41 protein-coding genes and 1 pseudogene (1 of these 42 running past the window's edge) are annotated in these 49690 nt (G+C 60.6%); 18 read left to right on the plus strand and 24 right to left on the minus strand.

Annotated features, from left to right (window positions below; genetic code table 11):
* Together M1L36_RS13265 and neuC are read left to right on the plus strand one after the other, a co-directional pair.
* A protein-coding gene (locus tag M1L36_RS13265; RefSeq protein ID WP_439954817.1) for a PIG-L deacetylase family protein crosses the window boundary here: on the plus strand, nt 1-69 show its end. Its footprint begins 612 nt before the window's first position; 69 of the gene's 681 nt are visible here — the last part of the coding sequence; its start codon lies off the left edge, out of view; it ends in the stop codon at nt 67-69.
* Nucleotides 66-1217: a UDP-N-acetylglucosamine 2-epimerase gene (gene neuC, locus M1L36_RS13270; RefSeq protein WP_250874236.1), complete on the plus strand. Its 1152-nt coding sequence runs from the start codon at nt 66-68 to the stop codon at nt 1215-1217. Before M1L36_RS13265 ends, neuC begins: the two co-directional genes overlap by 4 nt.
* A gap of 12 nt (nt 1218-1229) precedes the next feature.
* Here the strand turns inward: neuC and M1L36_RS13275 are convergent, their stop codons facing one another.
* Nucleotides 1230-3152 carry a sulfatase-like hydrolase/transferase gene (locus M1L36_RS13275; RefSeq protein ID WP_250874237.1) on the minus strand — a complete coding sequence of 641 codons (1923 nt, stop codon included), beginning with the start codon at nt 3150-3152 and terminating at the stop codon, nt 1230-1232.
* 136 nt (nt 3153-3288) lie between these two features.
* Between M1L36_RS13275 and M1L36_RS13280 the strand changes: the two genes are divergently transcribed.
* Entirely contained in the window at nt 3289-4239 is a 951-nt protein-coding gene (locus tag M1L36_RS13280; RefSeq protein WP_250874238.1) for a methionyl-tRNA formyltransferase, read from the plus strand.
* 75 nt (nt 4240-4314) lie between these two features.
* Here the strand turns inward: M1L36_RS13280 and M1L36_RS13285 are convergent, their stop codons facing one another.
* The 7 genes from M1L36_RS13285 to M1L36_RS13315 form a co-directional block, all read right to left on the minus strand.
* Entirely contained in the window at nt 4315-5076 is a 762-nt protein-coding gene (locus tag M1L36_RS13285; protein ID WP_250874239.1) for a methionyl-tRNA formyltransferase, read from the minus strand.
* On the minus strand, nt 5073-6047 hold the full coding sequence (locus tag M1L36_RS13290) for a Gfo/Idh/MocA family protein (protein WP_250874240.1): 975 nt from the start codon (nt 6045-6047) through the stop codon (nt 5073-5075). Before M1L36_RS13290 ends, M1L36_RS13285 begins: the two co-directional genes overlap by 4 nt.
* Nucleotides 6044-6862, minus strand: a complete 819-nt coding sequence (locus M1L36_RS13295) for an SDR family oxidoreductase (protein WP_250874241.1) — start codon at nt 6860-6862, stop codon at nt 6044-6046. The genes M1L36_RS13290 and M1L36_RS13295 overlap by 4 nt, the downstream gene beginning before the upstream one ends.
* Nucleotides 6855-7580, minus strand: a complete 726-nt coding sequence (locus tag M1L36_RS13300; RefSeq protein ID WP_250874242.1) for an acylneuraminate cytidylyltransferase family protein — start codon at nt 7578-7580, stop codon at nt 6855-6857. The genes M1L36_RS13295 and M1L36_RS13300 overlap by 8 nt, the downstream gene beginning before the upstream one ends.
* A 65-nt stretch (nt 7581-7645) precedes the next feature.
* On the minus strand, nt 7646-8413 hold the full coding sequence (locus M1L36_RS13305) for an oxidoreductase (protein WP_250874243.1): 768 nt from the start codon (nt 8411-8413) through the stop codon (nt 7646-7648).
* Nucleotides 8414-8461: 48 nt separating this feature from the next.
* Nucleotides 8462-9466: a class I SAM-dependent methyltransferase gene (locus M1L36_RS13310; RefSeq protein ID WP_250874244.1), complete on the minus strand. Its 1005-nt coding sequence runs from the start codon at nt 9464-9466 to the stop codon at nt 8462-8464.
* Between the two features lie 162 nt (nt 9467-9628).
* Entirely contained in the window at nt 9629-10567 is a 939-nt protein-coding gene (locus M1L36_RS13315) for a polysaccharide deacetylase family protein (protein ID WP_250874245.1), read from the minus strand.
* Nucleotides 10568-10755: 188 nt separating this feature from the next.
* Between M1L36_RS13315 and M1L36_RS13320 the strand changes: the two genes are divergently transcribed.
* From M1L36_RS13320 to M1L36_RS13330, 3 genes are all read left to right on the plus strand, one after another.
* Nucleotides 10756-11901 (plus strand): DegT/DnrJ/EryC1/StrS family aminotransferase, encoded by a 1146-nt coding sequence (locus tag M1L36_RS13320; RefSeq protein WP_250874246.1) that lies wholly within the window; start codon nt 10756-10758, stop codon nt 11899-11901.
* A 1-nt stretch (nt 11902) separates the two neighbouring features.
* Nucleotides 11903-13318: an NAD-dependent epimerase/dehydratase family protein gene (locus M1L36_RS13325; RefSeq protein ID WP_250874247.1), complete on the plus strand. Its 1416-nt coding sequence runs from the start codon at nt 11903-11905 to the stop codon at nt 13316-13318.
* Nucleotides 13319-14170: 852 nt separating this feature from the next.
* A complete protein-coding gene (locus M1L36_RS13330) occupies nt 14171-14851 on the plus strand; it encodes a DUF7344 domain-containing protein (protein ID WP_250874248.1) in 681 nt (226 codons plus the stop codon).
* Between the two features lie 38 nt (nt 14852-14889).
* On the opposite strand, the gene M1L36_RS13335 is transcribed toward M1L36_RS13330, so the two are convergent.
* From M1L36_RS13335 to M1L36_RS13350, 4 genes are read right to left on the minus strand one after another with little or no spacing between them, the layout of a single operon-like run.
* Nucleotides 14890-16245, minus strand: coding sequence for a nucleotide sugar dehydrogenase (locus M1L36_RS13335; protein ID WP_369694257.1), 1356 nt, complete (start codon nt 16243-16245; stop codon nt 14890-14892).
* On the minus strand, nt 16245-17219 hold the full coding sequence (locus M1L36_RS13340) for a Gfo/Idh/MocA family oxidoreductase (RefSeq protein ID WP_369694239.1): 975 nt from the start codon (nt 17217-17219) through the stop codon (nt 16245-16247). Before M1L36_RS13340 ends, M1L36_RS13335 begins: the two co-directional genes overlap by 1 nt.
* Before the next feature lie 5 nt (nt 17220-17224).
* Entirely contained in the window at nt 17225-18304 is a 1080-nt protein-coding gene (locus M1L36_RS13345) for a DegT/DnrJ/EryC1/StrS family aminotransferase (RefSeq protein ID WP_250874251.1), read from the minus strand.
* Complete coding sequence (locus tag M1L36_RS13350; protein ID WP_369694258.1) at nt 18301-18885, minus strand: acyltransferase; 585 nt, start codon at nt 18883-18885, stop codon at nt 18301-18303. Before M1L36_RS13350 ends, M1L36_RS13345 begins: the two co-directional genes overlap by 4 nt.
* A gap of 309 nt (nt 18886-19194) precedes the next feature.
* Here M1L36_RS13350 and M1L36_RS13355 point away from each other — a divergent pair, with 309 nt between their 5' ends.
* A complete protein-coding gene (locus M1L36_RS13355; RefSeq protein WP_250874253.1) occupies nt 19195-19746 on the plus strand; it encodes a DUF7344 domain-containing protein in 552 nt (183 codons plus the stop codon).
* A 173-nt stretch (nt 19747-19919) separates the two neighbouring features.
* On the opposite strand, the gene M1L36_RS13360 is transcribed toward M1L36_RS13355, so the two are convergent.
* Nucleotides 19920-22016 (minus strand): hypothetical protein, encoded by a 2097-nt coding sequence (locus tag M1L36_RS13360; RefSeq protein WP_250874254.1) that lies wholly within the window; start codon nt 22014-22016, stop codon nt 19920-19922.
* Nucleotides 22017-22480: 464 nt separating this feature from the next.
* Between M1L36_RS13360 and M1L36_RS13365 the strand changes: the two genes are divergently transcribed.
* Both M1L36_RS13365 and M1L36_RS13370 read left to right on the plus strand, forming a co-directional pair.
* On the plus strand, nt 22481-24262 hold the full coding sequence (locus M1L36_RS13365; RefSeq protein ID WP_250874255.1) for an asparagine synthase-related protein: 1782 nt from the start codon (nt 22481-22483) through the stop codon (nt 24260-24262).
* A gap of 86 nt (nt 24263-24348) precedes the next feature.
* Complete coding sequence (locus M1L36_RS13370; RefSeq protein ID WP_250874256.1) at nt 24349-25890, plus strand: flippase; 1542 nt, start codon at nt 24349-24351, stop codon at nt 25888-25890.
* Nucleotides 25891-25912: 22 nt separating this feature from the next.
* Here M1L36_RS13370 and M1L36_RS13375 read toward each other — a convergent pair whose 3' ends face one another.
* On the minus strand, nt 25913-26833 hold the full coding sequence (locus M1L36_RS13375; RefSeq protein ID WP_250874257.1) for a glycosyltransferase: 921 nt from the start codon (nt 26831-26833) through the stop codon (nt 25913-25915).
* A gap of 199 nt (nt 26834-27032) precedes the next feature.
* A complete protein-coding gene (locus tag M1L36_RS13380) occupies nt 27033-27332 on the minus strand; it encodes a winged helix-turn-helix domain-containing protein (protein WP_250874258.1) in 300 nt (99 codons plus the stop codon).
* A gap of 458 nt (nt 27333-27790) precedes the next feature.
* Here M1L36_RS13380 and M1L36_RS13385 point away from each other — a divergent pair, with 458 nt between their 5' ends.
* Nucleotides 27791-28834 carry a DUF1616 domain-containing protein gene (locus M1L36_RS13385; protein ID WP_250874259.1) on the plus strand — a complete coding sequence of 348 codons (1044 nt, stop codon included), beginning with the start codon at nt 27791-27793 and terminating at the stop codon, nt 28832-28834.
* Here the strand turns inward: M1L36_RS13385 and M1L36_RS13390 are convergent.
* The 3 genes from M1L36_RS13390 to M1L36_RS13400 are packed head-to-tail and all read right to left on the minus strand — an operon-like array spanning nt 28792 to nt 33708.
* Nucleotides 28792-30129 carry a right-handed parallel beta-helix repeat-containing protein gene (locus M1L36_RS13390; protein WP_250874260.1) on the minus strand — a complete coding sequence of 446 codons (1338 nt, stop codon included), beginning with the start codon at nt 30127-30129 and terminating at the stop codon, nt 28792-28794. The genes M1L36_RS13385 and M1L36_RS13390 overlap by 43 nt on opposite strands.
* A gap of 38 nt (nt 30130-30167) precedes the next feature.
* Nucleotides 30168-32090, minus strand: coding sequence for a hypothetical protein (locus M1L36_RS13395; RefSeq protein ID WP_250874261.1), 1923 nt, complete (start codon nt 32088-32090; stop codon nt 30168-30170).
* Nucleotides 32091-32109: 19 nt separating this feature from the next.
* Complete coding sequence (locus M1L36_RS13400) at nt 32110-33708, minus strand: alkaline phosphatase family protein (protein ID WP_250874262.1); 1599 nt, start codon at nt 33706-33708, stop codon at nt 32110-32112.
* Nucleotides 33709-34449: 741 nt separating this feature from the next.
* On the opposite strand from M1L36_RS13400, the gene M1L36_RS13405 reads away from it, so the two are divergent.
* The 7 genes from M1L36_RS13405 to M1L36_RS13435 all read left to right on the plus strand — a co-directional run bounded on the left by M1L36_RS13405 (nt 34450) and on the right by M1L36_RS13435 (nt 44047).
* Nucleotides 34450-35415 carry a glycosyltransferase family 2 protein gene (locus M1L36_RS13405; protein WP_250874263.1) on the plus strand — a complete coding sequence of 322 codons (966 nt, stop codon included), beginning with the start codon at nt 34450-34452 and terminating at the stop codon, nt 35413-35415.
* Nucleotides 35416-35470: 55 nt separating this feature from the next.
* On the plus strand, nt 35471-36550 hold the full coding sequence (locus M1L36_RS13410) for a DUF354 domain-containing protein (protein ID WP_250874264.1): 1080 nt from the start codon (nt 35471-35473) through the stop codon (nt 36548-36550).
* Nucleotides 36540-37469: a polysaccharide deacetylase family protein gene (locus M1L36_RS13415; protein WP_250874265.1), complete on the plus strand. Its 930-nt coding sequence runs from the start codon at nt 36540-36542 to the stop codon at nt 37467-37469. Before M1L36_RS13410 ends, M1L36_RS13415 begins: the two co-directional genes overlap by 11 nt.
* Nucleotides 37470-37769: 300 nt before the next feature.
* A complete protein-coding gene (locus M1L36_RS13420; RefSeq protein ID WP_250874266.1) occupies nt 37770-38828 on the plus strand; it encodes a GNAT family N-acetyltransferase in 1059 nt (352 codons plus the stop codon).
* Nucleotides 38828-39619 carry an FkbM family methyltransferase gene (locus M1L36_RS13425; protein WP_250874267.1) on the plus strand — a complete coding sequence of 264 codons (792 nt, stop codon included), beginning with the start codon at nt 38828-38830 and terminating at the stop codon, nt 39617-39619. The genes M1L36_RS13420 and M1L36_RS13425 overlap by 1 nt, the downstream gene beginning before the upstream one ends.
* Nucleotides 39620-39896: 277 nt before the next feature.
* The gene (locus tag M1L36_RS13430; RefSeq protein WP_250874268.1) at nt 39897-41114 is read left to right on the plus strand and encodes a carboxylate--amine ligase; all 1218 of its coding nucleotides are present in this window, start codon (nt 39897-39899) and stop codon (nt 41112-41114) included.
* Nucleotides 41115-41440: 326 nt separating this feature from the next.
* Nucleotides 41441-44047, plus strand: coding sequence for a heavy metal translocating P-type ATPase (locus M1L36_RS13435; protein WP_369694240.1), 2607 nt, complete (start codon nt 41441-41443; stop codon nt 44045-44047).
* Nucleotides 44048-44272: 225 nt separating this feature from the next.
* Here the strand turns inward: M1L36_RS13435 and M1L36_RS21630 are convergent, their stop codons facing one another.
* From M1L36_RS21630 to M1L36_RS13455, 4 genes are all read right to left on the minus strand, one after another.
* Complete coding sequence (locus M1L36_RS21630; RefSeq protein WP_250874269.1) at nt 44273-44713, minus strand: hypothetical protein; 441 nt, start codon at nt 44711-44713, stop codon at nt 44273-44275.
* Between the two features lie 377 nt (nt 44714-45090).
* Nucleotides 45091-45651, minus strand: coding sequence for a Rieske (2Fe-2S) protein (locus tag M1L36_RS13445; protein ID WP_250874270.1), 561 nt, complete (start codon nt 45649-45651; stop codon nt 45091-45093).
* A gap of 68 nt (nt 45652-45719) precedes the next feature.
* Nucleotides 45720-46706, minus strand: a complete 987-nt coding sequence (locus M1L36_RS13450) for a fumarylacetoacetate hydrolase family protein (RefSeq protein WP_250874271.1) — start codon at nt 46704-46706, stop codon at nt 45720-45722.
* Nucleotides 46707-47558, minus strand: a complete 852-nt coding sequence (locus M1L36_RS13455; RefSeq protein WP_305794535.1) for a cyclase family protein — start codon at nt 47556-47558, stop codon at nt 46707-46709. It abuts the gene before it with no gap.
* Between the two features lie 131 nt (nt 47559-47689).
* On the opposite strand from M1L36_RS13455, the gene M1L36_RS13460 reads away from it, so the two are divergent.
* The gene (locus M1L36_RS13460) at nt 47690-48055 is read left to right on the plus strand and encodes a VOC family protein (protein WP_250874273.1); all 366 of its coding nucleotides are present in this window, start codon (nt 47690-47692) and stop codon (nt 48053-48055) included.
* 24 nt (nt 48056-48079) lie between these two features.
* Here M1L36_RS13460 and M1L36_RS13465 read toward each other — a convergent pair whose 3' ends face one another.
* Nucleotides 48080-49243, minus strand: a complete 1164-nt coding sequence (locus tag M1L36_RS13465) for a dihydropteroate synthase (protein ID WP_369694241.1) — start codon at nt 49241-49243, stop codon at nt 48080-48082.
* 70 nt (nt 49244-49313) lie between these two features.
* Nucleotides 49314-49690: pseudogene (locus M1L36_RS13470) on the minus strand (M24 family metallopeptidase); the annotation flags it as partial.

A 49690-nucleotide genomic window follows, 5' to 3' on the forward strand; every position in this document is an offset into this window, starting at 1 on the left:
GGGGCGCCCGCCGGCGTCCCCGCCGCCGAGGCGTTCTGTCTCGTCAAGGAGGTTCGGAGCGCGCCGTGACCGACCCCAGACACGTCGTCGTGGTGACGGGGACGCGCGCTGAGTACGGCCTGCTCTCCTCGTCGATGCGTGCCATCGAGGCCCGCGACGACCTGCGACTCTCCATCGTGGCGACGGGAATGCACCTCTCGCCGCAGTACGGCCACACCGTCGACGACGTTCGGGCCGACGGGTTCGAGGTGGCGCGAGAGGTGCCGACGCTCGTCGACGGCGACTCCGGAGCGGCGATGGCGAAGTCACTCGGCCTCGGCGTCTCGGGGATGGCCGACGCGCTGGCGAGCCTCGACCCGGACGTGGTCCTCCTCCTCGGTGACCGCGGCGAGGCGTTTGCCGCGGGCGTCGCCGCCGCCCACATGAACGTCCCGCTCGCGCACGTCCACGGTGGGGACTCGATGGACGGGGCCATCATCGACGACAGCATCCGCCACGCGCTGACCAAGTTCGCCCACCTCCACTTTCCGGTGACCGACCGGTCGGCCGACCGCATCCGAAAGCTGGGCGAGGAGCCGTGGCGCATCGAGACTGTCGGTGCGCCGGGCCTCGACGCCGTGCTCGCCGGGGAGTACGACACCCCCGCGGCCGTCCGCGAGCGTCTCGACCTACCCGACGACGGCCCGATCGCGCTCGTCGTCCAGCACCCGCTCACGTCTGCGCCGGACCTCGCGGGTGAGCAGATGGCCGCGACACTCGACGCCGTCGCGGCGCTCGACGTCCACCCGCTCGTCGTCTACCCGAACTCGGACGCCGGCGGTCGTCGCGCCATCGCCGAGATAGAGCGCCGCGCCGACCTCACGACGGTCCGCAGTCTCCCCCGCGAGACGTACCTCGGGGTGATGGCTGCCGCGGACGTGATGGTCGGCAACTCCTCCAGCGGGGTCATCGAAGCGCCGTCGTTCGACCTCCCGGTCGTCGACGTCGGTCCGCGCCAGGAGGGTCGCGAGCGCGCCGACCACACGCTCCAGGTGCCCCACGACCGCGACGCCATCCGCGAGGCCGTCGAACGGTGCCTCACGGACGAGGCCTTCCGCCAGCGAGTGGCGTCCTGCGAGAACCCCTACGACCGCGGTGGCGCGGGCGAGCGCGTCGCCGCCCGACTGGCGACGGTCGATTTGGGCGAGGGCCTCCTGCGCAAACGCCTGACGTACTGAACGGGACGTTCGTCAGCGGTAGCCCAGGTGACGCAGGCGGGTCTCCGTCTCTTGGGTGGGCTGGACGCCTGCGCTCGTCTCGGTCCGTTCGACGACCGGTGTTCTCCGGGCGAACGCACGTGCGGTCTCCAGCAGCGTCGCACGGAGTTCGGACGACGGGTCTGCATCCGGGTCGCCGTCTCCTCGGACCGCTGAGAGCCGGTAGAACTCCTCGGCGAGCGGCCCATCGGCCAGTTGGTCGAGGCTCGGCCGCTTCGGAAACCGACCCTCGAACGTGAAGATCGCCTTGATACCGTCGTCCTCGACCGCGACGTTGTAACAGTCCGGAAAGATACGTTCGACGATTCGCGGGCCGGTCGGCGGGTCGTCGTGCCAGGGCCGTCCCTGACACTGTTCGGGCGGTTCGACACCGAGTTCGCGTGCGACGGTCGGGAGGAGGTCGACGAGGTCGACCCGGTCGCGTGGTTCGAGCGACGAGTCGGCCGGCGGCTTGACGGCGACGAACGGACGGACGTTCGCGTCGTTGAGGCTCGTGTGGAGGTAGAATCCGCGCTCGCCGAACTCCTCCCCGTGGTCGCCGGCGACGACGACGAACGCGTCATCGAACAGGTCGACGCGTTTCAGGTGGTCGACGAGGCGTGCCACCTGCCGCGCCACGTAGTCGACCGATGCGGCGTAGTACTCGCGGAGCGTCGAGACGGTCGCCTCGTCTATCGGGAGGTCAGAGCGGAGCTGTGTGCGATAGCCTCGCTCGGGATCGTCGGCGACGTCCGAGACGGTCTGCTGGTACTCACGGATGGCGCCCATGTCGACGTCGCTGACGTCGTAGCGGTCGAGTGGTGGCACGTACGGGAAGTGGGCGTCGAACAAGTGGGCGAAATAGAACACCCGGTCGGCTCCTGCCTGGCGGTCGGCGTCAATCCAGTCGACGATGCGGTCGACGTTCGTCCCGGCGTCGACGGGTCGTCCCACCCAGTCGGTCATGTCCTCGAATCGGAACCGGTGACAGCCGCGGCCGAATCCCGACTCGGGGAGGACCCGAGTGTGACTGACTAATGCCGAACACCGGTAGTAGTGTTCGCTCAGAAACTCCGGCAGCGTGATCAAGTCGGGGTGAATCACGGAGTCCCGGTGACCGTCGAGCCAGCCGACGTATCCGTGGTCGCCGGGATGGACGCCCGTGAACAGCGACCCGTGTGCCGGGGCCGTCCAGAACCCTTGGGTGCGTGGTTCGGACGGGACGAACGCGTCGTCACCGAGCGCGTCGAGTAGCGGGTCGATGGCTCCCTCGACGTCGTACCGGAGTGTGTCGACCGAGACGACCACGATGGGCGGCGCGTCGCCGGTACCACCCAGCGACGGCGTCGTCATCGAGACGGCTCGTCGTGGCTCGTACCGGCGGTCCGACAGGCGGTCGAACGCCCGAACGCCGTACTCCTGCAGTCGGTCTCGGCCGGCCGTCGCCTCGACACGGACCTCGCCGGCGGTCGCGGGCGCATCGAGAGCGAACGACACCGGAATGGTCGCCGCGTCGTCGAGGCGTGCCTCGTCGAGACCGGTGAACGACCGCCGCTGGGTGACGGTACCCTCAGTTGTGTCGAACCGGCCGACGACGGTCAGGTTCCGTGTCAGCTTCACGTCCGTCAGCGAACAGGCGACGTGGGTGAACGGCTCCGTCGACTCGAAGACGACTCGGGGCGTCTCCTCACAGTCGAGCGTCGCGTGATAGCGTGTCGCGTCCCGGACGAACCTGACGGTCTTCACCTCGGCGGGCGATGCCACCCACGACGGTGTCTCGTGACCGGAGACGACGAGTCGCCCGTCGATAGCGGACCGCCAAAGGGGCGCTGCGTAGGGGGCGACGCGGTCGAACAGCGTCCCGGCGTACCGTTCGAGCTGCTCGGAAACGTCGACTCTCACCGGGACTCTATCCATGACGACCTATCGTTGAGTGAATGTGTCGATATAAATACCGGTCGCTGAACACTCCAAAGGTCGGCAGGTCGGTGAGTCGGTCGCGCGGATTGCCGGAACACATACGTTAGTCATTTGAACGACAATTTCGGAGTGTATGCGCGTCGTCTTCGTCACGCACAACGACCTCGGGCTCGCGTGCCTGGAGGAACTCGTCGACCTCGGGGCAGATGTACGGGCGGTGTTCACCCGGCCGAGACGCGAGGCAATCAGCGACCAGACGGACCTCTCGCGGTTCGCGGCGGTCCACGACCTCCCGCTCCACGAGACCGACGACGTCAACGACGAGGCGGTCCGCGAGCGTATCGCCGAGTACGACCCAGAACTGTTGTTCGTCGTCGGCTGGTCGCGACTCGTCGACCCCGCCGTCTTCGACCTCGCGAGCGTCGCGGCACTCGGCATGCACCCCGCGCCGCTCCCGCGTGGCCGGGGCCGTGCCCCTATCGCGTGGAGTCTCATCAAGGGTCTCGACGAGACGGCGCTGTCGTTCTTCCACCTCGTCGCCGAGGCCGACGCCGGTGACCTCGTAGGGCAGGAACCCATCCCCATCGCCGAGACGGACGACGCGGGGTCGCTGTACGCGAAGGTCGTCGAGGCAGGGCGCACGTTGATCCGCGAGTCCTACCCCCGATTCGAGGCGGGGGAGGTCCCCCGCGAGCCACAGGACGACACCGAGGCGACGTGGTGGCCCAAACGCGTCCCCCGTCACGGTCTCGTCGACTGGACGCGCCCCGCCCACGAACTGTACGACTGGATTCGCGGGCAGACCCATCCGTACCCCGGCGCGTTCTCGACGCTGCACGGCCACGAGGTGCGGTTCTGGGCCGCCCACCCACCGACCGGCGAGCGGGTGTTCTGCGAACCGGGCGAACTGCTGGCGGCCGACGGTGAGACGCTCAGAGTCGGCACCTGGGAAGGGGCCATCGACCTGACACGGGTCGGGGTCGACGGCGTGGAGATACCAGCGAGCGACCTCCTCGACGAGGAGTGGGCGAGTCTCGGCGACTGCTTCGCGAACGCTCGGGACCTGCTCGGTGACGGCTCCTGAGCAGGCGGTCGGGACGATGGCGCTGGCCGACAGTAGCCCCGTGGTAGCCCGACGGGAGACGAGTCGACGGCCGACTCAGTACGAGGAGAGTCGCCCGTAGTCGTCGCCGTCGGCGTCGTCCTCGTGGGTGATGGTCACCTCGACGTAGTACGTCTCGCCGTCGACGTCGATGCGGGCGTTGTCGAACGGCGGGAAGGTGAGCGCACGGAGTCGGTCGAGCAGGTCGCGGACGGTCGTCTCCTCGTCGGGGTCCAGTTCACAGAGGTCGAGGAACTCGCGTTTGTAGTGGGTCGTGGCGCGCGTCTCGTCCTGTGCGGTCGCCCGAGCGGTGCCAGTCTCGACGGCGGGCCACGTCTCGACAAACAGGTCGTAGGCGGCCCGTTCGAGGCGGTCGTACAGTGATCTCCCGGTGTCGTCGAACCGCACGTCGACCTCTCGGGTCGCGACGACGGGGCCGGTGTCCACGCCGTCGTCCATGTAGTGGAGGGTCACGCCCGCCGGGAGGCCCTCGACGATGCTCCAAACGTTGGGGTTGTAGCCACGAGCGTATGGGAGCAAGCCGGGGTGGAGGTTGAGACAGCCCCGCTCGGGTACCGTCAGCACCTCGGGGGGGACGATGTGGGTGAACCCGCAGGCGACGACGAACTCGGGTGCCAACCGCTCGACGAGCGAGAGTTGCCCGGCTTCGGTCAGCATCGCCAGCACGTCGACGGAGTCGCGCGCACAGAGCCAGTCGTACACCTCCAGTCCGACGTTGTTCGCACCGAGGAAGACGACCGTCGTCCGGTCGTCGTCTGCACTCTCCGCCGACGAATCGGTCTCGCCGGCCCCGCTCATATCCCGAGGTCCGCGACGACGACGGTCTTGCCCGACGTGCGGGCCTGTCGTCCCGCGACGAGCGTCCGCATCACGTCAAGCGTTGCCTCTGGGTCGAGCACCGGTTCGCCGCGGTCGACGGTGTCGAGGAACGTCCACAGCGTCCGCCGGAACGCGGTGAAGTTGTCACGGAGTTCGTGGGCGGACTGTCGCTCGGAGCCGTAGAAGGCGACGTCGAACGTGAACGGGGCGTCCCCGAGGGCGTCTATCTCGACGAGCGTCCCGCCGTCCAGTTCGACGGCGAACGCGTCATGCGGGACGTCGAACGCCGAGACGCTCACCGGCCGCTGGTCGAGGACGCCGTAGATGGCGTCGAGCATGTGGACGCCGTAGTGTTCCCAGTCGTTGATCACCGCGCCGCGTGCAAGGCTCACGTCGCCGTAGTCGTCGACGGTCGCTCGCGGGTCGTCGAGTTCGCGCGCGAAGCGCATCCCCGAGGTCGACACCAGCCGTCCCGATTCGAGGTGCGGGCGGAACTGCGCGAGGTCGTCGACGTCGAGCGCGAGCGGTTTGTCGACGAAAACGGGCGTACCGTCCTCCAGAAACGGCAGCGCCATCTCGGCGTGACGTGCGAAGTCGTCGCGCAGGAGCAACACTGCGTCGACCTCGCCGTGGAGTTCCTCCAGGGAGTCGACGGTGTGGGGGATTCGTGCGGCGGCCGCGAGTCGGTCGGTCTCGGCTGGCTCTTGCGTCCAGGCGTGAGTGACGCGAACGCCGTCGAACCCGTACTCGGCGGGCGACTTCTGTCGCAGGTAGTCGTGGATGACGCCCCACTCCGAGTCGGCGAAACCCGCGTCGGAGTAGCCGTTGACGATGGACGCGAACGAGTAGGGGTGGCCGTTGCCGGCGGTGAGGCCGACGACGCCGAGTCGAAGGTCGGTCGGCTCCGCGTCGTGGTCGACGCGCAGGCCGTCGTCGCGGACGACGCTCACCACGCGGTCCACCCCCCGTCGAGCACCACGTTCTGACCGGTCATCCACTTGCTCGCGTCGCTCGCGAGGTAGACGACGAGCCCCTTCATGTCGGTGTCGTCGCCCATCCGCCCGAGCATCGTCCGGTACTCGTAGTTCGGGACGAACGTCTCGGTGTACCCCTCCACCTCCTCCATCGCCTCGCTGTAGAACCCGCCGGGGCTGATGGAGTTGACCCGGATGCGCTCCTCGTGGAGGTACGACGCTAGCCACTTCGTGAAGTGGATGACGCCCGCCTTCGCCGACCCGTACGTCGGCGGGTTGTTGATGCCCGTGTCGCCGTAGACACGCTGGTCGGGCGGCACGACACCGTAGTGGCTCCCGATGTTGACGATACTCGGCGCGTCGCTCTCGCGGATTGCGGGCAACGCGGCTTGTGTCGTGACGAACGTCTGGGTGAGGACGCCTTCGAGCGTCTCGGCCCACTCCTCGACCGTCAGCTCCTCGAACGGTTTGCCGTACCCGGTCGCCTGATATGCGTTGTTAACGAGCACGTCGATGCCGCCGAACACGTCCGTTGTCGTCTCGACGAGTTCCGTGACGGACTCCTCGTCGGTGACGTCCGCGGCCACCGGCAGCGCCTCGTTGTACGCCGAGGAGAGTTCGCGGGCTTTCGCCTCGCAGTCCTCGTAGGTCCGGGAGGTGACGACGACGTTCGCGCCCGCTTCGGCGAGGGCGTCGCACATCTGGGAGCCGAGTTTCCCGGGACCACCGGTGACGACGGCGGTCCGGCCGGTCAGGTCGAACAGGTCCCAGACGGTCGGCGTCTCACTCATGGACACCCTCCACGAGCAGGCGCTCGGCGACGGTGAAGTCCAGTTCCGTGTCGATGTCGACGCTCCGCTCGCGGGGCATCGCGACCGCCGCCGGCCGCTCGAACAGCAGTGAACTCCCCGCCTCTGGCAGCGCGTCGATGGCGAAGGCGTAGACGCCCCCCGTCAGTTCGTACGCTTCGGGGAGCGACTGACGAGGTTGCCACGGGTCTGCCTCGGGGAGGAACGGTTCGGGTTCGCCGTCCTCGATGCGCCAGATGCGGTGTGGGTTGAGACTGGCGTCGGTGAACGTCGCCACCGAGTCGCGGTCGCCGCTCGCGAGACGGTCGAGACAGCGACTCACGTCGCCGGAGGTCCGCAGCGGACACGTCGGTTCGAGCACGACGAGGTAGCGGGCGGTCTCGCCCTCCTCGTGGAAGACGCCGACGAGGTGCCGGAGCGCGTCGACGACGAGCGCGTCGTCGGACGCCAGTTCCGCGGGCCGCTCGACGACGTCGGCGTCGTACTCGCGTGCGACCGCGGCGATGCTCGGGTCGTCCGTCGAGACGACGACCCGGTCGACCTCGGGGGTCGCGTGGGCGACGTCGATAGGCCACGCCACGAGGGGCTTGTCACCCAGACGGCGGAGATTCTTGTCCGGTATCGTCACGCTCCCGCCCCGCGCTGGGACGACGGCGACGACACGGTGGTCGTTGAGCATGGAATCGGAGGAAATTGGCACGCCAGCGGGGATAACTAACGACAGCGAAAAACGTGTAATCGAGTCTTAACTTCTGTCGGTCGCCCTCAACAGATGGTCCAGCCACCGTCGACGCGGAGGTTGTGGCCCGTCACGTACCCCGCCCCATCGGAGAGCAGGAAGGCGACCGGACCGACGAAGTCCTCCGGGTCGGCCATCCGGTCGAGCGGGGTCCGGCGTTCGTACTCCGCGACGAACGTCGGGTGTTGCTCGTCGAACACCCCGCCGGGGCTGATGGCGTTGACGCGCACGCCGTCCCGTCCGAGGTACGACGCCATGTACCGCGTCAGGTTGAGGACGCCGCCCTTGATGGCGGCGTACTCGACGGGGCTGGTCATCTCGGTGCCCTCGTACACCGAGAAGTCCGGAGCCTGGACGCCGTAGGTCGACCCGAAGCTGACGATGCTGCCGTGACCCTGCTCGCGCATCAGGAGCGACGCGCGGTGAGCGAGCAGGAAGTAGCTGTTGAGGTGGAGGTCGACGTTCTCCCGCCAGTCGGCGTAGGTGACGTCCTCGTAGCGTGCCCCGTAGCTCTCGTTGCGCGGGTACGAGCAGTTGACGACGCCGTCGAGGCTCCCGAACTCCTCGACCACTGTCGCGAGGAGTGCCTCGACGGACGACTCGTCGGTGACGTCCGTCTCCACGAATCGTCCGTCCACGTCGGCGGCGACGGCCTCACCACGGTCGGGCGCGGCGTCGGCGACGACGACGGTCGCGCCCTGGTCCGCGAGGCCACGCGACAGCGCCGTTCCGATGAGTCCCGCGCCACCGGCGACGACGACGGTGTGTCCGTGCAGGTCGAAGGGGTCGGTCATGACTGTCGCTCGTCGTGTCGACACAAGAACATTCTGGCGGGTGGCGACTCAGGTACACCGGGCGACGACGACGACGTAGTCGCTGCGTTCGTCCTCGTCGACGACTCGCTGGAAGGCATCGAGGTTGTCCATGAAGTAGTCGTAGAGGTCGGTGTCGGCGAACCCGTCGAGTTCGAGGCTGAGGTGGTTGAGGAACTCGTAGACGTCCAGCCCGAAGTACCAGACTGCGACGCTCTCGAACCCGGCCGCTTCGAACAGTCGCTCGATGGACGCCTCGGTGAACTGGTGGACGCCGATTGGGGGAATCGAGTGTCTGAGCGCCCGGTCGGGGAACGCGCGGTGGACCCGCGAGGAGAGCGAGTCGTAGTGGCCGTCGCCGAACACGAGGTAGCCGTCGTCACCGAGCAGTCGCCGGACCTGTCGGAGTTCCGCGAGCGGGTCGGCGTTCATGATGAGGATGCCGAACAGCGAGACGACGTCGAACGACCCCGGCGTGGCGTCCTCGGCGTACTCCCCGAGCGACTGCTGGACGAGGTCGAGGTCGAACGCCTCGCGCGCGACGCGCACGCAGTCCTCACTCGGCTCCAGGCCGACGGCGTCCCAGCCACGTTCACGGAGGTAGTCGACGGACTCGCCCATGCCACAGCCGACGTCGAGCCATCGGCCGTCGGTCCGGTCGAGATGTTCGAACGCGAAGTCGAACTTCGGTTCGGTGACGTGCTCGCGGCGATACCGCCGCTGACGGTCGTCGGTGTAGATGCCCGAGAGCTCCTCGCTGGACTCGTAGTACTCCAGCAACGCGGCCTGCGTCGGCCGCTCGGTCAGGTAGACGTGCGTACACACCGCACACTGTGCGTACTCGTAGCCGAACATCTCTCGGACGACGGTCCGGTCGGCCTCCTCACAGACGGGACACGTCTCGACGGCCACGCTGTCTTTCTGTCGGAACGTCTCGGCGCGGCGTCGGTTGGCGTCGACGCCGCCCGCGAGATCGGCGAGGTCACGCTGTTTGAACTGGGTGGGGTCGACGGGCTTGCCGTGTCGACGATGCATGAGGCTGGCCAACGCCGCGGCGATATAATGTTAGCGACCCGATTGGTCGACGGCGTGCCCACACCCGCAGCGGCCCTCGCACGTTCGGCGGGGGTTAAACGGTTTCTCCCCTGTGAGTGTATCGTTCAATTGAAACTTACTTTGGTGTTCTCTCGGTCGCCCTCACATCCGGAACGACGCGCTGCCGTGTGGGAACTCGTTGCAGTCCATCCGTGGGAGTTCGAGCGGCCGCGTGACGACGTCGTGGACGTCGATCTCTCCAGAGACCGTCGTGAACGCGGCCGTGCAGTCGGCCTCCTCGAGTATCGAGCGCGTGGTCGCCGTGTACGTCTCCGGACCACCGTACGGGTAGGCGAACAGTCGCTCCTCGAGCGGCCCGACGACGCGTTCCAGACGGTCGAACGACTCCCGAACCTCCGTCCGTTGGGTCTGGGGTGAGAGCCGTGACAACACCCGGTGGGTGACGGTGTGAGCGCCGAGCACCATCCCCGCGTCTCGGAGGTCCCCAAGGTCGTCGTCCGTGAGGTAGAACGCCTCGGGGTCGAGCGGACCGACGGAGAGGCGTCGCTCGACCGCGTCGAGCACCGACGGCACGCTGTCGACGGGGAGTTCGAAGTTGACGAGTCGCTTGACGACGGCGGCGTGGTCGGTCGCCCCCGTCTCGGTGTCGCCGTAGGTGTCGGCACTCTCGCCGGTCTCCGGCGAGAGTCCGCGTTCGACCAGCGTCTCGAGGAGTGCGTCGTGGACCTCGTCGGCCGGGACAGCGCCGAGCAGTGCGTGGGCGCGGTGGACGGCGAGGACGTCGCCGTCGAGCGGTCCCGTCGAGACGAAGAACACGCCACTCAGGCCGCGCTCGCGGAGTTCGGGCAACACCCACTCGTGGTGGTCGACGAGGCCGTCGTCGAAGGTGAGGACGACCCCGTCGTCGGGTGGTCGGCGCTCGCCGCGGACGACCGCGAGCAGTCGGTCGCGGCCGAGGAGGTCGTACTCGCTCTCCAGGTGGTCGAGTTGGGCCCGGAAGTCCTCGCGGTCCATTCGATAGTACCCGCCCGGTGGTCGGTCGAGGTCGGGGCGGACGTAGTGGTACATGACGGCTCGCATCGGTCTCGTCCGGAGATACTCCGCGGCCACTGCATAAATATCAACCATTTAACCGCTCTGCAACCGACGGGAAGGTTCGAAACTGAAGGTATATTCGTTCCTTTCAACGTCACTGAAATATTACGAATAAATGTCATACGCCCATAACTAAGCCGCCGATAGCCAACTACCTGGTTACGTGATATCGGATGGACGAGAAAATACCACTGTTCAGGATTGACGCCGACGACCGTGACGTCGAGTACGCGACGGAGTCGATTCGACGGGGCAGTCACTGGGCGAACGGTCCGTTCGTCGAGGAGTTCGAGAAACGAATCGCCGACTATCTCGGTGTCGAGCACGCCGTCGTGGTGAACTCGGGAACGAGCGCGCTCGTCACGGCGTTGACCGCACACGACGTCGGGCCGGGCGACGAGGTGATCGTCCCGTCGTTCACGTTCATCGCGACGGCGAACGCGGTCCGCCTCGTCGGCGCTGAACCCGTGTTCGCCGACATCGAACCCGAGACGTTCGGCTTGGACCCCGATTCGGTCCGTGACTCCATCTCACCGGACACCGCCGCCATCCTTCCCGTCCACCCGTACGGTGGGGCGTGTCGAATCGAGGAACTCGTCGCCGTCGCCGCCGAACACGACCTCCTGCTCGTGGAAGACGCGGCGGAGGTGCTCGGTGCGGACTCCAACGGGAAACCACTGGGGACGTTCGGTCACTCGGGGGTCCTCAGCTTCTGCCAGAACAAGATCGCCACCACGGGCGAGGGTGGAGCGGTCGTGACGAACGACGACGAGGTCGCCGACCGGGCGCGACTGTACCGCTCGCACGGGCGAGCCTCGAAACGGTACTTCGACTCCGCACGGACGGGTCGGTACGTCCAGTTGGGCCACAACCTACGAATGGCCGACGTCGTCGCGGCCATCGGCTGTGCCCAGATGGAGCGCGTCGAGGACCTCGTCGAACGCCGGCGGGCGGCGGCCGCCCGTCTGAACGCGGGGTTCGCCGACGTCGAAGGTGTCCGTCCCCACGAGTCGCCGACGGGGCGACACGTCTATCAGCTGTACACTGTGGAACTGGAACGCGGGGTCGACCGCGAAGCCGTCATCTCCAGGCTGGCCGACCACGGAATCGCCTCGAAGGTGTACTGGGACCCCGCGGTCCACCGGACGGAGTTCTACCTGCGGGACCACGACGACCTGCGGACCCCGCTGCCCATGACGGAGGACGTCGCGGGGCGGGTGCTCACACTGCCGATGTTCCCGGGGTTGAGCGAGACCGAGACCGACCGCATCGTCACGACCGTCGCCGATGCCGTCTCGGAACACCTGAGGGTGGCCTAAGATGGGTGAGACATCACAGACCGACGCACTCGTCGACCGCTCGACGACGCTCGAAGAGGCGATGCTCGCCATCGACCAGTCCGGCCTCGGCCTCGTCGTGGTCGTCGACGACGACCGCCGACTCGTCGGGACGGCCACCGATGGCGACATCCGACGTGGTATCCTCGACGGAGTGAGTCTCGATGCACCCATTGAGGACGTGATGAACGAGGACCCGGTCGTCGTCCGCGAGTCGTGGGGACACAGCGACGTCACCGACGAGTATTCCCCTGCACGACTCCAGCGAGCGAGTCCAGAACACGGTAATCTCGTTGTTCCCATCGTCGACGAAGACTCCGCGGTCACTGGTGTCCGATTCCTCACTCGGAACGGTGACATCATCGGGGCGAACTCTCGCTTGAACGGGGCCGTCAAAACGGTCCTCGTCGTTGGCGGCGCGGGGTACATTGGGTCGGTACTCTGTGGGCAACTCCTCGACAGAGACTACACTGTCCGTGTCCTCGACCCGCTGTTGTTCGGCGACCACGGTATATCACAGTATTACGAGAACGACCGTTTCACGCTCATCGAGGGCGATATGCGTTCAATCGAAACTGTGATGGAGGCTATCGAAGGTGTCGACGCTGTCGTCCACCTCGGTGGGCTGGTCGGTGACCCTGCGTCGAGTCTCGACCCGTCGCGGACGCTCGCGCTCAACCTCCATTCGGTGAAGCTCGTCGCTAACATCTGTAAGTACCACCAGATCAACCGCTTCCTGTTCGCTTCGACGTGTAGCGTCTACGGGAAGGGCGAGATCGGTGACCTCCTTACCGAGGAAGACGACCTCAACCCCGTCAGTCTCTACGCGCGTACGAAGATCGAGTCAGAACGGGAGCTCCTCGCAATGAACGGTAACTTCGCGCCGACCATCCTCCGGATGGCGACGGTGTACGGTCTCTCACCACGGATGCGCTTTGACCTCGTCGTCAATGTCCTGAACGCGAAAGCCCACACCGAAGGTGTCGTTCCCATTTTCGGTGGCGACCAGTTCCGGCCGAACGTTCACGTCGCCGACGCCGCGCGTGCGTACGTTCACTGTCTTGAAGCACCCATCGAAGACGTGGACCACGAGGTGTTTAACGTCGGGTCAAACGCCCAGAACTATCGTATTGAGGAGATTGGTCGTATCGTCGCCGACCACGTACCGGGTGCAACGCTTGATCTCCAAGCCGACAAAGAAGACGACCGGAGCTATCGCGTTGACTTCTCGAAAATAGAGCGAACACTGGGCTACCAGACGACCCACTCCATCGAAAGCGCCTGTGACGAGCTCGGCGAAGCGTTCGACCGTGGGGAGTTCCACGACTACACCGATAAGGTCTACAGCAACTACAAGACCGCTATCGAGGACTCGGACATCGAAGCATACGCCGACTGAATTCCCCGGCTCCGAGGAGTGTTCGAGGTACTGAAGCTCGAATTGTCCATATAGCTGTCGTGTGGCCGACCACGTCTCCTCAAGCGGGCATCGTTCTGCGTCACCACTTGAAGTACGACCAATAATCCCGACTTCGTCGGACTGTGACGCTATTTTCTGCGGAGTATCGTATCACCCCAACTGGTTCGTTTCCTCGACCCTATCCCACATTCAATGGCGTGGACATCCGCGTTCCCTGATGACTCGTGCGCTGTGTCGTCACTGTCCACGGATCATGCACTGTAGAAACGGGCCCACAGGGGACCGTCGCCTCCTCGTCTAGAGGTTCCTATTTTGTGGGGAAATCAAACCGATGGTCGTGGGCGTGAACATTTCCTGAAACCTACCTGAGCAACGGATATCTGCATGGACTGACACGGAACTGCAGCTACCGTGAAAAGTAGTCCTACCGCGCTGATTACACCTCCGACGAGTTGTTCAATCCGAATCTATCGCTTGTCTAAAATCGTTGCATCAGTTTTCGTCGACTGATAAATTTGGGGACAGATTCTCGAAGAAACTGTACAGGCCACAGCGAGCGAACCGATAGTATTTCCTATATGACAATAGTTCGGCATCGAACGAACCTCAACAATTGAATGTTTCCTGCCAATTCGAAAACGTGACTCTCAGTACACTGAGGGCTTCGTTACCCGTAAGTAGTCGATACTTATGTCACTTGGAGCTCAGGATTGGGACGCACATGAGTGGAGGACTATTCGGTAGTTTGATGGGGGATGTAGTGTATAATAAACGAAAATTATCTTGTGCCTGTATCGAACACGGTGGTACTAGCTCTTGTGGTGGTCTGTGATGAGTCATGAGTCTGACCTTTCGGGGGGCTCTGAACCGGGTACCGAGTCCTCCGTTCTCAAGCGAGTAGGGGGCACACTCTCGATAAGCTCACGGAACACGTATCCGAAGCGAGAGACGGAGCGAGAGGCACCCTCCGGCTCGGAACTATTCTCGGTCATCAAAAACAGTCGCCGTCGATACGTCCTCACGTTCTTACTCACGGAGAACCGGCGAGTCTCACTCGCCGAACTCGCCGTCCACATCGCAGCAAAAGAAAACGAAATCTCCATCGGAGCCGTCACGTCGACGCAGCGAAAGCGGGTCTACGTCTCACTCTACCAATCACACCTTCCGATGCTCCACGAAGCAGGGGCCGTCGAGTACAACGACGCTCGGAAGTATGCCCACCCTGTCGAGAACATCGAGGTGTTCCGACCATACCTGCTGCCCGAGTCGACCGGTTACCGATGGAGTCTGTGGTACTTCACGACCGGGCTGATCGGAGTGACTATTGGGTTGACATCGATTCTCGGTGGCGGTCAGTTCCCATTGATCGAGAACGCACTGCTGATCGCGCTGTCGCTCCTCTTCGTCGCTATCGCGTCGTTACACACGTACTCAACGCTCAGCGGTGGTCAGGCGGGCGATTCGACTCGACGAAACTACAATACCGTTCGATTGCACGAACACCTAGAGTGAGCAGTCAGTGTCTCATACGGCGCTGACGAGGAGAATTACTATTTCGAACCGCGCCCGACCACATAGACATCGTGCTTCGCCGAGCTATCGGGAAGTGCGTCACGACCATCGATACACACCAGTGAGTCGTAGCTAGTCCAATCGATGGTCGCGAACTCGTCGTGGTTCGTGACCAACACTGCTCCGTCAAGGTCGTCGACCGGTACCTCTTCGAGGGCTGTCAACGGGAACGGAGCGGTCGCTTTGTCAAGTATCGGGTCAACGACGAATACCCGAGCACCGAGATGCTGGAGCGTTTCCACGAGTGGGATTGCTGGTGACGCTCGCACTTCTGCGACCCCTGGGCGATACGTCAGCCCGAGCACTACGACGGTCGCGTCCTCGATAGCTGTCTCGTGGGCCGCGAGTCGTTCGACGAGCTTCGAGACGAGGAACTGTGGCATCGAGTCGTTCGTTTCACGCGCGGTTTGACACAGTGGCATCGACGTCTTGACCCGGTCGAACACGAAGTATGGATAATACGGAATGCAGTGACCGCCGACACCAGCACCAGGTAGGTGGATGTCACAGAACGGCTGTGTGTTCGCGACCATGATCGCTTCGACGACATCGATTTCGAGATCGTCTCTGATTTGTGCGAGTTCGTTCGCGAGCGCGATGTTGACGTCACGATAGAGCCCTTCGAACACTTTGACGGACTCCGCAGTGGTCGCGTCGCTGACCGTGATGACGTCATTGTTGCTGAGTTCGTCGTAGATGAGTCGAGCAACCCGTGTACTCTCGTCGTCAACGCCACCGACGACCTTTGGGTACGCACCACGAATGTCCTCCAGTGCTCGACCGCTCGACGTCCGCTCGGGGCAGAACGCGACGCCGAACTGATCGGGGGAGAGGCCACTGACCCGCTCGAGTAGTGGCTTGACAAATCCTCCACAGGTCCCTGGGGGGACAGTGGATTCGATGATGACCTGATCACCCGGTGAGAGTCCCGCCCCGATACTCTCAACTGCTGCTTCGAGGGCAGTGAGGTCTGGGTGCTTGTCCCTCGTCAGTGTCGTCGGGACGATGACGACGTGGACTGCCGCAGTTGCTGCGGCAACCGTCGGAGTGTCGACAGCCTCCAGACTCCCTTCGGCTGTCAGTGAGGCGATGAGATCATCGAGTCCTGGCTCACCCGTGACTGGAGAGACCCCGGCGTTGATTCGGTCGACGACGCTCGAATCGATATCGACACCAGTCACGTTGCCGGTCAGTTCAGCGTAAACCGCCGCGAGGGGAAGGCCCATCTTTCCGAGTCCATAAACTGCGACTGGGACTCGTCCGGACGTCAGAGCGATTCGTTGTTCCTCTTGATCCGAGTCGATACCGTACAGTCTGATGTATTCTTCAGAAATCATTGTAGCAACGGTTTGTACTGCTCGTTCGAGTGCGCAGCCGACTCAATGTGCTGTGCAATCTCGACCGCCCGTAGTCCATCCCGACCACTCACCACCGGTGGTGTTCCGTCGGTAATGCTACCGACGAACGAATTGAGCTCTTCGAGAAGCGGGTTCGTCTGTGTGACACGTGGGTGCTCAATGACGCCGTCACACTCGTACAACTGGTGACCGTTGAGACTTGTCGCCAACGACGGCGCCGCTTTGTGGAATTCGACCGTCTGGTTGAGACAGTCGGCGATGACGCATCCGGACTTCGTTACGACCTCTATCTTCCTGACCTCTCGTTGCGTGATACGGCTGGCCGTCATGTCGACGACGACCCCATCACCAAAGCGCATCGCGGCAGTCGCGTGTTCGCCGCCGATCGACGAGACACTCGTCAACTCTTCCAGTGGTTCGTCGAGTATCGACAGGACGATGTCAATATCGTGAATCATCAGGTCGAGTGCGACACTATCAGAGAGTTCTCTGTCCACCGCTGGACCGACTCGGCGCGTGCTCAGCGCGACGATATCCAGGTGAGATACGATATCGACGAGGGTTTGCACTGCCGCGTTGAACCGTTCAACGTGCCCAACCTGTAAGACGAGTCCCTCTTCCTCACTTCGTTCGATGAGCGCTCGTCCACGAGCCGTATTGGAAACGAACGGTTTCTCTACCAGCACGTGAACGCCTGCGTTGAGACTGTCTTCGATGATATCGCCGTGATACTCTGTCGGGACGGCGATAGAAACTGCATCCACCTCTGACAGTAACTCGGCGGTCGGCATCGATTCCGTGTCGAACTCCGAAGCCGTCTCTACCGCCCGTCTTTGGTCTCGGTCCGATACCCCGACGAGGTCGACGCCACGAAGCTGTTTGTACAACTTTGCGTGATTCCACCCCATATAGCCGACGCCGATGACGCCCACTCGTATGTTATTACTCATTGTTATCACGTGTAGTGCTCGCGAACGGCGGCTGCGATGTCCATGACAGCTTTCTCGGAGAGTTCTGGATGAACGGGAAGTGAGAGCACCCGTTCTGCAACGCGCTCACTGACGGGTGCACGATGGTCAACATGACTGTATGCGGGCTGTTTGTGGATGGGGGTCGGGTAGTAGACGGCCGACTGGATTCCTCGTCGTTCGAGGGCGCTGTGAAGTTCCGCTCGATCTTCCGATTGAATCGTGTACTGGTGGTACGCGTGGTCAACCCCGTCTGGTTCGAACGGAGTCACGACTGGCGTGTCGCACAGTGCTTCCGTCAGTCGGCTCGCGTTCTCACGACGTTTCTCGACGAGTCCTGGAAGCCGCTCAAGTTGGACGCGACCGATGGCAGCCGAGAGACTCATCATCCGGAAGTTGTGTCCGAGAGCGACGTGTTCGTATCCTGCCGACGATCGGCCGTGGTTGACGAACTGAGCCGCGCGTTCGGCGATCTCAGGGCGGTCGGTGACGACCATCCCACCTTCTCCCGTCGTCATGTTCTTCGTCGGGTAGAACGAGAAGCATGCGACGTCCCCGAGCGACCCGACTGTTTCGCCCCTATAGCGCGCACCATGTGCCTGTGCAGCGTCCTCAACGATGGGGACGTCGTATTCTGCAGCAAGATCGGTGAGTGCGCCCATGTCACTGGGCAACCCGTACAAGTGGACGGTGAGGATGGCGTCAATCGGTGGCCCCTCCTCCAATGCCACCTGGACTGCGTTGGGGTCGAGCGTGTACGTCTCTGGGTCGATGTCGACGAAGATGGGGGTCGCTCCCACGAGTCGAACAGCGTTCGCGCTGGCGACAAACGAGAACGGCGTAGTCAGTACACGGTCACCGGGACCGATACCGAGAGCGTGGAGTGCTGTGTGAAGCGCCGTGGTTCCGTTCGAGGTGGCAACGCCGTATTGGACGCCACAATAGTCACTGAACTCGTCTTCGAACGAGCGAACCTCTGGACCGTCTGCCAGCTGCCTCGATCTGAGGACACCTTCGACACGGTCAATCTCCTCCTGTCGAACGATTGGCTCTGCAATATTGATCATCCGAGTTGATTCCCTCCCCCAAATCTATCAGGCAGTGGTCGGACCTCGGCAGGAGCCCCGATTGCGAGCGAATCCGGGGGGATATCACTGGTAACGACCGCAGCCGCGGCGACGAACGAGCGCTCGCCGACCGTGACGTCGGGCAGGATAGTTACGTTTCCACCAATCGAGACGTCGTCTTCCAGCGTTGGTCCGACGAGCTCCACCTCCTCACGGATGGGATACGGGTCGTTGGTGAGGACTGCGCCGGGACCGATGAACACTCGATCACCGAGTGTGGTGTTCGTCGGGATGTAGACACCTGTCTGGAGGCTCGCATTGTCACCGATTAATGTGTGACCGTCGATGACGACGTTCGTCCCGACGAGTACACCGTCACCGAACGACGTGTGCTCACGGACAAGTACGTTGTGTCCCGTCTTGAAGCTGTCACCAGCTTCGACGTCTGCGTAGATGATGGTGCCACTCCTAACCGTCGAGTCATCGCCAATTCGCGCCGGAAGTTCCCACCCATCGTACGGGTGGCCCACAGTCGCTGATGGTGAAATTGTACATCGGTTGCCGATGACACGCTTCGTCAGGTCGTCTTCGTCGTATCGGCCCCCCGACGAATCGGGGTTGGCCGACTCCTCAGCGTAGGCGTTGTCGTGTTGGTTACCGTTCATTGTTTTTCGGTCAACCCCGATACGGGTCGAGGATGCTCGGCCAAACGATGGCTCACTGTCATGATTGTAATTCCGAACCTGTCAGTTGCACAGCCTCGCTCCCACTCGGGGGAAAGTCATGAAACGCTTTCTCGGGAACTGTCCTCGAAATTTGATGAAAATAGGTCGCGGTTTCGGCAGCCTCGTGGATGAATAACTAACTGGGTGCTGTCAGGAAAGGGGGATATGAACAAGCTGGGGGCTGTTTTCGGAGTTGGGAAGAGTGAGTCACACGCGGATACAACTTCCGAGCCGCTGACCGAAGAAGAGGTGTTCACTATCCTTGGAAACGAACGGCGATTCGCTGTTCTTGATTATCTGACGCGCGCGGGTGGGCCAGTCGTTTTCGATGAACTCGTGGAAGCCGTTGCGGCCGACGAGTTTGGCATTTCGGTCACCAATCTCGACCGAAAACAGGAACGCCGTGTCTACGTTGCACTCCATCAGAACCACCTCCCATATCTCGAGAACGAAGGTCTCGTAACGTGGGACCGAAGCGAAGGAATCGTTCGAATCCGTGACTCTACGCATATTCAGGGGTACGTCGGAACTGGAAAAGCGAGGCGGTCGTGGCCAGCACGCTCTGCGCTCGTATTTTCATTCTGTTCGTTGTTTGCAATCGGTGTCTATCTGGCAACCGGGACTCTCGGGGTCGGTAGCGTAACAGTGAGTCCGATTTCGTTCGTGACGATTCTGCTACTGGTTGTGGCTCTCGTCACCTGGGCTACGGAACGCTAGTCAAACTTGGACGCTGGCGAGTTGGACGTAGACTTCAGACTATTCACTCCAACGTATCTGCGAGAAGAAATGTGAGCGACTGACCGACTGTTCAGCTCCGAAGAAGATAGATTTTGATGTTCGTTACGTGCTCTGGATGCGTCGTAACCGAGTCAAACAGCCTGTAAGCAGACTCAGCCGAGTGTGTCGACGTCGACCTGATCTCCGTCAATCGTGACTACTGCTGGTCCTTTGAGGCTGAAAGTTGTGACTTCGCCGGTGAATTCGAAGCTATCGGTGCCACCAGCGACCGTCCCGTCAGCGGTTGAACCCGAGACATCGTCGTTCGAGTCGATGGTTGCGTTGTTCGCTGTCGTCTGTTCGAGCGAACCGCTCACTGTCAGTTCATAGTGAGCTGTGCGCTTCCAATCCGTCCCATCGATACTCATCGTGCGGGCCTCCTCAGTTTCTGAGGACGAGTCATCCGTTGTGTCGGGGTAGTCTGCAGGGTTGACCTCTGTGCCATCGAGCGTAACCGTGGCCGCACCATCAAGGCTGAACGCAGTTATATCCCCCCCGACTTCGAAACTGTCGGTACCGCCAGCGACTGTCCCCTGAGCGGTTGAGCCCTCGACGCTGTCTTCAGAATCAATTGTGGCATCGTTGGCCGTCGTTTGTTCGACGGATCCATCGATGGTGAACGTGTACTCTGCGACCTCTGATGAATCGAGTCCATTGATGCTGAGAACAGATGTCCCGCTATCGTCGGACCCCGAATCGGAGTAGTCTGCAGGGTCAATTTCGGTACCGTTGACCGTGACCGGGACAGTACCATCCAATGAGATGGCAAGGAGATCGCCGGTAAACTCGTAACTGTCGACACCACCGTAGACGACACCTTCTGCGGTCGATCCAGAGACGGTGTCTCCCGAGTTAATCGATGCACCGTTTGCCGTCGATTTCTCAAGGGTATCGCCAACAGTCAGTGAATAGGAGACTTGCTCGGTCGCGGAAGTACCATCGAAGCTAATGATGTCTCCCTCGGAGGAGTCACCGGACCCTGAGTCGACAGAGTCTGGGTAGTCATCGGGGTTAATTTCAGTTCCACCGAGCGTGACCGTCGGCCCACTGTCAATCGCGAAGGCGACGATGTCACCGCCAACAGTGAAACTGTCGGTACCGCCAGCGACCGTCCCCTGAGCGGTTGAGCCCTCGACGCTGTCTTCAGGGTCAATAGTGGCATCGTTGGCTGTCGTCTGCTCAACGGGGCCGTCAATTGTGAATGAGTACTCAGCAACTGTCGATGAATCGTTACCTGTGATAGAGAGAGTATCCCCTGTGCTGTCGCTACCATCACCACCGTCGCTACCATCATCAGATCCTCCGGACCCACCGTCTGTTGTCTCTCCACTACTCGCTGCTTCCACCGCGGTTTTGGGGACACCGCTCGGAACTGACGTATCCGGGCTACTACCAACGCTCGAGTCGACCTCGACGTGATCGCCACGAATGTCGCCCATGACTTGCGAGTCCTGCACGTCGATGGTCGAAAGTTCGCCGTAGGTCGAGTGACTGCCAGAGACGAACGCACTCGCCGCTCCGTTCGTGTTATTATCAGTAATTCGCACGTCACAGTCACGGACAGTGATTATCTGTGACGGGTCACCGTAGCCCGTGTAGATGCCCCGAGAGTTGACGACACCGCTATCGCCTCCCGACGTGTTCGGGTGGCCGGGGACATCGCTTGAGTTGACGAACGTACAGCCGATGACTTCAGTGCCGTCGGCCGCAAGTCGAAGGTGGGCAATGTTGTTGTTCTTGAAGAAACAGTTCTCGAACGTGTAGTTTCCACCTTGGCCGTCGGTCTTACCGGGCTCGGTGATTCGGCCAGACCCAGCGGCGTAGATTGCGTTCGCGGTCCAGTGTGCGACGTTACAGTTCCGGATGTCGATGTGACCGGCGTGATCGGGGCCAGAAATCATCGCACCCTTCCAGATTCCGTCCTCGTGACCGTCGCCCATGTAGACGTTCTCGATGACGCCGTTCCCCTCTGCGGAGATGACGTATTTGATGCCACCCGTCGAGGCACCGATGTCGAATCGACCTTTGATACCGACGTTGCGAATCGCCCAGCCATCACCTTCGGCACGGATGGCGACGTCTGCTTCTGGAGCGCTCGCGTCGATTAGAACGTTCTCTAGCGTGTCACCACTCCCGAGTCGATACGACTGTCGCTCCCCTGAAGAAAGGGTGATTGTCTCGTACTCTGCTGCAGATGCGGTGTCGGTCATCGTACCCAACATGCCAGCGGACCCAAGTGTGGCGCCGACTGCCTTCAGGTAACTCCGGCGATGAAGTGTAGCTTTGTTGTCGACATCGTCACATTCGGTGTTTCGTGACATATCGGATACGATGGCCGGGATAAAAAGAGCTTTATTGCTGTTTCGTCACCACCTTGCTACCGTTTTGTTACCAGATGATATCGTATAAGATGGCTAATATATTTTTTATGCCATAGATAACTCTGGCCTCGATTGCTCTCGTTAGAGCACATTCGAACGGTCCATCTGGACCACATTTTGACAGCCCCTATCGACTCACTGCCGCTACTAAGAGTGTTCTTGGTTGCGGAGGAGTGTACCAACGCGATCTCATCTCTGTAGCCGTTGTCGTGCAGACTACGACTCGGCAGGCTCAGCGTGCATGACCGTAGGCGCGAAATTACAACTACTCGTCAGATAGACCTTACCAAAGAATGCCTGGCACCAGTCTGCTACACGGTGAGATTCCTCCCGGCTTAAACGATACGTTCGGCAATCTCCAGTTCGACGACAGATACGAGACGGAAATGTTGTTCGAGCTAGATGGAACCGTCATCGCCGGAACGACGTACCCTGCGTATCCTGTCAAGACGTACGAGTTCGATAATCTGTTTGTCGTCGTCGAAGGAGCTCTCTACGATACCGAGGCTCCCCGAACGGCTATCGAGTCGCTCGCTGATGCGTTACGAGAGCGGCACCACGAGAGAGTGGCTCAATGGGTGCGTGCGCGCGACGGTGACTTCCTCATCACGGTCGCTGATGAACACTGCGGGGATGTGTACATACTCAACGACACGTTCGCTCGATTACCGACATACTACACGACACTCGGCGACCTCACGGTGGTTTCCCGCGAACTGAAACTTATTCGCACACTCGCACAGAACATGGGGGTTCCAGTGGGACTCGACAGATTGGGCGCAGCTCAACAACTCCTCTTCGGCTACTGTCTCGGTCAACGTACGGTCTACAACGGCATCTCCTGCATTCCCCCTGGGGGGCTAGTGACGCTCGGCGAAGATGGTTTCAACGTCAAACAAGTGTTCCAGTACGACTTTGGACCAACCGCCCATGCAGGCCGAGACGTAGAGACGAACGCTCGGGAACTCGCATCGCTCTTTCGAACGGCCTGTGAACGAAGACACGCCCCCGCCCGGACGAACGTCGTTTCGTTGAGTGGTGGTCTGGACTCACGAGCCGTCGCTGGTGCACTCTCTGCGAGCGACCTAGACTATGCGACTGCGACCTTCGACAACTCTCAGAGCGGTACGAGTTCCGACGCACGCGTCGCGAAGACTGTGGCCGAGGCACTCGATGCACCGTGGACACGATATCAAACCGCTGCCACCGAGCGTCACCGAACTGCCCTGTTCGACAGCAAACAGGGGATGAACTACTTCGGTATGGCGTTCATCGTCGATTTCTTCGAGCAAATTCGAGCCCACCACGGCGAGTGTCGGTACATTACCGGTGACGGGGGTGACAAGACTCTCGTTGACCTGACACCTCCGAAGCCGCTCTCTGATAAGGATGCACTCGTCAAATACATCATCGCCGCGAACAGCCGGTTTTCACTCGAGAGGGCGGCTGCTATCACCACGGTCTCTGAAGCGAAGCTTCGGGAGTCGGTCGCGGACCGAATCGAGACGTACCCTGAGCGGTCGCTGGCAGATTTGTACGCGCACTTCCTTGTCTACGAGCGCGGGTTCAACTTCCTCAATCAGGGCGAAGACCGCAACCGCTACTACTTCTGGAGCGTATCTCCGTTCTACTCGCCAGCGGTGTTTGAGTACGCGATTAACTGCCCAGCTAGTCAGAAACACGATAGGCGTCTGTACCGGGCGTTCCTCGAAGCGTTTGCACCAGGCCTCGTCGACATTGAGTATCCGAACTTCGGCGGTACCATCACGAGTCTGGAGTACCGCGTGAAAGAACGGACGTTCGACGTTCTCTCGCGGTATCCAGCGCTTCGTGGGTCACTCTTGGACCAAAGGAAAGTAGACCCCGAGCGGAACGTGGAGGTGCTCACGCTAGTCAACGGCCATCTTGCTGATGGGCCAGTCACGCCGTTGTCACGACGGGCGATACTAGACGTGACGACCAACCCCGGTGCGTTCCGTCGGACCGAACTGCTCTACCTGCTGACGATGCTCGCCGTCCAAGCTGATATCAGAGCACGGCTAGACACGGAAGAGATTGCGCCAACGTTGGGGTAAAAAATGACCATTCGAATAGTCGAGACAATTGATGACACCACAGAAAGCGCACAATGCCCGGTCGCAAGGCCTGTGGGTGACCGGACGTGAGTGATCGCTCTGTCGAACTCTCGTCGCTGCTCTCCAGTGCGACGCTCATCGTCATCGGCACGGTACTCGGTGCACTGGCAAAGATGGTCGAACGTATCATCATCGGACGCTCCGTCTCCCTCGAAGCGTACGGTGAGGTGAGCATCGGGCTCGCGGTCCTCACTATCGCGTCGATGTTCTCTATCTTGGGATTCAGCCAGGGTGTTCCGCGGTTCATGACCCGCTACGAAGAAAGCGAACAAAAACGAGGCGTGTGGCTGACCGGGCTCGTCATCACGCTCTTTGCTTCGTCTATTGTGGCGGCTGTCCTCTGGGTAAGTGCACCAACACTCACGTTGTATCTAGGTCGAACCGATTCGGTGTTGCTCCTTCAACTGTTCTTCCTTACGATTCCGCTGACAGTCGGCTCGCGCATCGGTATCGGTGGTCTCCAGGGATTCGAGAACACGCGATACCGGACGTACGTTCAGGACATCCTTCACCCGCTCTCACGAATCGGGCTCTTGCTCGTGTTCCTCTGGGCAGGATACGGTGTGTTGGGGGCGGGCTATGCGTACCTCATTGCTGCGGGGCTCGCCTTCCTCGTCTCTCACCTCTACTTGAACCGGTTGATGCCGCTCCGAGGCACCTTCGTCGCCCGTCCGAAAGAGCTACTAAGATTCTCGGTTCCACTCACCATCTCCGGGTTTCTGTTGATTCTCATGTCTCAGACAGACACCATCATGCTCGGGTACTTCCGACCGTCGACGGAGGTAGCACTGTACAATGCGGCGTATCCTCTTGCAATCGGGCTGGGGACGTTGCTCAACGCGTTCAACTTCCTCTATCTCCCACTCGCTTCGAGATTGGATGCAAACGACGAGCTCGGTGAGGTCGAAGCCATCTACGCGATAACCACGAAGTGGGCCTTCTTTTTGACGTTCCCTGCGTTCCTCACCTTTGCCATCTTCTCCGGTGACATCCTTGAGATCTTCTTCGGCCTCCGGTACCGTGACGCTGGCCTCGCACTGACCATCCTCACTGTCGGGTACTTTTCGAACGCTCTGTTCGGACAGAACCTCCGAACAATCTCGGCGCTCGGCGACACTAAGTACCTGATGATCACCAACAGCGTCGCATTCATAGTCAACATTGCTATCAACCTCGTACTTATTCCTCAGTACGGTTTTATTGGTGCGTCCATCGCGTCTGCAATTTCCTACACCACGCTTAACATCTCGGCGAACGTGGTACTGTGGCGAGAGTACCGCATCACTCCGTTCTCGAGGTGGCTCATCCGTTCGCTGGTGGCTGTCTGTCTCGTCGTCTCGCCGATTGCCATTGCACTCTCACAGTGGATCTCCCTCTCACTCGTGACGCTTCCACTGTTCATGGCTGGAATCGGTGTCAGTTCTATTATCGTCGCCGGATTGGTCGACGGACTTCAGGCCGACGACCGCGTCGTTCTTGAACAGATCGAACGGTATTTGGGTCGACAGATCCCATTGGTTCGACGATATCTCCCTACAGAAACTGATGAGTCGACAGTGCTCCCGTAACGTAAATCGTCGGGAACTTGAGTCAGTAGGATAGGACGCTCTCGAACACCGACCGAAGCTGTCCAGTTGCGCTCTCTGCGCTGAGATCTTCGACAGCACCCCTGCCGTTCGAACGCTGGCCCGCTTCGAGAACCTTTTCGAGTGCATCTACGATGGTCTCGTCGGACTGGCTCACCGCGGAAGGTGTGACTCCACTCAGCCGTTCACTAACGTCCCCGACATCTGTCGAGACAATCGGGAGGTTGCACGCGAGTGCCTCTTTGATCGTGTTCGGTGACCCCTCTCGCTTCGAGGTCACCAGTAGTGCGTCTGCTGCATTCATGTAAGTCGGGATGTCCTCATGGGGGACCCCGGTGACTGCGTGGAGGTTGACTGGGCGGTCGAAGCGCTGGTTTACCGAGTCGACGATCCGTTCAGCTCGAGGGAAATCTTTCACAGGCCGCTGGGGGTTGTAGGGGAACATGACGTGATATTCGTCTGAGCTCCAGCCGACTGTCCCCTGTGCGATTGACTGTGGCTTCGGGACGAATAGGTCTAGGTCGACTCCGTGAGGAATAACTTCACAATCTTGCCCGAGAACGGAGGCCATTTCATCACTCATGACGACGACCGCGTCGGACCGTCGTGCACATAGCTTGCTTACCGTTCCGTATTTGCCCATGAGATCCGACCCCCAAAGTGAGAGCACCACCGGAAGGTTGGGCTGGCTGAGTGCGAGTGGACCCATCAAGCCGTAGTTCGCGTGGATGAGGTCGTACGACCCGAAAGACTGTCGGAGCATCTGTGGGTAGAGCCTGAGATAATCGCCCAGTCTGCGAGTCTCTCCTTCGGATGGGTTCTTCGGAGTAATCGTCGTCAGTTCGACACCAGAGGCTCTGAGTAGCCTGACTTGATTTTTATAAAATGACGAAGTATCGGATGTGACTAAACTCAACACGCGCATATTCGACAGTATCGACAGAACGTTATCACTTAGTAAATTACGGACCAGTCGGCATCCAAATAGGTCTCTCTGTTGCCTGAGAATGTCGTTGTGGACAGAATTCGGACATTACTGTCTAAACGTAAACCTACATCACGTCAAGAACGGCGATACTGGTGCGCGGTTTTGTAGCCTACATGTCAAGAGATAGGCAATATTGTCAACAAAGGTCCCGATCAAAGATGACCGCCCACGCTTCGACTCCTTCATTCGTCAATCCGTACACACGCCCCTTCGTCTGATCTTCGGAAACCAAGAGCGTCACCAAACTTCTTTCGCGGAGCTGTTGAATCGCCCGAGAGATGTGGGCCAATCGGAACTCGGCTGCTTCTGCAATTCGTGTTGGTATCTTCGGACCTTCCGAGAGCTGTTCTAGAACGGCGATACGATATCGTGATCTAATGATGTAGCTCACTTCATCCCAACAAGAATTACCACATTCTTGTCTATTACTTCCCATGCTGTCTTTCTACATTTCCAGCACGGGGGAAGCGGTAAGTATATTACGAATGTGAATGGCGTCGGTACATTATTGTATGGCCTTTATCTAGTTCTGCACAAAACCCAGTTCAAACTCTTCAAATAATTTGACAATATAATTGATATGTTAGGTTGTATACCATGGAATTTGGATGGCTTGATATCGTCTGTGTTAATGACTGATTTCGTATGTGATTTCTAGTGACGATATCGCGAAATCGATAATCATCTATCGCTCGGTGCTTGTGAGGTGGTCCGAGTCTCCTCCTTTCGCCACCCCGACTACGCTATTGTTCTCGACCCGCTTGGTTACCAATATACAAATTCAATATAGGCAATTTGGACGAGCAAACGCTACACTACAGTGCCCACTGCCTCTGAACACTGCTCATTACAACATATCATCCCATCTATGACTCGCCACAAGGGTTGATTTCAGTGGCTGATAAACAAACACAGAATGAGCGAAGTGTCCGAACGACGAACGCGATCTCAACTGCCGATCAGTTCGTGGACGTTGTTGCGGTTTTCTGTGCAATCGTCATCGTTCAAGCGGCTATCAATACTACCGAATCAGTTGGGGTGCTCGGAACAGGTAGCCCAGTCAGGCTCGCAATAATTCTCGCTGCACTGTTCTTCCTACCAGGGTACGCACTGACCACAGTCTTGTTCCCACGAGCACCGAAAGTGCGTGAAACGAACCGTACGTGGTTCGCCCCGATAAACGGACATGGGTTGCCGGACCGACCGCAGAGTGCGGAACGATTGGTGCTCTCTTTCGGACTGAGTCTAGTCTTGATTCCGCTTGCAGGACTGGGACTTTCGGCACTCTCGCTTGGGTACAGCGTGGAGACCGTGGGAAACGCCACCACCGTTCTCATCATCGCCCCCTTATTGTTGGGCACAATCCGTCGACTGCAGACCCCCGAGGAGTCCAGATACATCGTCTCCTTCTCGAGCGCGCTTCAGCGGCCTCACGGTAGGGTCGTCGGCGAGAGTCAGACCGACACTGCTGTGAATCTCATCTTGTTGTTCGGAGTCCTCACTGCGGTCAGCGTCCTCACGCTCGCAGTAACTGCGCCTCTGAGTGGAGCGACGTACACCGACTTCTCAATCGTCACCCAAAACCAAAATGGTGAACTCGTCACGAGCGGATATCCCTCTGAGTTCGTCGTCGGTGAACACCAACCGCTCACATTCATCGTCGACAACAACGAGGGCCAAGCAGCCGAGTACGAGGTGGTCATCTTGCTCGAACGTGTCGACGACTCGGGAGCGGTCGTCGAGCGCTTCGAACTCGACCGGTTCAGTCGAACCGTCGAGGACGGTCAGTGGGTGGAAGAACACCAAGTGTCCCCCACTGCGACCGGCGAAAATCTCCGATTGACGTACGTGCTCTACAAGGGCGATGCCCCCGTGGAGCCAGACCTCTCTTCGGCCTATCGCTCAGCGTACATTTGGATCGACGTTTCAGAATCGTAACTGTGGAGAACTGAGCTATCGTTGGCGAGTTTTGTTTGATCGGATTCGTCGATGATGACGTCCACTGTCGACGCTTCTCGCAAGACGAACGGTTGGCCCGAGACGTCGATGTCGAGCTCACGCACGACGTTCCCCTGGGAGCGCTGAAACAAGAACCCATCACGGTGCTCACCGTGTTGTGTCATTTGCATTCCTGTGAACCGGCACCCGTCACGGTCGACGACGGATACTGCGAACCCACCCGATGCTCCACCAGTGATGCGAACATCTTCACATAGGAACTCCGAGGACGACTGACTGACTTCTTCGGGCGAGACGAGATTGATAGCAGGTACTGAGGCGTTAACAACGATTTCTGTGTCTCGGACAGTCGCGGATTCAGTGTCCTTTCCCATGACCAAGGCGCCGTCGCCCTTCGCCGGTGGGGAAAGCGTAATAGAGCAGTTCTCCACGATGAGGTCCGTTCCGCCGTGGAGCCAGATCCCTCGGGAGTTGACGACCCCCGAATTTGTCGGTGGAATCGGGCTATCGACGACGATGGTGGTGTCGCTCACCGAACTCCCCGACGTACCCAGTCGAATGTTCGCGATGTTGTTGTTCCTGTACTCACCACCGTGGACCACGACGACACCTCCCCCACCGTCGGCGAGTCCGGGGGCCGAAGCGTAAATCCCGTTGCCTTTGAAACCAAATATCCGACATTCATCAATTCGAAGGGCCCCTGAGTGGTCTTTCGCTACGAACAATCCGTCCGAGTTCGGCCCACCGTCCGTCGCCTGAACCCGCTCGACGAGCCCTTCGCCATCGGAGTCACGCACCTCGAACACGAAAAGGCCCGTCCCTGAATTCTCGCCGACTACGGTGATATCACGGACGACGAAGTCGCCGGAGGAGAGTACCTGAAACCGACCACCGTGCCCCTCTTCGGTGTAATCGATGCTGAACCCCTCCACGTGAAGACGGTTTCCGATGAGTGATAGGAGGTATTCTTCGTCTTCCCGTATCGGGTTTGCTCGAACTAGCGTCGCGTCCTCCCCAATGAGTGCTACGTCTGACACATCCTCGAGAACTAACGACTCTTCGACGATGTACTCCCCAGGGGGAAAGTAGAGGAGTGTACTGTCATCGACATCGCTGATGATTGAATCGACCGATGTAAGGTTCTGTTCGCGTCGTCTCACTTCGACATTGACCTGGTTGTCGAACTCCGCAACCGAATCAACTTCCCTTGGACCTGAAACCCGATTGGAGTCGAACAGTCCCGAACAGCCAGCTAGCGAGCTGGCGCCAACCACTCCTGCGGCTAACAGCAATGATCGTCTGCTCGTAGACGTCATCCCATTGAGTGACTCCCCCGTACTGTCTGTGAGCGCTGTGTCGTCTCTCGCGCCCGCTCGGTACTCGATTCGGTGGCCGATTCGGCGATGAGGAATGACCTCACTTCGCCATTGGAGTAGACGAGGTTGACTCCCGGTTGCCGATCGAGACTCTCGAATCCATCAGCAGTGTACCGAAGACCGTTCCAGAGTCCTTCTTCTCGGGCGATGTCCGCGGTCGTGACGATGAGATACCGAGAATCTCCGTAGTATTGGGCCAACTGCCCCCGATTGAAGACTTCTGTGGGGACTTGACTACCACGTAGCGGGGCATCCTCTGCTGCACCCCCAATCTGTCCGTACAGTCCATCGAAGCTTCGGCCCGGACCGTTTCGAATCCCGACGTACCGGTAGTCAGCTCCGTGACTGACCGCGAAATCATAGCCCTGAAGTTCGGTTTGGCTCACGTCCTGTGTCGGCTGGTAGATGTACGGCGACGCGAAGTACACCGGTACAGAGAGTAGCACGAAAAGGACAAGTACGGCTCCGATTCCAACTGCGACCGTCTGAGTTGAGAAGCGCTGAGTGAGACGGTCTGCGCCGTAGACAATTGCGACCCCGCCGAGTACGGTCACCAACATCACGATCAACCCGATCTGGCGGTAGTGTTGCCTCGTCACTCCCGAGAGGAAATAGAGCAAGAACAGCGCTCCAAGCGGGAACGCGGCCGCGGCGATGTACTGGCTGAATGCTTCGTCGTTTGCACTCGTAAGCTGCCAATCACGCATCGAGAGCGCGACGAACGCTGCGGCGAACACCATCATCACCGCCGTGATTAAGAATATCTTGATGAACAGTTCCTCGATACTTCCACCCACCTGGAGCAGCGACGTACTCTGGTGGGCGATGTCGTCACCTGGTGTCGCCCGGCCCGTGAGGAGGCGACTGATGACCGCCTCGAATGCACCAGTCGCACGGACGTGGCGCGGGAGCCAGTAAAGGACGAGCGCTCCGAGTAACAGTGTCTGTGCGTACAATGGATTGTGGTTTCGGGCGATGTGGTCCGGTGCAAGGCGAGTCAGGACAAGTCCTACCGTGGAGATAGTGAGGAACAACAACAGCAGGCTCACCCCTTGTTGTGGGTGGACAAACACGAACCCGACAGTGGTGAACGCAAGCGCGACACCCCAAGCGCTTGCACGTGCCCACGGCTTCTCGTCGGCGACTGGGAGGCGCATGTATCGGAACAGGAGATACAGTACGAACGGCAGGAGCAAGATTGCCTGTGTCGTCGGATGCGACATCAGGTGGACGCTGATGTTGTTGACGGGAAGCAACATGAGCGCGCAGAACAGTCCGACGGGAATCGTCCACAGACGGTCGGTGAACTGACGCATGCACATCGGGACGAAGATGAATGGGACGATGGCGTAGACAAAGACCATCAGCATCACTGCCTGTCGAGAGGAGATGCCCGCACTTTCACCGATGAATATCGCAACGAGGTGTGAAGCAGGGTACATGAACTCGAGGGGGTCCAGGCGCCCTGCGATGATGTCTTTCACCCACCCGAGGTGTGTGAGTGAGTCCCCAGACCCGAAGAAGTAGTACCCTCGCAACAACGGGAGTCCAACGAGTGCCATTCCCACCATCACCCCCAGTCCCACCGATGCCGTCCTGAGTGTGGGTGAAAGCCCGGGATGGAGCGACAGGCCGGCAGAGACGAACAGCGCGAACACGAGCGTGACCCAAAACGCGATTGGGGTCTCAGCGTATATTGACAACTCGTAGCCGTTTGCAGGGTTCTGATAGGCACTCCACATCCCCGCTGCGAGCGCGAAGAATCCCACAGCGAGTGTGAGCTTAGCGAACAGTACTTGACGGCGTTCGACGGTCCAGTTTCGAAGTTCGGGTCGATTTTTATTGAGTATCGTAGTCATTGATGTGCTGGTTTGTTGATTACTCCACGTAGCCGAGGCCACGCAAGCGGTCCTCAACGATATCGTGTTTTCCGGTCGCACTGCTTGTTTTGCGGTCGGTCTGGTACGACCGAACCCTCGGTGATTCTACGGACGGCATGGAACCGTCCACGAATATTTCTGAGAGAACGCGTCCGTCCGACGCCTCGGGAATCGGTTCTTGAAGGCCGTGAAGAATCGTCGGAGCGACGTCAACGACGGTTGCCCCGTCGGGCGACGCCCCGGGCGCGATGTCTGGCCCCCTGGCGAGGAACACCCCTTCTGGGCGGTGGTTAGCGACGACGGGTGTGTGGTCGTCGACTACCTCATCAGCAAGGCGCGTGCTCACCATGTAGCCTGCTTCTGGTTCGACGACGACGTCCGGGGCATCTGGATCGTCTGGGAAGAGGTCTGCTCCGTCGTGGACCACTATTGGTGCGGTGTCCCTTCCAGGTACCCGCAGCCCGCGTAGTGCACTCATCACCTCCGTTTTCACCTTCTTGACGTCGGTGGGTTCGACAATTCCCGATTCGAATCGGTGGGTGTCGTTGACGTAGATGCTCCCGAGGCCGTGAAGGAACGCCCGTGTTTGGCTGAAGTCGACGTCGTAGACGCTATGGGTGCCGGGCACTTGCTTCGCGACCGAATCGACGAGGTCGCGAGGAAGGCGTTTTGCCAGTGCTTGGACATCGAGGCCGGTTGCTGCGGCGGTATCGACAACGCGCGAGCGGGTGATGCCAAGTGAGGACAGCAGCGACTGACTCCGATCGGGCTTACGTTTCGTGAGAAGTCCGTGGTTGGCGAGTACCCGATTGACGTAGACTGACGACGAAACAGGTCCGAAGCCGTGGTCAGAGACAACGTAAAGGGCGCTCTCTCGCTCATCACAGTAGTCAATGACCTCGCCGAGAATGTCGTCGAGATAGTGGTAATGTTCGAGCAACCGCTCGTCATCCCAGACGCGGTGTTGGAGTCGGTCCGGTGCGACGTACACAAAAAAGAACAGTCGCCACTCCGGGGTCTCCATGAGGTGCCGCATCAACTCACGCCGTGTCTCGACCAAAGAGTGGATGTCCCGGACGAGGCGGTCGTCATCATCGTACTCGTCCCACTGAAGTTCGATGGTGTAGTCGTCAATACGGTCGAGAATCTCGTCACCGAGTGCTGGTGGTTCGGTGAACCCGGAGTTGACATTGGGAGTCATCATTCCCGAGACCATCTTCCCGTCGATGGTCTCCGGTGGATATGTCATCGGGACGTTGGCGACGACTGCTGGCGAGAGCAGGTTCCACAGCGCTGGTTGCCGCCGGTCCGTTTGGTTGTACGCGCGTTTCGACCGGTTAGCTCGGAGTTTGTAGAACTCGTAGATTCCGTGGCTATCGGCCCAACAGCCAGTCGAAATTGATGGCCAGGCGATTGGCGTGTTCGCGGGAACCGTACTCTTGAGTGGTCCTGCTGCGCCGTCCTCTATGAGTTGAGCGAAGTTTGGGAGTTCTCCCGCTTGAGACCATTGTTCGATGAGATCCCAGGGTACTCCATCGAGGCCAAGGACAAAGGCCCGAGACGCCTGTTGTTTACGAACGCGGCCCTTTTCACTCACGCTTAGACCCTCCGTATCGACCGGTTGCCGTTACGACTCGTCTCATCACAACCCTCGGGACAGTCCGACGAATGGTCGGTCAGTATCGTACTCATGTGTAGACTCTCCGTCTGTACGGCAGAGTGCCCGCACCGTGCTTTGTTAGCCACGCATTGACAGAAAAGCGACAATTCTCAGGTGATGCTGAAAATCTGGTGTTCTAGCCTATCATGGATGAAACGGTAGCTAATCGACACTGTGGCCGGAAGTGCTCCGAAAAACTCACAACTGACCTCTGAAACACCGAAATATCGTCGTTTGATGGCTTGGATTGAGATGTTGGATTAGCTACGGGCCGTAGTAAACCCTGATGTGATTGGTCGTATGCGTTGGTTTCGTCCCGAACCGGCAGAATGATGTGTTACTTTCATGTTTAGGGGCGGCACCAGTCGACACTTGGCCTCCTCGTTATGAATTCGGGGTTTTTCGCCATACTCCCCTTTCAGGGTGAGTGACCGCTTCACTGGCTTGTATCGGGAACCGAGAATCACGCTCCACATTACTTACCATAGAAACATCATATCAGACTTCGAGTCGCGAGGACTCTCGACAGATCCAGTTGCTGACTCGGTCTGTCCTGTGTCCGCTCGCGCCGATTATCATGAATCGATACGCTATCCCCGATGTCTGCACAGACGACCAATTTGGGTGCCGAACCGTTCGCGAACGACACTTTTGTGGCGGTGACGCCGGAACTCCGTGATGTTGTACGAGAAATCCGTTGGCGTCGTCGTTCCAGCGTACAACGAGGAGCCGTTCATCGGTGAGGTCATAGAAACGATGCCGCCGTACGTAGACCGCATCTACGTCGTCGACGATGCTTCGACCGACGACACGTGGAACGAGATAATATCACGGTCTGACCACGCCGTCACGTCGAACGACCCTGTTGACTTCATGGAACCGACGATTGGACGTGTTGTCGGCATCCGTCACGAACAAAACCGTGGCGTCGGTGGTGCGATAAAAACGGGGTACAAGCACGCCCTTACCGACGAAATCGACGTGACGGCCGTGATGGGTGGTGACGGACAAATGAACCCTGACTACCTAACGAAGTTGTTGGACCCAATCGTTGGGGGCTACGCCGAGTACACGAAGGCGAACCGACTCTATGGGAAAGACTCTCATCAGGGGATGTCCCGCTGGCGACTGTTCGGCAACATCGTCCTCTCTGGTCTCACCCGAATTACGAGTGGGTATTGGAATCTCTCCGACCCACAGAACGGGTACACCGCCATCTCACTCCCCGCGCTGGAGGCCATCGACATCGACTCGATGTACGAGTACTACGGGTACTGTAACGACCTACTCGTCAAGCTGAACGTCAACGGAATGCGTGTGGCTGATGTTCCCGTACCTGCTGTCTACGGTGACGAAGAGAGTAGCATCTCGTATCCTGAGTACATCGTTCGGGTTTCGGGGATGCTGTTTCGGAACTTCCTCTGGCGGCTCCGCATGAGGTACGTCGACGGTTGGGTACATCCAGTCGTCGTGTGTTACGTACTCGGCGGGCTGTTACTGCTTCAAATACCAGTCGCACTAATCGACTTCGACTGGCTCGAACAGTCGCTCATATTGAGTGGCCTGGGGCTCACACTCCTGGGACTCGGGGCATACTTCGATAAGGAAGCAAATCGCCGATTGTGGGTGACGTTCGATGCGTGAACACCGTCTCCCAAGACAGGTCCCAGAACAGACCTCACGACGGGAAGCAGCTGCGGTGACGACGACGCGCGACCCAGTGTCTGTCCGTGTCCTGTTCGACATCGGTCATCCCGCACACGTTCACCTGTTCCGTCACGCGATTAATGCCCTCAATGCACGGGGTCACCAGACGGTCGTCACCTCTCGTGACAAGGAATGTACCCGCGAATTGCTCGACGCGTACGGCATCGAGCACCGAGAACTCACGTCGATGGGGTCTGGGACGACTGGCCTCGCGCGCGAGTGGGTCCTACGGACTGGTCGGCTCCTCGCGACGGCTCGGCGATTTGACCCCGATGTCGTCGTCGGTGTTCTTAACCCAGCCGTCGCACAGGTCGGGTCGGTACTCGATTGCCGGAGCGTCATCTACAACGACAGCGAGGCCTCCCGCGTTGCGGGATGGTTGACCCACCCGTTCGCAGACGTCGTCTGTACTCCTGCAGCGTTTGACCGTTCGCTCGGGACCAAACAGGTCCGGTATGACGGCTATCACGAACTGGCGTATCTCCATCCGAGTCGATTCAATGCCCGTGAAGTTGACCTTCAGACGTATGGGGTCAACCCCACCGAACCGTATTCAGTCGTTAGGTTCGTCGCCTGGGGGGCCCATCACGACGTCTCTCACCACGGGTTGTCACCAGCTGGGAAGCGAGAACTTGTTGAGAAACTGGCTGAGCACGGTGCGGTGTACATCTCGAGTGAGGGACCACTTCCCGCCGACCTCGAACGACACCGAGTACCGGTACCGCCAGCGTGGTTCCACCACCTGGTAGCGAACGCGAACCTGTACGTGGGCGACTCCGGAACGGTCGCGACCGAAGCGGCGTTACTGGGGACGCCTGCCATTCGAGTGGCTTCGTACGCAGGGAGTACAGACGACATGAGCAACTTCGTCGAGTTACAGCAGCGATACCGCTTGCTCTACTCAACGGCAGACGAGACGGACGCGCTGAAGACTGCCGGTAGACTCGCAGGCGATTCGTCTGCTCGGACCAGATGGCGGCGACGACGGACGAAACTACTTGCAGAAAAAGTGGACGTGACTGAACACATGATCAATCTAATCATTGACGAAGGAGAGAACAATGCTCGGTGAGTATGAGTTCGCACTCTGTCTCACACACGATGTCGACCGAACCCGGGAGGGTCTCCGAGGGCTGTACTATGGCGCTCGCGACCGGGATATCTCCCGGTTCGCGTCAGTACTGCCCGGGCGGAACACGTACTGGCAGTTCGACACGATAATGAACCTCGAAGCGTCGCTCGGCGTCCGCTCGGCGTTCTACTTCCTCGTTGAGAAAGACCTCTTCACGGATTTCCCGGTCCGAGAATGGCTGAGACCGAACAATTGGGTATTGTATCGTGGTCGGTACGATGTGAATTCCGATGCCGTCGCCGATACCGTCAGACAACTCGACGATGGTGGATGGGAGGTCGGAGTTCACGGGTCATACCGATCGTTCGCTGACCTGAAGCGCTTCCGTTACGAGAAATCAGTCGTTGAGGCGATTGTCGGCCACGAGATCGTCGGTGGCAGACAGCACTATCTGAACCTCTCCATCCCGGAGACGTGGCAGCACCACGCCGAGGTGGGACTTCGATACGATACGACGCTTGGTTCGAGTACGGGATACGGTTTCGACCACGGATACGGGCTCGTGAGGCCGTTCGACGGCTTCGTCGTCTTTCCACTGACGCTGATGGATATCACGTTGCCTAACGTCTCGAACGACTACGACCACGCTTGGCGTGAATGTGAGCGATTGCTCGAAGAGGCCCGTGAAAACGATGCTGTGATGACCGTCGATTGGCATCAACGGTGTTTCAGCGACATCGCGTTCCCACGCTACGGTGAACTCTACCGACGAATCATCGAACGTGCATTAGAGATGGGGGCGTGGGTGGGTCCCCCCGGAGAGCTCTATAGGACGCTCAGTGACGACCCCGAATTGCTTGATGCCTTGACCTCTCCGGTCGGTCCTGCTGTGTCGCCCGACATTCCCCCTCGGTCGTAAGGTCGAACCTCGGGTGACGGCGGGTCTCGACACTCTGTAGGTTGGGGTTGTCAATAGCCTCATCCACCGGTTAACTCTGTCTGTACACCATTTCGACCGTCCCAAAATGGTGACGACTGCCTGTCAGCGCCAAACTGCGTGGTCGTACGAGCCGTCGTCTTCGGAACTTCTGCATTGTCGAACGGACTAGTTGAATGAATACGGCACTCATGTCATCTGGAAGTAAATAACCGCTGTATAGATGAGTATTGACTGTAGCTTCCCAACTACAATGGCCTCGATAGTCTTCTGGTGGCACATATGGAGGTCGAATCGATTAGCATCGACGAGTGGGCATCGGAACGGTCATCGTCCGAGGTCAGCGTCTTTCACCGTCCAGAGACGCTCCGTGTCATCGACCGGCACGTGAGCGGTGATATCGACATATTCGCGGGATACAACGGGGACCGACTCGTTGGTGTGTTTCCCGTCAATACGCGGAACAATGCCGTCGGGTCTATCGTCACGTCTCCACCGCCCGGCCTTGGTCTTCCTCATCAAGGGCCTATCCTATTGCCAGCAAGTCCGAAACAGCGGAAACGCGAGAAGCTCAATCAGACGTTTACGGCAGCCGTGCTCGAGCGACTCAGCACTGAATCTAGTTTCTCACTGCTTCGTGCGATCTGTCTCCCCGAACACACCGACCCTCGTCCGTTCCAGTGGGAAGGACTTGATGTCGAAACGCGATTCACGTATCGGCTCGATGTCGGCGACCGAACAGCCGACGAAGTGAAACAGGGGTTCAGTCGAAGTCTCAGGCGAGAAATCGGAGCAGCCACTGAGGAACCGATAACCGTAGATACTGAGGGCATCGACGGTGCACGACTCATCTACGAGGACTGTGCGGAGCGATACGCTGAACAGGACCGCACCTACTCATTGACGTGGTCGTTTGTTCGCGACCTCCTCGTCTCCCTTGGCGATCACACACGGGTGTTCGTCAGTCGGGGACCGGATGACGAGTATCTGGGAGGTATTATCGTCATTTACAGCGACACTACGGCGTACTTCTGGCAGGGGGGTGTCCGTCACACTTTCGGAGATGCGACGACTAACAGTTTCCTCCATTGGGAGATTATCAGCGACCTGCTGGAGAATCCAGAGTACGAACACATCACACAGTACGACCTCTTCGGTGCGAACACGGCCCGACTCTGTGAGTACAAATCGAAGTTCGGTGGACAACTCGTCCCGTACTATGTCGTCGAGTCGGCCGGTCCGGGGATGACTGTCGCCAAGTCTGCGTACGGCCTCGTTGGTCGACTCGGAACGCTCGCGGAGAACGAGTGGTCGAACCGGACAGCGAGTGAGTCCGACTGATGTCGACGATGCAGTCAGTCTGGGGCATAAGTCAACGACTCGGCCTCGCACCAGCGTTGTCGGGGGTTTACTGGCGGGTCAAACTTGCCGCCTCATGGTGGCGGTATCGAACGTGCGTCTGCGACGTGGAGGCTACGTTCAAAACGACGACGAAGTCTGAGTACCTCCGGGCTTCGACGCTCCTCGGAGAAACGGCACTCGTTGAGGCGTTCGTCACCGAACTGGAACCGGCCGATGTCGTGTGGGACATCGGTGCCTGTGTCGGGACGTACGCGTGTCTCGCTGCGACAGTTGTCACTGAAGGGCACGTAGTCGCATTCGAACCGGAACCGACCAACGCCCTCCGACTCGAAGAGAATCTTGCGGGCAACAGCCCGAGCCACCGCTGGACGGTGCTCCCTGTCGCACTTGCGGAACGCGACCAGAGTGCGAAACTCGAAAGAGGAGTAGTCGAACCGGGGAGTGGCCACCATTTCTTGTCACCTCTTGACGAAGGACTTCCAATTCGGGCCCGTCGCGGCGAATCGCTCGTTGCCAACGGGACTCCGGCTCCGACCGTGCTGAAGATTGATGTTCAGGGGGCGGAACTCGATGTGCTCAGGGGACTGGGCACGACTCTTGACACAGTCCAGAGGATCTATGCGGAGCTGCACGTCGAGAAGACGGCTCGCTATGGAACGAGCGCTGATGAGGTCGAAGAGTTCCTCATTGAACAAGGGTTTACCATCATGCACCTCGGGGAACCAACGTACAACCGCAACGGAGTCTACCACGTCGCGGCGACTCGATAGAGAGAGTTATCCTCCCTCTCGTCTCTTGAGACGGTCGTCTCTCGGGTCTTTATTCGGAGGCGGTGATGACGAAAGCCCACCGTACTTCCTGAGAGATTGGTTGGATGTGCCTTGGCTGGTCGGCGGGCCGGATTGTCCAGTAGCCGCGCACTCGTTCTCTTCGTGACGAATCGTCTCGGGAGTCGACCGGTGTACGACTGCCCTTCACGATAGGCACGGACGCATCTATGGCGCAACGAACGCCGATGTTTATCCCCTGACACGCTCACCAACCCGAATGATGTCTAACGAACAACAGTTCTCGGCGCTTGTTCTGGACGGGCAGGCACAGAACGCACTCGCCCTCGCTCGCAGTCTAAACAAGATGGGTGTCACAGTGACTGCTGGGGGCAACTCCCGCTACCTCCCGGCGATGCTCTCGAAGTCGACCGGCGATTCGTACGTCTATCCCAACGAGCGACAGGATTACCATGCGTTCGTCGATGACCTCGAGAGGCATCTTCGAGAGAACGATTACGACGCGGTCTTCTGTGTCACGGACTTGATGACTACGATTCTCTCTGAGAACAAAGAACTGCTGGAGGCGACTGGGACTGCCATCGGTGTCGAAGAGTGGCAGACCCACCAATCGGCGAACGACAAAGGGCTGCTGTTCGAGGCGGCTGCCGACATCGATGTTCCGACACCCTGGACAGTCTCCCCCGGTACGATCGACGATATCGACGACATCACCGACGAGCGAAGTACATCGGTCGTCGTCAAGCCACGCCGGACGACGATGCACGTCGGAGGACGGGGGTACTCCAGTCGACTTTCCGGTGAGAACTATGTCTCGATGGACGAGGACCTGGCCGCTCGATACCGGGGCTTGGTCGGTGACAGCCCTGCGTTCGAACGGTATCCTCCAATCGTTCAGGAGTTCATCGACGGTGTTGAGACAATGGCGACGGTTGGACTAGCTGTTGAGGGGGAACTCCTCATGCACTTCCAGCACAAGAAATTCCGGGTCTACCCCCCGTCTGGCGGTATCGGTGCAGTCCGTCAGGGGACGTGGGAACCGAAGATGCGCGAGTACACTGAACGAGTTGTCGAGATGTTGGGCTGGACTGGTCCCTTGCACGTGGAGTGGATGAAGACTGCCGACGAGGATTTCTATCTCCTCGAGGTCAACGGTCGGTACTGGGGCTCGCTCGCGCTCACAATCAACAGTGGCGTTGATATCCCTAGATACCACTTCCAGCACCTGACCGGTGAGCCACTACGTATCGAAGACAACCACGGCTACCGCACAGACGTCCGTCAGCGCAAGTTATTCTACACTGATATCCTCTGGCTCCGTGAGAACCTCTCGAATGGGAACTACTCGGCGCTGGTTCCGTTCACTACGTCGTTCTTTACTACTCGTGAGGAGTTTCTCTCGCTCTCAGACCCCTTACCGCTTCTCGGCGTTCTTCCTCGGACGCGAAACGTGCTTCTGGGTGGGGGTGTTCGGTGACGACCCCTGCCCCCCAAGCAATCGAACCATTCCCGGCGAGAGATGCGAGACGAAACAACGCGGTATAGTGGGCGAACTGCTGTCGGTTCATGACGGTGGACTTGGTATCTGTGGGTATCTCTCTGTAAAGAAACGGACCCCGTGAGTCTCAGTTGACAAAATTTGGTATGGTATGCGTTTATGAACTGGCTTCGGGAATCCACGCTCAACAGTGAACCTGCTCCAACGTTGTTAGCAATCTATAGCGGGCAGTTTGTTAATGAATACGCCAAATACCCGGTTTTATAACAGCTGACTTCATAAGGGAGTGGCTGCTAGCCTCGACTATGACTGGGCCTCCTGGGGGATCGGAACCGAACGAGGGAGACGCGGAACCTCTGCCTTCCCCTCAACAAAGTCGGGATGCCGAGGCGTCAAACTCATCGGGAGGTGATCGGACCTCTGCTGAACTCGCCGTTCCGGAGATGGACTGCGCCTCGTGCGCGAGCAAGGTCGAGACGAGCGTCCGGAAACTCGATGGTATCGACTCCGTCGACCCACGGGTGATGAGCGGACGCCTCCTCGTCGCCTACGACGACACGAAGACTAATGCGGACGCAATCGCCGACCGTGTCGAACGGGCCGGGTACGACGTTGAGTCACGTTCTGGTGCCCGAACCGAGCGGTTCTCCGTCCCGGAGATGGACTGCGCCTCGTGTGCGGGGAAAGTCGAGAACGCGCTCGGTAGGGTCGGTGGTGTGAACAACTACGAGACACGCCCGACGAACGGGACGGTCGACGTGACGTTCGACGAAGCGTCGGTCTCGCGACGCGAGGTGGTTGAGGCCATCCGAGGGGCGGGCTACGAGGTAACGAACGCTGACGAGGAGTCCGGGGACGGTAACGGACACTCTCATGACGTCCCCGGCAGTGAGAGCGTTTGGCGTAGTCGACGAGCTATCAAGACATGGCTAAGTGGTGTGCTAGTCGTGTTCGGGTTGCTGTTCGAATTCGTTCTCGACGGAAGCAACGTCCCCGTCGCCAGTGTACTCGGTCAGGGCCTCTTGCTGGCGGATGTGCTGTTTCTCGTCGCCGTCGCTGTCGGTGGGCAGGCAATCCTCAAAAACGGGTACTACTCCGCTCGGAATCTGAATCTGGACATCGACCTGCTGATGAGCAGTGCGATCATTGGTGCGCTCGTCGCAAGCCTCGGATTCGGCGCGGCGCTGTACCTCGAGGCCGCGACACTCGCGTTCCTGTTCAGTGTCGCGGAGTTGCTCGAACGTTACTCGATGGACAAGACACGAAACTCCTTGCAAGAGCTGATGGACCTGTCGCCGGACGAGGCGACGGTTCGGCGTGATGGTCGAGAGCAAACCGTTCCGGTCGACGATGTCCAGGTCGGCGAAGTGGTGCTCGTCCGTCCCGGGGAGAAAATCCCGATGGATGGTGCGGTCGTCGACGGTGAAAGCGCGGTCAACCAAGCACCTATCACGGGCGAGTCGGTCCCAGTCGACAAGACGACTGGCGACGAGGTCTATGCGGGGACCGTCAACGAGGGGGGCTACCTCGAAGTGGAGGTGACGAGCGATGCGAGCGACAATACCATCGCACGGGTCGTCTCGATGGTCGAGGACGCCCAGTTGAATAAGACCGACCGCGAGCAGTTCGTCGAGCGGTTCGCGAATTACTACACACCGGTCGTGGTGGCTGTCGCGCTGGCCGCGATGGTTGTTCCACCGCTCGCGTTCGAGGCGAGTTGGACGACGTGGTTCGTCCGTGGATTGACGCTTATCGTCCTTGCGTGCCCGTGTGCGTTCGTCATCTCAACCCCTGTCTCCGTCGTGTCGGGTATCACCAGCGCCGCAAAGAACGGCGTCCTCATCAAAGGGGGCAACCACCTCGAAGCGATGGGCGAGGCCGACGCCATTGCGCTCGATAAGACGGGGACGCTCACTAAAGGCGAACTCGTCGTCACCGACGTCGTCCCGTTGAACGGCAACAGCGAGGAAGACGTGCTTCGCTGTGCCCGTGGACTCGAAACGCGCTCGGAACACCCCATCGGTGAGGCGATTGTGGCGCAAGCAGACGGTCGCGATGTCACAAAGCGGGAGGTCAGTGACTTCGAGAGTCTCACCGGGAAGGGCGTTCGGGCAGACCTCGATGGGATCCCACACTTTGCAGGAAAGCCAGGACTGTTCGAAGAACTCGGCTTCGACCTCTCGCACGTCCACGCCACCACAGACGGTGGACGGATTACGGCGATGTCTCAGCAACTCTGTGAGCGCAACGATTGTCTCGACCTGCTAGAGGAGATGGTCCCCCGGCTCCAGTCGGAGGGCAAGACCGTCGTCTTGGTCGGGACGGACGACGAACTTGAGGGTGTCATCGCCGTCGCCGACGAGGTTCGGCCCGACGCGGCCGCGATGGTCGAGCGACTCCACAAATTGGGCGTCGAGCACGTCGTGATGCTCACCGGTGACAACCAGCGGACGGCGAACGCTATCGGCAAGCAGGTTGGTGTCGACGACGTTCGTGCTGAGCTCCTCCCCGAAGAGAAGGTTGAGGCCATCGAGGCACTTCAGCGTGATTACGGTACCGTCGCGATGGTCGGCGATGGGATCAACGACGCCCCCGCACTCGCTACCGCCGACGTAGGTGTGGCCATGGGTGCGGCCGGCACCGACACCGCCCTAGAAACAGCCGACGTCGCGCTAATGGCCGACGACCTCTCGCGACTGCCGTATCTCTACGACCTCTCGCACCGTGCCAACGGTGTCATCCGACAGAACATCTGGGTCAGTTTAGGTGCGAAGGCAGTGCTCGCCGTCGCCGTCCCGTTCGGCCTTCCCATCTGGGCGGCCGTCCTGTTCGGTGACGCCGGGATGACCGTTGGTGTGACGGGCAACGCGATGCGCCTCTCGAACGTCAAACCGACGCTCCAAGAAGCCTAAACGCCCCGTGTCCCCCATTGCGGCCCCTCCGTGCTGACTTTCTGACAATCTACAGAATGATGATATCCATGTTTCCATATCAACAGCTATGGCCATGTTCTCAGGGGGCCAATACGACGGTCGAACAGTGATGAGAGAACTGACCTACCGTTGCTCGACTGGTGAGGAAGTGACTGAAAGCGAGATCTGGAGTCGATTCGACGATGGGTCCTGGACGCCGTACTCCTACGACACCGAAGACGGCTCCGAGTGGGTCCGAGCGGGTGACGGGTCGGTCATCAAACTCCGTCCACTTCGCTGAGTCTCCTGCCCCTGCGACCTGCGACCCTCACCCGTCGAATCCGTCCGAAGCGACCGCTGACGAAGTCGACCAACCACGTTCGACGTAGTTCGCGAGGATGTCGGCTTCGAAGTGCAGGAGTCGCCGACCGGCTTCTCCGACAGCGTCGTCCGGCGGTAGGTCGCCAGAACGATGGTGACACCGAACGTCCCCACCTCGTCGTTGACGGCGGCGACGGTCAACCCGACTCCGACGAGTGTGACTGCTCCCTTCTCGAAGAAATACTGTTCGTAGCCCGACGGGACGGCGATGGTCTGCCACCAGTCTTCACCGCGGTCTTTGAACCCGGTGATGGTCGTCACCGTCGTGTCCACGATTCCCTTCACGACGTGGCCATCGAACGACCGTCGCCAGCGAGTGGCCGTTCGACGTTCACGAAGCCTTCGGTGTTGAAAGGCGTCACGTACGTTCTCTCGACCGTCTCGGCCGAGAGTTCGGCGTCGAACAATCCCGCACTGACCACTCGCCGTCAAACAGTCACAGTCCGCTCCGACGTTGTCTCCGAGTTGGAGGTCGTCCGTCTCACACTCGATGCGGGCGGTACCATCGTCGCCCGTGCGCTCTGTCGTTCGAGCACCCCGTATCGACCTGACGATTCCTGTGCGCATCTACACTGACGGACCGAGAACCGAACGATAAGCAGTCCCCATTACGAGTCGCATACTGAATTTGTTATATTTCCAAGCAGTTCGGTCATGGTCCGTCAGAGACCCATCTTTCGGCAGGATTCGAACCGGTCGTCGGTGAGGTAGACGCCGTCACCTCGCACTTCGAGGTCGATTGGACGGAGCGACTGGCCCTGACACGGGCCACGGGTGCAATAGCCGTTATCACAGTTGAACCGTGCGCCGTGGTTGTCACAGACGAGTTGACCACCGATGACGAACGCACCCATCCCCTTATCGATGCGTACGTCGGGTTCATGAGCACAGGAGTTCTCCCAAGCGACAACGGAGTCACCCTGACGCTGAACGATGCCTTCGACACCACGGCGACCGGCGAGCGCTTCGAACCGGAGCGTGGTGTTCGAGGGGATGTCGTCAAGTGTCGTTAGATACGTTGGGTCCGTTGTCGAATCTGTCGGGTCAGCGGTCCCGTTCGAGGCGGTCGCATCGGTTTCTGACTCATCCACGGACCGGCCCTTCGCGCTGACGTCGAACCGGAACGCCACGCCGTCTAGTTCGACCGCCCCTTCGTCGTCGTACAGTCGGACCGACCGCTCGTCGTCGTCCGTCTCGAGCGTCACTCTGACTGGGTCGCCCATCGAGTGAGATTGACGGCTTCCCAAGGGATAAGGAGTCGCGTTGCCCGGCCACCTGCCCGGCCGTCGATTCACTCGGGCCGGACGACGGTGTGTTCGAGCTTCCCGATCTCCTCCGCACCGAGGCGGACGGTGTCGCCCGGTTCGAGCCAGCGCCCGAGTTCCAGCCCACAGCCCCGACCCACCGTTCCGCTCCCGACGACGTCGCCTGGGTACAGCGTCTCGTGACGCGAGATGTACGCCAGCAGTTCGGGGAACGTGTGGTACATCTCGCCGGGCGTCCCCTCCGACCACGTCTCGCCGTTCACCTCGGCGGTGAGCGTGATGCTCGCGATGTCGACGGCGTCGGCGGTGACGAGGTACGGCCCGAACCCGTTGGCGAAGTCCTTGCCCTTCGTCGGGCCGAGACGGCCCTGCATCTCCTTGCCCTGGATGTCGCGAGCGCTGAAGTCGTTGAACACGGTGTAGCCGGCGATGTAGTCGCTGGCCTCCTCGGCGTCGAGGTCCCGCCCCTCCCGACCGACGACGGCCGCGAGTTCGAGTTCGTAGTCCAGGCTCTCGGTGTAGCTCGGCCACTCGACCTCCTCGCCGGGGTGGACGACGGACTCCGGGTTGCCCTTGTAGTAGACGGGCAGTTCGTACCAGACGTCGGGGACCTCGCCGCCGAGGCTATTCTTCACGTGCTCCTCGTAGGCCATGCAGTCCCGGAGCGTGTTGGGCCGGGGCACCGGACTCAGCAGTCTGACCTCGTCGGCGTCGTACCAGCAGCGCGCCCCGCCCGGCCCGCGCTCGTCGGCGTCGAACGCGACGAACTCGCGGGCACGGCGGGCAGCGTCCATCGCGGAGCCACCGCGTTCGAGGAACGACTGCATGTCGGTCGGTGCCTCCGTCGCGGCGAGCGCCGCCGGCGACTGACGACCTTCTGCGGCCAACGACGCGCCGTAGCCCGCGGTCACGTCGACGTACCGTGGATTCCCGTCCGTCCCGTCGTCCTCGACGACCCCCACCCGTCGCGCGGGTCCGACGTCCGTCGCCACCTCGAACGACGCGAGGCGCATCTACGCACCCCCCGTTGCATCGTTCGCGTGGTCGGCGTCGGCCGTGCTTCCGTCCTCGTCCTCGACGAACGCGACCGGCCGAACCCACCCCGCGCTCGCGCCCTCGACGACCACCGGGAAGGTTACGACCGGCACGTTCGTCCGTCGCGGGAGCGCGTTGAGGTTCGCCATCTTCTCGATCTGGCAGTACTCCACCTCGCGGCCCGCGAAGTGTGCGGGCCAGAGTTCGGACTCGTCCTCGCCGTCGGCCCACCGCCGACCCATCTCGGCGAACGGCTTGTCGAATCCGTAGGCGTCGGTTCCGACGACCTTGATTCCCTGTTCGACGAGGTGTTTCGTCGCGGCCGCACCCATCCCGGGGAACGCCGAGAGGTACTCCGGCGTGCCCCAGAGGTCGTCCGCACCGGTTTCGATGAATACCAGTTCGCCCGCCGAGAGCTCGTGGTCGAGGGCCGCGAGCTGCTCGTCGATCTCCTCGAGAGTAATCTCGCCGCCCACCTCCTTCCACGTGAAGTCGAGGACGACGGCGTCACCACAGCACCACTCCAGTGGCACCTCGTCGACGGTCTTCGCTGGCTCGCCGTCGACCTCGGGGCCGTAGTGCCACGGCGCGTCGAGGTGCGTCCCGGTGTGCGGGATGGCTGTCACCTCCTCCCAGGCGAGGCCCTGCCCGTCGGGGAAGTCCTCGCCCTCGACGCCGTCGACGCCGGCCGCCGCGAGGTTGCTCGCGAGCAGGTCCGCACCGGCCTCGTGGTCGAAGTACTCGACCTGAGCGGGCCACGGCTCGCTGACCGCGTCTGGTTCGATACCGATGCTGAGGTCGACCGGAGTGACGTTCGCGAACGAGAACATGTGTTCCGGGGAGTCCGTCACGGCGGACCACGATGAGTGTTCGGTCGGTGACGGGTGATAGCCGCGGACAACGGGCGGTCACTGCCTGCGAAACGAGTGGGCTTTGTACTCGATGGGCGACCCCGAAATCGATGGACGCCCCGACCCTGCGAGCGATCGACTGCATCCTCTACACCGTCCCCGAGACCGATTTCGACGACGCGAAAGCGCAGTACGAGGACGTGCTGGGACTCGACCGCATCTGGGAACGCGACGGACAGGTCGGCTACAGACTCCCCGCTCACGACGACGGAGTCGCCGAAATCGTGCTCTCGACGGACACCGACGTCCCCGACGGTCTGGTCCACTACCTTGTCGACGACGTCGAGCGGGCGACCGACTACTACGCCGACCGGGGGTACGAGGTCGTCGACGGCCCGTTCGACGTCGGTGTCGGCACTGTCGCGACCGTCCGCAACGAGTGGGGCCACGAGTTCGAACTCATCAGCTTCGCGTGATGGTGCGAACTCGCGTCGGTCTCCTCAGACGCGACGGGTCAGGCCGCGTCGGAGCGTGCCCGCGACCGTCGAGAGCGCCTCCGAGCGGCCACCCAGGTCGTCGGCGAGGTGGCCGAGCCTGCGAGCAGTGCCGCTGAGGAACAGCGAGTCGTCGTCGAGCGCGAGCGAGAGGTCGTGTTCGACGGCCGCATCGACGACCGCCGTTCGCGTTTCGTCCGCGAGGTCGCTGACGAGGAAGGTGAGCGTCGTCCCGTCGGCCGGCGCGCCAGCGTCGTCGACCGTCTCCCGGACCGAGAAGTGGCGTTCGACCTCACGAAGCGAGACGTCGGTGAGTTCGACGGCGCGGGCGTCGCGGGTCGACTCGACGACTCGGTCGTCGCCCAGCGCGTGGGCGATGGCGACCACGTCGACGGTGTCCGCGATATCGTGGGTCCGAACGACGTTCGCCCCGCGTTCGACCTCCATCGTCGCCGCGGCGAGACTGACGGGCAGTTGGTCTTCGGTGTCCGGTCGGTCGGCGATGTCCCCGAGGAAGTCCTCGCGGTTCGTCGCGGTGAGGATGGGCCGGCCGAACGCGCGGAACTCGCGCATCCGGCGGAACAGCTCCCAGTTGTCCTCGTACGTCCGGTCGTCGTACCAGCCGCCGAACGCGGGGTCGATGATGGTCTTGTCGGTGAACCCCTCGCGTTCGAGCGCCTCGAAGACGGCGTCGATGTCCTTCAGGTGGCCCGGACGCTTCAGGTCAGGGGGACTCGCCATCTTCACGACTGGGACGTCGTAGCGCTCACACACGTCGGGCATGTCGGGGTCGGCGAACCCACAGACGTCGTTGACGATGTCGAACCCGCCCTCGATGGCGCGCTCGGCGACCGTCGCGTAGCGGGTCTCGATGGAGAACAGCACGTCCTCGGTCTCGACGCGGTCGAGCATGTCGAGGGCGGCGTCGAGGCGGTCCAACTCGGTCTCTTCGGGGAACCAGTCGTTCTTCGGGTTGCTCGACTGGAGACCCACGTCGACGATGTCGGCTCCTTCGGGGACCATCACCTCGTCGACGTACTCGGCGGCCTCAGCGGCCACGCCGTGGACGCTCGGGGTGTAGTTCGACTCGACGCTCATATTCAGTACGCCCATCACGCGCGGTGGGTGGCCCTCTCCGATGGCCAGCCCGGAGGCATCGACAACTCGCACAGGCGACGTTAGCGAGCGCGGTCCAAAGCCTCTCCGAATCCGGCCACTGTGCGGTGGTCTCGGCGGTTCGTCACAACCCGAGTGGCACGGGTCGGTCGAGTCGCAACTCACCGTCGACGCTCTCGACCGTCAGCGTCGGCCAGTCGCCGGTCGCGCTCAGCGTCTCGACGCCCTTGGCGGTGACGAGGTGGGTCCCCTCGCTCTTCGCGCCCTGTACCGTCGGGTTCCACGCGTACCCCATCGGCAGTCGGACCGGCGTGTCGTCGCCGGGCGAGGCGAACCACTCCCGACCGGCGAACCCAGTCGCGCCGCCCTGGTGGTGGTGTCGCCACTCCCCGTCGTGGCCGACCGCGGCGTACGCCTCCCGTATCGTCTCGAAGACGTCGCCCGCGGTGCCGCCGGTCCGTCCCACACGCCGGGTCGCCGCAAGCGCCGACACCTCGACGC

It is taken from the genome of Halomarina rubra, from assembly GCF_023699475.1.
In the GTDB taxonomy this organism is placed as follows: Archaea; Halobacteriota; Halobacteria; order Halobacteriales; family Haloarculaceae; genus Halomarina; species Halomarina rubra.

What these genes read in the sequence shown, in the direction of transcription:
- M1L36_RS13275 (WP_250874237.1), bottom strand. Translation starts at nt 3,152, where the DNA reads ATGGATAGAGTCCCGGTGAGAGTCGACGTTTCCGAGCAGCTCGAACGG.
- M1L36_RS13460 (WP_250874273.1), top strand. Translation starts at nt 47,690, where the DNA reads ATGGACGCCCCGACCCTGCGAGCGATCGACTGCATCCTCTACACCGTC.
- M1L36_RS13355 (WP_250874253.1), top strand. Translation starts at nt 19,195, where the DNA reads ATGAACAAGCTGGGGGCTGTTTTCGGAGTTGGGAAGAGTGAGTCACAC.
- M1L36_RS13325 (WP_250874247.1), top strand. Translation starts at nt 11,903, where the DNA reads ATGGGTGAGACATCACAGACCGACGCACTCGTCGACCGCTCGACGACG.
- M1L36_RS13340 (WP_369694239.1), bottom strand. Translation starts at nt 17,219, where the DNA reads ATGAGTAATAACATACGAGTGGGCGTCATCGGCGTCGGCTATATGGGG.
- M1L36_RS13435 (WP_369694240.1), top strand. Translation starts at nt 41,441, where the DNA reads ATGACTGGGCCTCCTGGGGGATCGGAACCGAACGAGGGAGACGCGGAA.
- M1L36_RS13305 (WP_250874243.1), bottom strand. Translation starts at nt 8,413, where the DNA reads ATGACCGACCCCTTCGACCTGCACGGACACACCGTCGTCGTCGCCGGT.
- M1L36_RS13450 (WP_250874271.1), bottom strand. Translation starts at nt 46,706, where the DNA reads ATGCGCCTCGCGTCGTTCGAGGTGGCGACGGACGTCGGACCCGCGCGA.
- M1L36_RS13320 (WP_250874246.1), top strand. Translation starts at nt 10,756, where the DNA reads ATGGACGAGAAAATACCACTGTTCAGGATTGACGCCGACGACCGTGAC.
- M1L36_RS13330 (WP_250874248.1), top strand. Translation starts at nt 14,171, where the DNA reads ATGAGTCATGAGTCTGACCTTTCGGGGGGCTCTGAACCGGGTACCGAG.
- M1L36_RS13310 (WP_250874244.1), bottom strand. Translation starts at nt 9,466, where the DNA reads ATGCATCGTCGACACGGCAAGCCCGTCGACCCCACCCAGTTCAAACAG.
- M1L36_RS13455 (WP_305794535.1), bottom strand. Translation starts at nt 47,558, where the DNA reads ATGTTCTCGTTCGCGAACGTCACTCCGGTCGACCTCAGCATCGGTATC.
- M1L36_RS13295 (WP_250874241.1), bottom strand. Translation starts at nt 6,862, where the DNA reads ATGAGTGAGACGCCGACCGTCTGGGACCTGTTCGACCTGACCGGCCGG.
- M1L36_RS13425 (WP_250874267.1), top strand. Translation starts at nt 38,828, where the DNA reads ATGTCGACGATGCAGTCAGTCTGGGGCATAAGTCAACGACTCGGCCTC.
- M1L36_RS13395 (WP_250874261.1), bottom strand. Translation starts at nt 32,090, where the DNA reads ATGACTACGATACTCAATAAAAATCGACCCGAACTTCGAAACTGGACC.
- M1L36_RS13375 (WP_250874257.1), bottom strand. Translation starts at nt 26,833, where the DNA reads ATGCGCGTGTTGAGTTTAGTCACATCCGATACTTCGTCATTTTATAAA.
- M1L36_RS13380 (WP_250874258.1), bottom strand. Translation starts at nt 27,332, where the DNA reads ATGGGAAGTAATAGACAAGAATGTGGTAATTCTTGTTGGGATGAAGTG.
- M1L36_RS13345 (WP_250874251.1), bottom strand. Translation starts at nt 18,304, where the DNA reads ATGATCAATATTGCAGAGCCAATCGTTCGACAGGAGGAGATTGACCGT.
- M1L36_RS13315 (WP_250874245.1), bottom strand. Translation starts at nt 10,567, where the DNA reads ATGCGAGCCGTCATGTACCACTACGTCCGCCCCGACCTCGACCGACCA.
- M1L36_RS13285 (WP_250874239.1), bottom strand. Translation starts at nt 5,076, where the DNA reads ATGAGCGGGGCCGGCGAGACCGATTCGTCGGCGGAGAGTGCAGACGAC.
- M1L36_RS13430 (WP_250874268.1), top strand. Translation starts at nt 39,897, where the DNA reads ATGATGTCTAACGAACAACAGTTCTCGGCGCTTGTTCTGGACGGGCAG.
- M1L36_RS13405 (WP_250874263.1), top strand. Translation starts at nt 34,450, where the DNA reads ATGTTGTACGAGAAATCCGTTGGCGTCGTCGTTCCAGCGTACAACGAG.
- M1L36_RS13420 (WP_250874266.1), top strand. Translation starts at nt 37,770, where the DNA reads ATGGAGGTCGAATCGATTAGCATCGACGAGTGGGCATCGGAACGGTCA.
- M1L36_RS13365 (WP_250874255.1), top strand. Translation starts at nt 22,481, where the DNA reads ATGCCTGGCACCAGTCTGCTACACGGTGAGATTCCTCCCGGCTTAAAC.
- M1L36_RS13445 (WP_250874270.1), bottom strand. Translation starts at nt 45,651, where the DNA reads ATGGGCGACCCAGTCAGAGTGACGCTCGAGACGGACGACGACGAGCGG.
- M1L36_RS13415 (WP_250874265.1), top strand. Translation starts at nt 36,540, where the DNA reads ATGCTCGGTGAGTATGAGTTCGCACTCTGTCTCACACACGATGTCGAC.
- M1L36_RS13360 (WP_250874254.1), bottom strand. Translation starts at nt 22,016, where the DNA reads ATGACCGACACCGCATCTGCAGCAGAGTACGAGACAATCACCCTTTCT.
- M1L36_RS13280 (WP_250874238.1), top strand. Translation starts at nt 3,289, where the DNA reads ATGCGCGTCGTCTTCGTCACGCACAACGACCTCGGGCTCGCGTGCCTG.